This window comes from Urbifossiella limnaea (assembly GCF_007747215.1).
In the GTDB taxonomy this organism is placed as follows: domain Bacteria; phylum Planctomycetota; class Planctomycetia; order Gemmatales; family Gemmataceae; genus Urbifossiella; species Urbifossiella limnaea.
In genome coordinates this window covers 2,241,881-2,299,059 of the sequence record NZ_CP036273.1, presented here as the reverse complement: position 1 = coordinate 2,299,059, position 57,179 = coordinate 2,241,881, and the positions used below count along the sequence as shown (strand labels likewise).

The 57,179-nt window shown below is 70.3% G+C and carries 47 protein-coding genes (2 of these 47 running past the window's edge); 29 read left to right on the top strand and 18 right to left on the bottom strand.

Annotation, left to right across the window (positions count from 1 at the left end):
* Positions 1-681, bottom strand: the 5' portion of a protein-coding gene (locus ETAA1_RS09205) for a PAC2 family protein (RefSeq protein WP_145236678.1). The gene continues 297 nt to the left of window position 1, outside the view; only the first 681 of its 978 coding nucleotides appear in the window; it begins with the start codon at positions 679-681; the stop codon falls past the left edge of the window.
* A 180-nt stretch (positions 682-861) separates the two neighbouring features.
* Between ETAA1_RS09205 and ETAA1_RS31735 the strand changes: the two genes are divergently transcribed.
* Positions 862-1,365, top strand: a complete 504-nt coding sequence (locus tag ETAA1_RS31735) for a hypothetical protein (protein ID WP_202920780.1) — start codon at positions 862-864, stop codon at positions 1,363-1,365.
* A gap of 71 nt (positions 1,366-1,436) precedes the next feature.
* On the opposite strand, the gene ETAA1_RS09195 is transcribed toward ETAA1_RS31735, so the two are convergent.
* Entirely contained in the window at positions 1,437-3,095 is a 1,659-nt protein-coding gene (locus ETAA1_RS09195) for a thiamine pyrophosphate-binding protein (RefSeq protein WP_145236675.1), read from the bottom strand.
* A gap of 81 nt (positions 3,096-3,176) precedes the next feature.
* Here ETAA1_RS09195 and ETAA1_RS09190 point away from each other — a divergent pair, with 81 nt between their 5' ends.
* Positions 3,177-3,617, top strand: a complete 441-nt coding sequence (locus ETAA1_RS09190) for a hypothetical protein (RefSeq protein WP_145236672.1) — start codon at positions 3,177-3,179, stop codon at positions 3,615-3,617.
* Here the strand turns inward: ETAA1_RS09190 and ETAA1_RS09185 are convergent.
* Positions 3,589-4,704 (bottom strand): glycosyltransferase family 87 protein, encoded by a 1,116-nt coding sequence (locus tag ETAA1_RS09185; protein WP_145236669.1) that lies wholly within the window; start codon positions 4,702-4,704, stop codon positions 3,589-3,591. The two genes, ETAA1_RS09190 and ETAA1_RS09185, sit on opposite strands and share 29 nt — an antisense overlap.
* A gap of 53 nt (positions 4,705-4,757) precedes the next feature.
* Complete coding sequence (locus tag ETAA1_RS09180) at positions 4,758-5,060, bottom strand: hypothetical protein (protein ID WP_145236667.1); 303 nt, start codon at positions 5,058-5,060, stop codon at positions 4,758-4,760.
* Between the two features lie 216 nt (positions 5,061-5,276).
* On the opposite strand from ETAA1_RS09180, the gene purB reads away from it, so the two are divergent.
* Positions 5,277-6,761, top strand: coding sequence for an adenylosuccinate lyase (gene purB / locus ETAA1_RS09175; RefSeq protein ID WP_145236664.1), 1,485 nt, complete (start codon positions 5,277-5,279; stop codon positions 6,759-6,761).
* Positions 6,762-6,781: 20 nt separating this feature from the next.
* Here purB and ETAA1_RS09170 read toward each other — a convergent pair whose 3' ends face one another.
* The 5 genes from ETAA1_RS09170 to malQ all read right to left on the bottom strand — a co-directional run bounded on the left by ETAA1_RS09170 (position 6,782) and on the right by malQ (position 12,164).
* Positions 6,782-7,303: a transposase gene (locus ETAA1_RS09170; protein WP_261342025.1), complete on the bottom strand. Its 522-nt coding sequence runs from the start codon at positions 7,301-7,303 to the stop codon at positions 6,782-6,784.
* A 7-nt stretch (positions 7,304-7,310) separates the two neighbouring features.
* The gene (locus tag ETAA1_RS09165) at positions 7,311-7,838 is read right to left on the bottom strand and encodes a helix-turn-helix domain-containing protein (protein ID WP_145236658.1); all 528 of its coding nucleotides are present in this window, start codon (positions 7,836-7,838) and stop codon (positions 7,311-7,313) included.
* A gap of 62 nt (positions 7,839-7,900) precedes the next feature.
* On the bottom strand, positions 7,901-9,109 hold the full coding sequence (locus tag ETAA1_RS09160; RefSeq protein ID WP_145236655.1) for a DUF790 family protein: 1,209 nt from the start codon (positions 9,107-9,109) through the stop codon (positions 7,901-7,903).
* Between the two features lie 111 nt (positions 9,110-9,220).
* A complete protein-coding gene (locus ETAA1_RS09155; protein WP_145236653.1) occupies positions 9,221-10,609 on the bottom strand; it encodes a DEAD/DEAH box helicase family protein in 1,389 nt (462 codons plus the stop codon).
* 37 nt (positions 10,610-10,646) lie between these two features.
* On the bottom strand, positions 10,647-12,164 hold the full coding sequence (malQ, locus tag ETAA1_RS09150; RefSeq protein WP_145236650.1) for a 4-alpha-glucanotransferase: 1,518 nt from the start codon (positions 12,162-12,164) through the stop codon (positions 10,647-10,649).
* A gap of 80 nt (positions 12,165-12,244) precedes the next feature.
* On the opposite strand from malQ, the gene ETAA1_RS09145 reads away from it, so the two are divergent.
* Positions 12,245-12,463, top strand: a complete 219-nt coding sequence (locus ETAA1_RS09145; RefSeq protein ID WP_145236647.1) for a DUF5522 domain-containing protein — start codon at positions 12,245-12,247, stop codon at positions 12,461-12,463.
* Here the strand turns inward: ETAA1_RS09145 and ETAA1_RS09140 are convergent.
* From ETAA1_RS09140 to ETAA1_RS09130, 3 genes are all read right to left on the bottom strand, one after another.
* Positions 12,411-13,583 carry a class I SAM-dependent rRNA methyltransferase gene (locus tag ETAA1_RS09140; RefSeq protein ID WP_145236645.1) on the bottom strand — a complete coding sequence of 391 codons (1,173 nt, stop codon included), beginning with the start codon at positions 13,581-13,583 and terminating at the stop codon, positions 12,411-12,413. The two genes, ETAA1_RS09145 and ETAA1_RS09140, sit on opposite strands and share 53 nt — an antisense overlap.
* An 18-nt stretch (positions 13,584-13,601) precedes the next feature.
* Positions 13,602-14,960, bottom strand: coding sequence for a serine/threonine protein kinase (locus ETAA1_RS09135; protein WP_145236642.1), 1,359 nt, complete (start codon positions 14,958-14,960; stop codon positions 13,602-13,604).
* 92 nt (positions 14,961-15,052) lie between these two features.
* Positions 15,053-16,063, bottom strand: a complete 1,011-nt coding sequence (locus ETAA1_RS09130) for an aldose 1-epimerase (protein WP_202920779.1) — start codon at positions 16,061-16,063, stop codon at positions 15,053-15,055.
* A 73-nt stretch (positions 16,064-16,136) separates the two neighbouring features.
* On the opposite strand from ETAA1_RS09130, the gene ETAA1_RS09125 reads away from it, so the two are divergent.
* The 4 genes from ETAA1_RS09125 (at position 16,137) to ETAA1_RS09110 (ending at position 20,158) form a co-directional block, all read left to right on the top strand.
* Positions 16,137-17,189 carry an Ldh family oxidoreductase gene (locus ETAA1_RS09125; protein ID WP_145236636.1) on the top strand — a complete coding sequence of 351 codons (1,053 nt, stop codon included), beginning with the start codon at positions 16,137-16,139 and terminating at the stop codon, positions 17,187-17,189.
* 84 nt (positions 17,190-17,273) lie between these two features.
* Positions 17,274-18,233, top strand: coding sequence for a metal ABC transporter substrate-binding protein (locus ETAA1_RS09120; protein ID WP_145236633.1), 960 nt, complete (start codon positions 17,274-17,276; stop codon positions 18,231-18,233).
* Entirely contained in the window at positions 18,230-18,979 is a 750-nt protein-coding gene (locus tag ETAA1_RS09115; protein WP_202920778.1) for a metal ABC transporter ATP-binding protein, read from the top strand. Before ETAA1_RS09120 ends, ETAA1_RS09115 begins: the two co-directional genes overlap by 4 nt.
* Before the next feature lie 51 nt (positions 18,980-19,030).
* A complete protein-coding gene (locus ETAA1_RS09110) occupies positions 19,031-20,158 on the top strand; it encodes an acyltransferase family protein (RefSeq protein WP_145236626.1) in 1,128 nt (375 codons plus the stop codon).
* 18 nt (positions 20,159-20,176) lie between these two features.
* On the opposite strand, the gene metH is transcribed toward ETAA1_RS09110, so the two are convergent.
* Positions 20,177-23,788, bottom strand: coding sequence for a methionine synthase (gene metH, locus ETAA1_RS09105; protein ID WP_145236623.1), 3,612 nt, complete (start codon positions 23,786-23,788; stop codon positions 20,177-20,179).
* A gap of 253 nt (positions 23,789-24,041) precedes the next feature.
* On the opposite strand from metH, the gene ETAA1_RS09100 reads away from it, so the two are divergent.
* From ETAA1_RS09100 to ETAA1_RS09090, 3 genes are read left to right on the top strand one after another with little or no spacing between them, the layout of a single operon-like run.
* The gene (locus ETAA1_RS09100; protein ID WP_145236621.1) at positions 24,042-24,848 is read left to right on the top strand and encodes a protein-tyrosine phosphatase family protein; all 807 of its coding nucleotides are present in this window, start codon (positions 24,042-24,044) and stop codon (positions 24,846-24,848) included.
* Between the two features lie 9 nt (positions 24,849-24,857).
* Complete coding sequence (locus ETAA1_RS09095; RefSeq protein ID WP_145236619.1) at positions 24,858-25,595, top strand: energy-coupling factor ABC transporter ATP-binding protein; 738 nt, start codon at positions 24,858-24,860, stop codon at positions 25,593-25,595.
* A 3-nt stretch (positions 25,596-25,598) separates the two neighbouring features.
* On the top strand, positions 25,599-26,435 hold the full coding sequence (locus ETAA1_RS09090; protein ID WP_145236616.1) for a glycosyltransferase family 2 protein: 837 nt from the start codon (positions 25,599-25,601) through the stop codon (positions 26,433-26,435).
* Positions 26,436-26,462: 27 nt separating this feature from the next.
* Here ETAA1_RS09090 and ETAA1_RS09085 read toward each other — a convergent pair whose 3' ends face one another.
* Positions 26,463-28,055: a carboxypeptidase-like regulatory domain-containing protein gene (locus ETAA1_RS09085; RefSeq protein WP_145236612.1), complete on the bottom strand. Its 1,593-nt coding sequence runs from the start codon at positions 28,053-28,055 to the stop codon at positions 26,463-26,465.
* A gap of 70 nt (positions 28,056-28,125) precedes the next feature.
* Here ETAA1_RS09085 and ETAA1_RS09080 point away from each other — a divergent pair, with 70 nt between their 5' ends.
* From ETAA1_RS09080 to ETAA1_RS09065, 4 genes are all read left to right on the top strand, one after another.
* The gene (locus tag ETAA1_RS09080; RefSeq protein WP_202920777.1) at positions 28,126-29,406 is read left to right on the top strand and encodes an MFS transporter; all 1,281 of its coding nucleotides are present in this window, start codon (positions 28,126-28,128) and stop codon (positions 29,404-29,406) included.
* A 119-nt stretch (positions 29,407-29,525) separates the two neighbouring features.
* Entirely contained in the window at positions 29,526-30,311 is a 786-nt protein-coding gene (locus tag ETAA1_RS09075; protein WP_145236607.1) for an ABC transporter permease, read from the top strand.
* A 60-nt stretch (positions 30,312-30,371) separates the two neighbouring features.
* On the top strand, positions 30,372-31,265 hold the full coding sequence (locus ETAA1_RS09070) for a hypothetical protein (RefSeq protein ID WP_145236604.1): 894 nt from the start codon (positions 30,372-30,374) through the stop codon (positions 31,263-31,265).
* Between the two features lie 43 nt (positions 31,266-31,308).
* Positions 31,309-33,138, top strand: a complete 1,830-nt coding sequence (locus ETAA1_RS09065; protein ID WP_145236602.1) for a glycosyltransferase family 4 protein — start codon at positions 31,309-31,311, stop codon at positions 33,136-33,138.
* Between the two features lie 50 nt (positions 33,139-33,188).
* On the opposite strand, the gene ETAA1_RS09060 is transcribed toward ETAA1_RS09065, so the two are convergent.
* Positions 33,189-35,240 (bottom strand): ABC transporter permease, encoded by a 2,052-nt coding sequence (locus tag ETAA1_RS09060; protein ID WP_145236599.1) that lies wholly within the window; start codon positions 35,238-35,240, stop codon positions 33,189-33,191.
* Positions 35,241-35,269: 29 nt separating this feature from the next.
* Entirely contained in the window at positions 35,270-36,721 is a 1,452-nt protein-coding gene (locus ETAA1_RS09055) for an ABC transporter permease (RefSeq protein WP_145236596.1), read from the bottom strand.
* Between the two features lie 132 nt (positions 36,722-36,853).
* On the opposite strand from ETAA1_RS09055, the gene ETAA1_RS09050 reads away from it, so the two are divergent.
* Together ETAA1_RS09050 and brxL are read left to right on the top strand one after the other, a co-directional pair.
* Positions 36,854-38,329 carry a tellurite resistance TerB family protein gene (locus ETAA1_RS09050; protein WP_145236593.1) on the top strand — a complete coding sequence of 492 codons (1,476 nt, stop codon included), beginning with the start codon at positions 36,854-36,856 and terminating at the stop codon, positions 38,327-38,329.
* A gap of 13 nt (positions 38,330-38,342) precedes the next feature.
* Positions 38,343-40,391, top strand: coding sequence for a BREX system Lon protease-like protein BrxL (gene brxL, locus ETAA1_RS09045; protein WP_145236591.1), 2,049 nt, complete (start codon positions 38,343-38,345; stop codon positions 40,389-40,391).
* A gap of 2 nt (positions 40,392-40,393) precedes the next feature.
* On the opposite strand, the gene ETAA1_RS09040 is transcribed toward brxL, so the two are convergent.
* Entirely contained in the window at positions 40,394-41,386 is a 993-nt protein-coding gene (locus tag ETAA1_RS09040) for an FkbM family methyltransferase (RefSeq protein WP_145236588.1), read from the bottom strand.
* Positions 41,387-41,567: 181 nt separating this feature from the next.
* On the bottom strand, positions 41,568-42,323 hold the full coding sequence (locus tag ETAA1_RS09035; RefSeq protein WP_145236585.1) for an SDR family NAD(P)-dependent oxidoreductase: 756 nt from the start codon (positions 42,321-42,323) through the stop codon (positions 41,568-41,570).
* A 227-nt stretch (positions 42,324-42,550) separates the two neighbouring features.
* On the opposite strand from ETAA1_RS09035, the gene ETAA1_RS31730 reads away from it, so the two are divergent.
* The 12 genes from ETAA1_RS31730 to ETAA1_RS08975 form a co-directional block, all read left to right on the top strand.
* Entirely contained in the window at positions 42,551-43,924 is a 1,374-nt protein-coding gene (locus ETAA1_RS31730; RefSeq protein WP_202920776.1) for an NYN domain-containing protein, read from the top strand.
* A 208-nt stretch (positions 43,925-44,132) separates the two neighbouring features.
* Positions 44,133-47,249, top strand: coding sequence for a spermidine synthase family protein (locus tag ETAA1_RS09025; protein WP_145236582.1), 3,117 nt, complete (start codon positions 44,133-44,135; stop codon positions 47,247-47,249).
* A gap of 61 nt (positions 47,250-47,310) precedes the next feature.
* Complete coding sequence (locus ETAA1_RS09020) at positions 47,311-48,477, top strand: ATP-grasp domain-containing protein (RefSeq protein ID WP_145236579.1); 1,167 nt, start codon at positions 47,311-47,313, stop codon at positions 48,475-48,477.
* A complete protein-coding gene (mch, locus tag ETAA1_RS09015) occupies positions 48,474-49,409 on the top strand; it encodes a methenyltetrahydromethanopterin cyclohydrolase (protein ID WP_145236576.1) in 936 nt (311 codons plus the stop codon). Before ETAA1_RS09020 ends, mch begins: the two co-directional genes overlap by 4 nt.
* Before the next feature lie 40 nt (positions 49,410-49,449).
* Complete coding sequence (locus tag ETAA1_RS09010) at positions 49,450-50,025, top strand: Uma2 family endonuclease (protein WP_145236573.1); 576 nt, start codon at positions 49,450-49,452, stop codon at positions 50,023-50,025.
* Between the two features lie 5 nt (positions 50,026-50,030).
* Complete coding sequence (locus tag ETAA1_RS09005) at positions 50,031-50,888, top strand: ATP-grasp domain-containing protein (RefSeq protein WP_145236570.1); 858 nt, start codon at positions 50,031-50,033, stop codon at positions 50,886-50,888.
* Positions 50,885-51,781 carry a triphosphoribosyl-dephospho-CoA synthase gene (locus ETAA1_RS09000; protein WP_202920775.1) on the top strand — a complete coding sequence of 299 codons (897 nt, stop codon included), beginning with the start codon at positions 50,885-50,887 and terminating at the stop codon, positions 51,779-51,781. The genes ETAA1_RS09005 and ETAA1_RS09000 overlap by 4 nt, the downstream gene beginning before the upstream one ends.
* 3 nt (positions 51,782-51,784) lie before the next feature.
* Positions 51,785-52,276, top strand: coding sequence for a 6-pyruvoyl trahydropterin synthase family protein (locus ETAA1_RS08995; protein ID WP_145236567.1), 492 nt, complete (start codon positions 51,785-51,787; stop codon positions 52,274-52,276).
* Between the two features lie 346 nt (positions 52,277-52,622).
* Positions 52,623-54,197 (top strand): PfkB family carbohydrate kinase, encoded by a 1,575-nt coding sequence (locus ETAA1_RS08990; RefSeq protein ID WP_145236564.1) that lies wholly within the window; start codon positions 52,623-52,625, stop codon positions 54,195-54,197.
* A 37-nt stretch (positions 54,198-54,234) separates the two neighbouring features.
* A complete protein-coding gene (locus ETAA1_RS08985) occupies positions 54,235-55,254 on the top strand; it encodes an NAD-dependent epimerase/dehydratase family protein (RefSeq protein WP_145236561.1) in 1,020 nt (339 codons plus the stop codon).
* 11 nt (positions 55,255-55,265) lie between these two features.
* Positions 55,266-56,357, top strand: coding sequence for a glycosyltransferase family 2 protein (locus tag ETAA1_RS08980; RefSeq protein ID WP_145236558.1), 1,092 nt, complete (start codon positions 55,266-55,268; stop codon positions 56,355-56,357).
* 555 nt (positions 56,358-56,912) lie between these two features.
* On the top strand, positions 56,913-57,179 hold the 5' portion of the coding sequence (locus ETAA1_RS08975; RefSeq protein WP_145236555.1) for a transketolase. It continues 552 nt past the right edge of the window; only the first 267 of its 819 coding nucleotides appear in the window; it begins with the start codon at positions 56,913-56,915; the stop codon falls past the right edge of the window.

The following is a 57,179-nucleotide window of genomic DNA, read 5'->3' as shown; positions in this document are numbered from 1 at the left end:
CAGCTGCTCCTCCACGTTGCGGGCCAGCGACGCCAATTCGGACAGGTCGAGCTCGATGCCGGCGAGCGTGGTGAACGCTTCGAGCACGGCGTGCGACGCCTTCGGGAACGGCACCTGCGCGAAGATGTGTGGCATCTCCCCGAGCAGACACGCCCCCGGCAGCCCGGCCTCGGCCGCGACGCCCAGCAGCACGCCGTTCAGGCCGGATATTTGGCCCTCCTGCACGACGTCGAGTTCGAGCCGCTTCAGCTCGTCGAGGTTGGCCTGGTCGGTGGCCGCGGCGAAGACGCGCGAGTCGTGCGACGGGTGCATCTGAGTCGCCATCGCGGCGAACGTGAACACCCGCTCCACGCCGGCCTGTCGAGCGGCGTCGATCACGCGACGGCAGAAGGCGTACTTCCCGGCCGGCGGCTGGGCCTCACCGACGAGGACGACCAGGTCGTGCTTCCCCGCCGGGTCGTTCCACAGAAACAGCCGGCTCCGCGGCCTGCGGACGGCCCCGATCAGGCCGTTCTCCACGGTCACCGAGTCGACGTCGAACGTCTCGCCGGTTTCGAGCTCGGCGACCTCCGACATGCCGAGTTTGGAGAGGAGGTAAACGCCGGCGTTGATGCCGACGTGCCCCATACCGGGCCACACGGCCACGAGCCACGGACGGGTGAGTTTCAGGTTCTCCGGCACGGGCCACGCTCGCTTTCTGCCTCGGGGGCGGTCGGCCCCACTGGGGTATTTTAGGCGCGCCCCGTCGCCGCGCGGCGACGATGAGAACAGGATGGGAATCACCCCGGGGTGTCGCTGCCTGGCGGGGGCGGCGTTTGAGGTGGTGTCGGAGCAGACTCAACCACCAACCGGGGTCGTGTGATGAAGAAGCTGATGTGCGGGGCGGCGGCGTTCGTCGCGGGGGCGGTCCTGATGGGGTCGCCGGCGATGTCGCAGCCGCCGGGCGGGAAGGACGACAAGGGCGGGCCGGGCGGCAAGGGCGGCTTCCCCGGCGGGCCGGGCGGCAAGGGCGGCTTCCCCGGCGGCGACAAGGGCGGCAAGGGCGGCGGGTTCAAGCTCGGGACCGTGCTGCCGCCCTTCGCCCAGGAGCAGCTGAAGCTGACCGACGACCAGAAGTCCCAGTTGACGGCGCTGGAGGCCGACGTGAAGGGGAAGCTGGAAAAGATGCTGACCGACGACCAGCTGAAGTCACTGGAGACGATGCGGGGCGGGTTCGGCGGCTTCCCGGGCGGCGGGGCCGGCGGCAAGGGTGGCTTCCCGGGCGGCAAGGGCGGCTTCCCCGGCGGCGACAAGGGCGGCCCCGGCGGCAAGGGCGGCTTCCCCGGCGGCGACAAGGGCGGCAGGGGCGAACGGCCGCCGGCGTAAGGCAAGTCGTGTTGCCGCTTGCGGCTTAGCGGCGCGAACGCGGCTAAGCCGCAAGCGGCAACACGAGCACCTCACCCCACCGGCACCTCCAGCAACACCGGCCGATCACCCGTCAATCCCGCCCGCACCCGGTCGCTCAGTTCGTCCGCGCGCTCCACCGAGTGCGCCTCTACTCCCAGCGCCCGCGACAGGCCGACGAAGTCGATCGGTGGGTCGCCGAGTGTGAAGCCGGGGCCGTGCGCCAGAGCGGAGAGGCCAAGGCGGTCGCCACACACTTCCAGGATGTGATAGCGGCGGTTGTTCGCCACCACGAACACGACCGGCAATCCCTCTCGCGCTGCGGTCCACAGTCCCTGCATCCCGAACGCCGTCGAACCGTCGCCGAGTACAGCCAACACCGGGCGGTCGGGCCACGCCAGCTTCACGCCGATCGCGCATCCGATGCCCCAGCCTAAGGCCCACCCGCGGTGGCCGAAGTAGCCGGCCGGGTCGCGCACGGCGCCGAGGCGTTCGAGAACGTTGCCGTGCGTCGTCGGGCACTCCTCGACCACGGCCGCGTCCGCCGGCAGCACGCGGGCGACGGCACCCATCACCGCGGAGCCCGCCAGCGGGCGGCCGGCCAGTTGCGCATCGACCGCGGCCCGGAAGTCATCCCGCGCCGCGGCCAGCCGCGCGGCGTGGGCGCGGCCGCGTTCTCCGGCAGCGGCCGCGGCGTCGGGCGTCAGCCGGCGGTCGATCTCGTACACGAGTTCGGCCAGCCCGGCCTTCGGGTCGCCGAGCAGGCCCACTTCCACGGGGTAGTTCTTGCCGATCTCGGCAGGGTCGTTGTCGAGGTGAATCAGCTTCAACCCCGGCGGCAGCGGGCGGAGCGGCTCCTGGCGGATGTACAGCCGCAGCAGGTTCATGCCGACCACGAACGCCACGTCGAACCCGGCCAGTGCCGTCGGGATGTCCGGGTTCCACAACGGCACCGGGCCGGCGTACAGCGGGTGGTCGGTCGGGATCGGGAAGCGGCCGCGCGACGTGTTCTGCTCGTTGAACACCGGGACGCCGAGCGTCTCGGCCAGCGATACGAGTTCGCGGCAGCCGCCGGACTCGGTCACCCGGCTGCCGGCGAGGATGACCGGGTTCGCGGCATTCGCCAGCAGCGTGGCCGCTTGTTGCAGCGGCGTGCGGGCCGGGCGGATGTGCCGATCGACGGACCACGGCGGCGACAGGTCGAGGCCGTCGGCGAGGGCGGTCTGCACGTCGAGCGGTAGCGACAGGAACACCGGCCCGGTCGGCGGCGTGAGTGCGGCCTGGATCGCGCGGCGCGTCGCGTTCGGCAGGTCTGCGACGCGGCCGACCTCGGCGGCGTACTTCACCAGCGGCCGGGCCATGTCCACGAGTGGACCGGCGAGCACGGGTTCTTCGAAGAGGTGGCGCGTGTCCTGCTGCCCGGCCGTGACCAGCAGTGGCGAGCCGGCGGCCTTCGCGTTGACGAGCATCCCCATCGCGTTGCCGAGGCCACAGCTGGTATGCAGGTTCACGACCGCGAGGCGGCCGCCGGCGGTCGCGTAGCCGTCGGCCGCGGCCACTACCGGGCACTCGTGCAGGCCGAGGACGTAGCGGACGCGGCGGTCGCGTGCCAGGGCGGCGTTCAGCGGCAGTTCGGTCGTGCCCGGGTTGCCGAACAGGTGCGTGACGCCGGCCCCGTGCAGCAGTTCGAGAAAGGCATCGACGCCGGTCATGCGGGGTGGTCCGTGCGGCGGCTTGCGGCGGTCCGGCCGCGAGCCTACGATGACTTATTATCGCACCCCAACGGACGCACCATGGCCCGGAAAGACGCGAAGGCCCAGAAGTCGCAGATCGTCGCGTTCAAGGTCGAGGAGGAACTGGCGAAGTTCCTCGACAACCTCCCGAACAAGAGCGAGTTCATCCGCAAGGCGATCCTCGCGCAGTTCCGCATGACGTGCCCGCTCTGCACCGGCAGCGGGGTCGTGCCGCGCGGCATCCACGACCACTACAAGCACGTGCTGGTCGAGCACGACACGCGGCCGTGCGAGAAGTGCAAGGCGGCCGTCACCATCCCGATGTCGGCCGACGCCGCGCCCCCGGCCGACCGCCGGCGGTTCGAGCAGTTCCTCGACGGCGGCCCGCTGTACTGCGCGAAATGCTACCCTACCGTCGGCCCGTGCGACGACTGCGGCTGGCACGTCCCCCACGAGAAGATGGTCGAGCACTTCAAGAAGGTGCATTCGCACAGCGGATGACCGCGGCCAACAGCACCGCCCGCGCCGCCACCTGCACCCACCCTTTGACGTGACCGACGGCGTCGGCCCAGCCGCCGGTGTCGGGGATGACGTCCGGCACCGCCCGCGCCGCGACGAACAGCGTCAGCGCCACGAGGGCGAAGCGGCTGTTCGCACGGTGGGCCGTGACGGCGACCCACGCCACGACCGGGATGAGGCTCACGTCGTACTGGAACCACGCCAGCGGGTACGTCAGCATCGCCGCGACTGCCGCCAGCGCGAGCGTGGAATCGGCTGCGAGTCCCTTCCACCGCAGGTATGCGAGAACGACTGCGGCCGCGGCGTACAGTCCCACGCCGGCCGTGGTGCCAAGCCCGAGGACGCCTGGCAGCGACCCGCACTCGGCGGCATACGCCCCCGCCGCCGACGCCAGGCGATACCACTCCCACGGCGGCGTGCCGGCCAGCGCAAAGGGCACCAGCCCGCCGACGAGCGCGCCGGCGAAGGCGGCGAGTTGTTCGCGCCGCGTCCACTTCATGGCCACGACGCAGCTGAGTGCGAAGAACGGCCGCACGGTGCAGGCGAACCCGAGGACGAAGCCGAACGCGAGCGGCCGCCCACTTCGCCCGAGTTGCCAAATTCCCGCCGCGGCCAGCGCGAGCACGCCGACCGGTTGCCCCCAGTCGAGCCCCTGCCACACCGGCGCCCACAGCCCGAACGCGCCGCCGACCAGCGCCCACGCCCACCCCGACAGCGGCGGCGCGGCCAGCCGGAAGCACAGCGCCCACGCGACCGCCAACGCCGCGAGTTGCAGGAGTCTCACCCGGTCGAGCGCCATTCCGAAATCGGCCGCCGCGAACGGGACGGTCAGAAGGACGGCCCCGGGCGGGTGCGGGTTGTGCGTAACGAGGACGTGCCCCGGCCGCGGCGGTAGGCCGGCGCGGTCGCGGAGGTCGTCGAGCGGGAGGTACGGCGAAAGCCCGTCGCGGAGGGCGCGGGCCGAGACGTAGTCTTGTACGAGGTCGTCGCCGTGGGCACGCGACTCGCGCAGGGCGAACGAGGACGTGACCCACAACGCGGCGAATGTGACGGCCGTGCGCGGCAGCATGGCTTCAGGCACTCAGGAAGCCCGGGAACAGCCGTCCCCGGGCGTACCGAAGCTTAGAACTGGTCCAGCCAGAAGTGGTTGCCGCGGTAGTACTTCATCGGGTTCCACAGCTCGTACCGCCAGCCCGGCTCCAGGAACGACGGGTACGCCTGGTACGCCGGCGGCCGCACGTACGGGTGGTTCCGCGGCTCCGGCCACTGCGGGCTGTTCGCCGGCCAGTAGCTGTGCGGGAAGTAGTAGTACGGGTAGTAGCTGTACTGCGTCAGCGGCGGGCTGCTCGACTGGGCCGCGGCCGGGGCGGCCGTCGCCGTCCACAGCGCCACGCCCGCGGCGACCGCGAGAAACGTGCGGGTCATCGTCGTCCTCCGTTACGTCCGGGCTCCGCCCGGCGGACTTCCTGTCGAGCCAATCCTAACCCGCCCCTCCCGGCCGCGCCGCCGACGTGGGTCGAAACACGCCGGAAATCGTAGAAAACTGTGGTACCTTTGCCGCCGCCGCGCGACCCGTCGATTCCCCGGGTCGCGCTACGAGCCGAGAGTTCTCCCGCCCTTCCCTTCCCGAGTTTCCCTCAAGTGACGACGCCGACCGACGTGTACGACAACCCGCTGATCGGCCGCTACGCGAGCCGCGAGATGGCCGAGCGGTGGGGGCCGCTGCGGAAGTTCCGCACCTGGCGCCGTCTGTGGCTCGCCCTCGCCGAAGCCGAAGCCGAACTCGGGCTGCTGGCCGACGACGGCGTCTCGCCGCGTATCCGCGCCGAGCAACTGGCCGAACTGCGCGACCACCTCGACGACGTGGACCTGGCCCGCGCCGCGGCCCACGAAAAGCGCCTGCGGCACGACGTGATGGCGCACGTCCACGCCCTCCGCGACGTGGCCCCCGGCTGCAATGACATCGTGCACCTGGGGGCCACGTCGTGCTACGTCACCGACAACGCCGACCTAATCCTGATGCGCGAGAGTTTGGATCAGGTGTGCCGCACGCTCGCGGCCGTGATCGACGCGATGGGCACCTTCGCCGAGCGGTGGAAGGACGAGCCGACGCTCGGGTTCACGCACTTCCAGCCGGCGCAGCTCACGACGGTCGGCAAGCGTGCCACGCTGTGGCTGTACGACCTCGTCCTCGACCTGGAAGAACTGGAGCGCCGCCGCGACGGGCTGCCGTTCCGCGGGGCGAAGGGGACGACCGGCACCCAGGCCAGCTTCCTGGCGCTATTCCGCGGCGACCACGACAAGGTGAAGCAACTCGACCGCCGCGTCGCCGGAAAGATGGGCTTCGACGCGCTCGTCCCCGTCACCGGGCAGACGTACTCGCGGAAGCACGACAGCTTCGTCCTCGACGCGCTGAGCGGTCTCGGCCAGTCGCTCCACAAGTGGGGCAGCGACCTGCGCCTGCTGGCGAACCGGCAGGAGATCGACGAGCCGTTCGAGCCCGAGCAGATCGGCTCCAGCGCGATGGCGTACAAGCGGAACCCGATGCGCGCCGAACGCATGTGCGGCCTGGCCCGCTACCTGATGGGCCTCCCCGCGATGGCCGCCGACACGGCCGCCACACAGTGGTTCGAGCGCACCCTGGACGACAGTGCCCCGCGCCGGCTGTACATCCCGCAGGCCTTCCTCTGCGCCGACGCCGTGCTGCGGATCGCTCTCAACCTTCTGACCCAGCGCACGGGGCCGGAAACGCTCGGGCTCGTGGTGAACGTGCCGGTGGTGGCGCGGGGCGTGCGCGAGTACCTGCCGTATATGGCGACCGAGAACCTGATGATGGCCGCGGTGCAGGCCGGCGGCGACCGGCAGGAGGTTCACGAAGTTGTGCGAACGCACAGCCACGCCGTCACCGCGAAGCTCAAGAGCGGCACCGGCAGCGCGGCCGAGTTGTTCGACCGGCTGCGGGCCGAGCCGGCGTTCGCGCGGGTCGACTTCGCCGCCGTCACCGACCCGCGGGCGTTCGTCGGCCGGGCGCCGGAGCAGGTGGCGGAGTTCGTCGCGGAGCACGTCGCGCCGGTGCGGGCGCGCTACGCCGCGGCGCTGGGGATGAAGGCGGAACTGAGCGTCTAAGCAGGTCCGCAGAAGTTCTATCACAAGACGTTCCCCAACCAGAAGTCGTCAGAGAAGACGCCGGCGGTCTTCAATGCCCACGCGGGTGACTGGCTCTCCAGGTAAGCGATGAACCGCTCGACCTGCTCCTCCAGGGTGGCGTACTGCTTGTCGGCACTCACCACGTCCTTGGCCTGGCCCCACAACGTGTCCATCGGGTTGAGCTGGGGTGCCCGCTTGGGCAGCCACAGCAACTCGAACCCGAACTCGTCGGCCAGCCGGACCGACCCCTTGGCCGTATGGCTCGGGTCCTCGTCCAGCAGCATCGCCACGTGCCAGCCCCGGTAGGAGCTGCGCACCACCCGCAGGAACGCCTGGAAGTCGGCCGCCCGCTGGTGCTCCCGGGGCACCAACAGCCGGTGGCCGGTCCGCAGGTTCATCGCCCCGAAGACCACCCGCCGGCCGTTCCGCCCGCAGAGGAGAACCTCCTTGGGCTGGCCCCGGGGCGACCAGGCGGACCGCAGCGGCGGGAACAGCAGCAGGTCGGTCTCGTCCTCCGCCAGGACGACGCTACGTGCCGGCAGTCGCCGGATGTGCCGCAGGATGCGCCTCTTTTTTCCCCCCGAACTCGGGGTCCGGGTCGAGGGTGTAGCGGGACCGCTTCCAGCTGTACCTCATCCGCTGCAACTCCCGCCGGAGGGCGTCGTCGGAGAACGGCCGGCCGGTGCGGCGGGTCAGGTGCTCGCGGAGCAACGGGACGGTCCACTGGGCGGCGAAGTAGCCCACCTCCTGGGGAGAGCGGCCCAGGAGTTCGCGGAGCAGCTCCCGGTCCGACGGGGTCAGCAGGCGGGGCCGCCCGGACCGGTCGCGGTCGGCGAGGGCCGCCGGGGCGTGGTCACGGCCGTAGGTCGCGACCCAGTGGTAGACCGCCCGGAGTGTGACCCGGAGCCGGCCGGCGACGGAGGCGACCGGTTCCCCATCGGCGACCCCCAGGACCGCGAGGGTGCGGCGGTACACGCGGGCATCGCGGGTGGAGCGGAGTTGCTGTTCCAGGTGCCGTCGTTGCCAGTACGTCAGCGTCAAGGCGTCCACGGCCATCCTCCCCTACCCGGGAGGCTACCACGATAGGGCCGCTTGCGAAAGAACTTCTGCGGACCTGCTTAGCCGAGCCCCGACACCGTCGTCGCCAGTTTCGCGACCTCGTCCGGCAGGGGCGTTCGCTTGTAGCGGTACACCCCCGCCCCGAACGCCGCGGTGTCGGCCTCGTCGGTCCGCATCTGCTCGCCGACGCACAGCACAAACTTCCCCGGCAGGTGCTTCGCCAGCCGCTTGTGCAGTGTTTCCACGTCGCCGCGGCGCCAGTACCCGTACAGTTCGACGTACACCTCCTTGCCGCTCGCCGTGTGGACGAGCCGGAAGTCCGGCACCCACACGCCGTCCGGCAGCACCACCGGGTGCGGCTCCTCGTGAAGTACCCAGCCGCGGTCCTTCGCGCCGAAGCTGTCGGCGAACATCCGCACCTCCGGCGGCGTGTATGTGCCGAAGTCCGCGACGTGCGACCGCAGCCCGTCCGTGCTCGACAGCGCGAACTGCTTCTCCTTGCGGTCGGTGCCCCAGCGCACCTCGGCACGCAGGTCGTAGGCCTTGCAGTGGAGGAGCGTGGGCAGGAACTGCGCGAGCTGCGAGCCGTACTTGTTCGTCGCCGAGAACAGCGACAGCGGGCCGTCCAGCGTGAGGGTGTACGAGTTGCCCGACGACTCGCGGATGGTGCAGATCAACCGGTGGAACTTGACCGCGCGGAACAGCTGCCGGAACCGCGCCGGCGTCTCCCCCCACACGCGGCACTCCATCGCCGTGCTGCGGACCAGCACCGCCTGCGCCAGCGCCACGTTGTAGCGGTTCAGCAGGAACTCGGGCGTGCAGTCGTCGAACGAGAGGACGCGCCGTTCGTCTTTGAGGTCGGCGAATAGGCTCTGCTCGATCTGCTCCGGCGTAAGGCTCAGCGGCCCCGCGACTTCGGCCAGGACGGCGGCGCGGTCGAACGCGGCGCCCACCTTCTGCCGGTGCGCCACGGCCGCACGGAACGCGGCGTCGCGCAGTTCTTCCGGCGGGTGGTCGGCGGTCACTTCGAACTCGCAGCGGTCCTCCAGCAGCTCGGCCAAGCCCTGATGCACGAGCGACCGCGGCCCCTGGCCGACCACATCTTCGAGCTCGGCTGCGATCTCGCCGCGGGTGCGGCCGGGCGAGTCGCGGTAGGCGAACAGCAACTGCTCCGCGACGCCCAGCCAGCCGCGGTCGGCCGGGTCGAGATACTGCGGAATGAGCTTGCTCCGGGCGTGCCGGACGCGGACGAGCTTGCCGGTGAGCATCGAAAGACCGATTGGCCGCAAAAAAGGCACAAAAAACACATAATAATACAGATTTAGATTCTTCTAATTTTTGTGTCTTTTGTGCCTTTTTGCGGCCAATCTCCTCCTGTCCTACTGGAACGCCCGGTGCTGGCGGCGGCGCTCGGAGACGTACTCCTCGACCGTGCCGCGGGTGATGACCTCGTACAGCACCGCCTGCTTGTCGCCGTATTTTCGCAGGATGCGACCGAGGCGCTGCACGTTTTCCGTCGTGCTGCCCGTGCCCGAGAGCACAATGCCGACGTTCGCGGCCGGCACGTCCACGCCTTCGTTCAGCACCTGGCACGTCACCACCACGGAGTACACGCCGGAGTGGAAGTGGCCGAGGATGGTCTTCCGCTCCTTCGGCTTCGTCTGGTTCGTCATCGCCGGCACGAGGTACGTCCGGGCGATGTGGTACACCGTGGCGTTGTCCGCGGTGAAGATCAGCACGCGGTCGTTGGCGTGCTTCGCCAGCAGCTCTTCGAGCAGGCGAAACTTGCCGGTCGGCGCCTGCATAATCCGCTTCTGCTCGCGGAAGGCGCGGGCCGCGGCCACGCCCTCGGGGCTCTTGCTCGCCTCGAACAGGAAGCGGCGAAACCCGTCCGGGCCGCTCATGTTGATGCCGCGGTCGGCGACGAACTGGCGGTACTGGTCGCGACACTCCTGGTAGCGTTCCCCCTCCTCGGGTGTCAGGTCCACGAACACCCGGCGGGCCTCGTAGGGCGCCAGGAATTCGCCGGCCACGTCGGTGATGTCCAGCCGGTAGAGCGTCGGGCCGATCAGCGCCGGGATGATGTCTTCGGCCCCGTCGGCGCGTTCGAGTGTCGCCGTGAGGCCGAGGCGGAACGGGGCCAGCGCCGCGTTCGCGGCCTCCATGTAGCTCGGGCCGGGGAGGTGGTGGCACTCGTCGAAGATGACGAGGCCGTAACGGTTCGCCCACTTTTCCAGGTGGATGTACGCCGAGTCGTAGGTGGTGACGGTGAGCGGGCGGTACTCGAACTCGCCGCCGCCGACCATGCCGACCGGCTCGCCGAACGACTGCTCCAGCTCGCGCGCCCACTGCGTCATCAGGTCGATCTTCGGGGTGACGACGAGCGTCGGCCGGCCGAGTTGCTCGACGCACAGGAACGCGGTGAAGGTCTTACCGGTGCCCGTTGGCATGACCACGACGCCGCGGCGGCCGCCCTCCGTCCACCGCTTCAGGGCGTCGAGCTGGTACTGGCGCGGGGTGCGCTCGCGGTTCAGCTTCCAGCCGGTCGGCTTGTTCTCCCAGCCGCGGGCGGCGTCGGCGTAGGGCTGCTTCGTACGGACCAGCTGCTCGACGATCGCGCGGTACCAGCGGCCCTGCGCCCGGTGGGTGCTGGTGCGCGGGTCGAACAGCACGCCGGGGAGGGATTGGAAGTCGAACCCGCGCGGGCCGCCTGCGAGGACGACGGTGCCGCGGTCGTAGGCGAGGGTGATCGGCGCGTCGTCGGCCATGAAATGACCCTCGCGGAACCAGAGGCCGGATCGTAGTTCACGCCTCGGGCTCGGCCGGCACTCGGCGGTAGAGTTCGGTCACCCCCCGCAGGCGGTCGATGGCGCCGGGCCAGAACTGCTCGGTCCGGAACCGCCACTGCCAGTTCCCAGCCGCCACGCCCGGCTTGTTCATCCGCGCCTCGCCGCCGAGGCCGAGCACGTCCTGGAGCGGCGCCACCGCGATCTCGGCCACCGAGCCCCACGCGAGGCGGATCAGCTCCCACGCCGGGTCTTTCACCTCGTGGCCGACGTAGGCCGACAGGTAGCCCTTGCTGTTGGCGTCGAGCGTCGCCCACCAGCCGACGGCGGTGTCGTTGTCGTGCGTACCGGTGTAGCAGGCGCACCGGCGGTCCGCGAAGTTGTGCGGCCAATACGGGTTGTCCGGCGTGTCGAGCGCGAACTGGATCACCTTCATCCCCGGGAGCCCCGCGCCGTCGCGCAGCTGGTCCACGTCGGGGGTGATGACCCCGAGGTCTTCTGCGATGAACGGGAGGCTGCCGAGGTCGGCGCGGAGGCGCTCGAAGAAGGGGGTGCCGGGGCCGTCCACCCACTTCCCGCGGGTCGCCGTCGTCTCGCTCGCTGGGATGTGCCACGCCTGGGCGAAGCCGCGGAAGTGGTCGAGCCGCACCAGGTCCACGCGCGCCAGGTCGCGCCGGACGCGGTTGGCCCACCAGGTGTACCCCGTCTGGGCCATCCGCTCCCAGTCGTAGATCGGGTTCCCCCAGTGCTGCCCGTCGGCGGCGAAGTAGTCGGGCGGCACCCCGGCCACGACCGTCGGCCGGCGGTCCGGGTCGAGGAGGAACTGGTCCGGGTTGCACCACACGTCGGCCGAGTCGAGCGACACGAAGATCGGGGCGTCGCCGATGACCCGGACGCCGCGCTCGGCCGCGAACTCGCGCAGGGCGTTCCACTGGCGGTCGAACAGGAACTGCCCGAACCGGTGCATCTGCACGTCGCCGGCGAGTTCCTTCTCGACCGCGGCCACGGCCGACGGCACGCGCCGCAGCAGGTCCGCCGGCCAGTCCGGCAGGCTGCGGCCGTCCAGCGCGTCGTGGACCGCCATGAACAGGGCGTAGCCGTCGAGCCAGCCGACCTCCCTGGTGGCGTAACGATCGAATTCGCCGCGCATCCCCGTGGGAGCGCCGCCGGCGCGGAACGTGTCCCACGCGGCCCTCAGCAGCGCCTTCTTGAACGGCGTCACGGTCTCGTATTCGACGCGGTCGTTACGGAAGAAGCGCCCGTCCCACAGCGCCGGCTTCACGAGCCCGTCCTGCGCCAGCAGCTCGGGCGACAGCAGGTTGATGTTGCCGGCGAAGGCGGAGTACGACTGGTACGGCGAGTCGCCGGCGCCGGTGGGCCCGAGGGGGAGGATTTGCCACCAACTCTGGCGCATGGCGGCGAGCGTTTCGACCCAGCGGAAGGCGGTGGGGCCGAGGTCGCCGACGCCGAACGGGCCGGGAAGGCTGGTCGGGTGGAGGAGGACGCCGGACGACCGGGGCGGCAGAGTCGGCTTCATCGTGCGGGAGCTCGGGGTGGTCGGGCGGCGACCGGTCGGGCTACGGATAGTGACGGACCACACCCCCGGGAAGCGCCGCCGTGCCGCCCGCCGACCCACCGCCGCCCCTCGTCGAAGGCGAGGATTATACCGTCGAGCACGGCCGGTGGGTGTTCACCGCGGCGTTTCTGCTGCGCCGCGGGTACTGCTGCGGAAACGGGTGCCGGAACTGCCCGTACCCGTCCTCGCCGCGGGCGGCGGGCGACGCTACTCCACCCGGGCGAACACCGCCTTCAGGTAGCGCCCCTCGGGCACGCTGAGCAGGAACGGGTGGTCCGGCCCCGCGCCACTCACCTTGAACACCTGCAACTGCCGCCCCGCCTGCCACGCCGCCCGGCGGACCGACTCGAGGAAGTCGTTCTCGCTCACGAGGCCGGTGCACGAGCACGTCAGGAACACGCCGCCGGGCGCGACCGTGTGTAGGGCCAGGCGGTTCATGTCGCAGTACTTCTTCAGTGCCAGGTCCACCGTCTCTCGGTCGCGGGTGAGTTTCGCCGGGTCGAGCACGACCACGTCAAACTTCTCGCCGTTCGGCAGCACGTCGCGGATCCAGCTGAACAGGTCGGCTTGCACGAACCGCGCCTGCACCCCGTTCAGCTTCGCGTTCTGCTTCGCCAACTCGATCGCGGTCTCGTCCAGGTCCACGCCGGTCACGTCGGCCGCGCCGCCAAGCGCCTTGGCGTACACCGAGAAGCCGCCGGTGTTGCAGCACAGGTCCAACACCCGCTTCCCCGAGCAGAACGACGCCAGCGTGCGGCGGTTGTCGCGCTGGTCGACGAAGAAGCCGGTCTTGTGCTTGCTCCCGGGGGCGACGCGGAATTTCAGCCCGTGCTCGGTAATCACGCCCGGCGGCGGCGGCTCCGGCGGCCGGCAGTCGAACGACTCCTGCTTGCCGACGTGCTCCTCGGCGAACCAGTAGAACTTCGCCCCGGGGAACAGCTCGGCCAGCGCCGCGCGGATGGTGTCGCGCTGCTTGAACATCCCGGCCGAGAAGAACTCGACGACGATGGTGTCGGCGAAGCGGTCGACGACGAGGCCACTCAGGCCGTCGGCCTCGGAGTGGATCAGCCGGTAGGCGTCGGTGTCGGCGTCGAGCTTGAGCACGTCGCGGCGGAAGGCGACGGCGGCGGCGATCTTCTTGGCGAAGAACGCGGCATCAACGTGTTCGTCGGCGTCGGTCGTGAGCATCCGCAGGGTGATGCGCGAGTGCCCGTTGTAGAACGCCCGGCCGACCCACTGGCCGGCCCGGTCGCGCACCTCGACGACGCTCCCCGGCGGGATGCGCGCCGCGGGCCGCTCGAGCATCTTCTGAAAGACCCACGGGTGCTGCGACCGCCGCTCGATCTTGAGCGTCACGGTTGGTAGGGGGGCTGCGTCCATGCAGGAATGATAGGACCGCTACGCCCCGAGGTACTGCCGCAGGATGCTGCTCACCTTGTCGCACCGGTCGCGCCAGCCGGCCAGGTTGCCCGGCGTGTACCCCGCCACCGGCCGGCACGCCACCTCGACGCGCAGCCGGGTTAGCTGCGGGTCCGGCTTGTCCATGTGCAGTTGCACCTCGATCGGTTCGTTCCCCTTCTGCACGGCCGGCCGCCGGGCCGTGCCCAGCCAGCCGAAGATGCCGCTCGACGTGCCGGGCTGCTTGTACCCGTGCGGGAGCCCGAGTTGCAGCAGGATCAGGCCCGGCTCGCTGCTCACCACCTGGCCGGCGAAGTCCTCGACGAACCCGCGGATCTTCGCCGCCGCCATCCGCTCCGGGAGCGCGATCTCGAACACCGAGGCGACGCGGAACGGGTCCGGCCGCGCGGCCCTGCGGGGCTCCGCGGACGGCGCCGGCGGCACGATCACCTCCGGCTCCGCGGGCGGCTCCCACCCGGCGGGCGCGGTCGCCTCCCAGAAGTCGATGCCGAGCCCGCGGCCGAAGTCGGCGACGAGTTCGCGGGCGCACTGTTGCCGCTCGTTGGCGTACTTCGACAGCGCCAGGTGCACGGCCATCTCGGTCGCCGGCGGGACGTGGCCGCAGCCGATCTTGTGGAACCGCGGCGGGCTGTCCTTCACGTGCGCGGCCAGCAACTTCTCCTGCGTGCGGTGCGTGAACGGCAGCCGGCCGGTCAGCAACTCGTACAGGATGACGCCGACCGAGTACAGGTCGGAGCGCGTGTCCACGGGGTCGCCGCGGATCATCTCGGGACTGACGTAGGCCGGCGTGCCGATGGCGTGGATCGGGCCGTGGCCGGTGAGCTCGGCGAGCTGGATGTGCGGCTTCGTGGAGAACCCGGCGAAGCCGAAGTCCATCACCTTCAGCGACTCGTGCGGCGTGCCGGCGTCGAGCACCATGAGATTCGCCGGCTTCAGGTCGCGGTGGATGATCCCGACCTCGTGGGCGGCCTGGAGGGCATGGCCGAGGAAGCCGAGCAGCCGGCCGGCGCGTTCCGGCTCCAGCACGCGCTCGAGGTTGACGACGGCCTCGAGGGTGACGCCGGGCACGTACTCCATGACCAGGCACGGGCCGAGCGGGTCGGTGTAGGCGGCGTCGATGAGGCGGACGGCGTAGGGGTGCTGGAAGTTCGCCATCGAGCGGACTTCGGCGTCGAACAGCTGGCGGAACTTGGGGTGCTCGGTGACGTGAGGGTGGATGACCTTGACGACGACGGGCGGCCCGCCGCGCGGCTGCTGCGCGAGGAACACCTCGGCGTTACTGCCGGCCCCGAGGGGTCGGACGAGCGTGTACTTCCCGAGCGCCGTGCGGCCGACCATCCCCGCCCCTCGTCCGGTGGCCCCCGCGGGGGTGCCCAATCGCTGTGCAACCGTAGGTCGATTTCGCCCCGGAAGCAAGCGCCGGCGGCGCGTCAGTTCACCTCCCAGCGGTACTCCACGGCCGCATCCCACCTCGCGCCGGGCTCCAGCGTCAGCCACCCGGAGTCGATCCCGCGGGCCTGAAGGTTTGAGGCGTCGGCGGAACACGTGTACGGCTCGATCGCGACAGCCTGTCGGTGTGCGGGCGTGAACAGCACCAACTCGCGGAACGCCGGATCGGCCAACACCCGCAGCCGGCCCGACGCGGAGGGGTGCGTCAGCGTGGCCAGTTCGATGAGCCCATTCGACGGCTCGGCCGTAACCCCGGTGAGCACGTGATCGAGTGCCGTCGCCCCGACGGGCCGCGGCACGTGGAAGTCGAGTTCCGGCGGCACGGGCGTCCGCTCGCCGGTCGGCAGGTTCGCCGCGTCCGCAGCCCACACCTGCGAGACGTGCGCCGTCAGGACGTGCCCGCCGACGTCGGCGTCGGCCACGCCGGGGAGGCGGAAGTACGGGTGATAGCCGATGCCGAACGGGAGTACCTCGGTGCCGCGGTTCTCCACCACCGCGTCGACGCGCAGGCAGTCGCGGTAGAGTGCGTACGTCAGCGTCAGGTCGAAGTCGCCGGGCCACTGACCGACGGCGGCCGGAAGGTCGTCGGCGAGGCGGAATCCGCCCGACACGGTGGCGAAATCGGCGGTCGCGCCCTGGCACAGGACGCGCCACGGCGTCCGGGGCGTGAAGCCGTGGATGGCGTGCTGTTTCGTCGAATCGTTGAGCGGCAGTTGCACCGAGCTGCCGGGGAGGCGGCCGTCGCGGAGCCGACCCGGGAACGGGAACAGCACCGGGTGGCCGCTCCGCGTCGGCACCGGGTTCGTCTCCCAGTCGGGGGCGGTGAAGAAGACGCCAGCCCACGACCCGTCCGGCTGCCGTACCTGCCAGCGGACGCAGTTGAAGCCCCACTGCGGCCAAACCTCGGCGCGTACGGTGCCGTCCGTCAGCTCGTACACGGTGCCGGCGCGGTCGCCGGCGCGGCCCTCGAACGTGTTCACCACGAAGCCCATGGCGTCTCCCGGTTGGTCGCGCTGCCGAACGGCGGGGGTGATTGTACCCTTCCCCCATCTCTGGAGCCGCACCATGCCCACGCTTTCCGCCGCGACGCTCGCGCCGATCGTGCAGTCGATGTTCGAGGCCGCCGGCGTGCCTGCCGAGGACGCGGCCGTCGTCGCGCATAGCCTCATCGACGCGAACCTGTGCGGGCACGACTCGCACGGCGTCATGCGGGTGCCGCAGTACGTCGAGTTCCTGAAGAAGGGCACCTACCGCGCGGGCGCGCCGCTGACCGTCGTCGACGAGACGCCCGCGGTCGTCGTGGCGGACGGCAACTGGGGGCTGGGGCAGGTGCAGGCCCACCGGCTGCTCGGCAGGCTGATCCCGAAGGCGCAGGCGCTCGGCGTCGCGGCGGGCACCCTGCGCAACTGCGGCCACACCGGTCGGCTCGGCGAGTACGCGGAGACGGCGGCGCGCGACAAGCTGGCGTTCTTCGGCGCGGTCAACTCGCACGGCGCCGGCCGGCGCGTCGCCCCGCCCGGCGGCAAGGAGGGTCGCATCAGCACTAACCCGATCTGCCTCGGGGCGCCGACCTCCGGCGACCCCGTGGTGCTCGACTTCGGCACCAGCGCCGTCGCCGAGGGGAAGGTGCGGGCTCAGTTCCAGAAGAAGGAGCCCGCACCACCCGGCTGGCTCGTGGACAGCACCGGCGAACCCACCACCGACCCCGGCGTCCTGTACGCCGACCCGCGCGGGTGCATCCTGCCGTTCGGCGGCGCCCAGATGTACAAGGGCTTCGGCCTCGGCTTGCTGCTGGACTTGCTCTGCGGCGGCCTGTCCGGCGGGCCGTGCAGCAGCCCCGCGTTCCCCATCGCCGGGCAGGGGAACACGGCCGTGTTCGTCGTCTTCGACCCCAGGCACTTCGGCGGCACCGAGCACTTCGTGACACAGACCGATGGCCTGACCGAGTACGTTCGCAGCTGCCCGCGTGCGGACGGTGTGGCGGCAATCACGCTGCCCGGCGACCCCGAGCGCACCGCGAAGGCCGAGCGCACCGCTGCGGGCATTTCGATTCCCGACGGCACCTGGGAACTGATCGTGAAGACGGCGACCGAACTCGGCGTGACACTCACGGCGTAAAACGGGCAGCTTGCTTTCCCCGCCCCCGCGGGGTAGCATGGCGGTGTCGGTTTTACGAAGTTATCCCCAGTCCTGGGGGCGGTCATGAACGCAGTCCGGTGCGGTATTCTCCTCGCTGCTCTGCTGCCGATCGGCTGCGGCGGCGGCGTCGACAGCGTGTGGCCCGAGCGACCGGGGCCGAAGGTGGTGGTGTCGTTCGCGCCGGTGTACTGCTGGGCGGTGAACGTGGCGGGCGAAGACGCCGTCGTCAAGAACATGATGTCCACCACCGGCCCGCACGACTTCAACCCCACCGACACCGACGCCCGGCTGGCCCGCAAGGCCGACCTGTTCTTCATCAACGGCCTCAACCTCGACAACGACGTCGCCTCGGCCGTGAAGAAGGGGAGCGGCAACGCCAAGCTCAAGGTCATCGACCTGAGCACGAAACTCCCCATCGACCAGCTGATGGAGGGCCAGTGCCACCACCAGCACCACGGCCACGACCACCCGCACGAGCACGGCACCGACCCGCACGTCTGGCTCAGCCCCGACTTCGCCGTCCTGATGACCGAAGCCATCCGCGACGAGTTGAAGGCCGCCGACCCCGAGCACGCCGCGAACTACGACCGCCGGGCCGCCGAGTACGTCGGCAAGCTGCGGGCGCTGAAGGCCGAGGGCGTCGCCAAGTTGGCCGGCAAGAAAGACCGCAAGCTCGTCAGCTTCCACGAGTCGCTGTCGTACTTCGCCCGGTCGTTCGACCTGACCGTCAGCGGCGTGGTGCAGAAGAAGCCGGGCCAGGAGCCGAACACCGAGGAGTTGCGCGATCTGGTGAAGATGTGCCGGGAGAAACAGGTCCGCGTGCTGGCCGTGGAGCCGCAATACACCGCGAACACGTCGGCGAAGGCGATCCTCGACGAGCTGAAGCGGAACGGCGGCGTCGCCGACCCGGCGCTGGTGGAGATCGACCCGCTGGAGACGGTAACGCCGCAGGCGCTGACGCCGGCCTGGTACGAGGAGCGGATGCGGGCGAACCTGACCGCCCTCGCCGAGGTGCTGAAGTGACGCGCCCGCTGGTCAGCGTCCGCGACCTGCGGGTGACGCTCGGCGGCCGGCCGGTGCTGGTCGGTGTTGATGCCGACCTTGCCCGCGGCAAGATCACCGCGCTCATCGGCCTGAACGGGTCCGGCAAGACGACGCTGCTGCGGGCACTGGTACGCGAGTACCCGAGCCGCGGCGACATCCGCTTCCACTGCGGTCACGACCACACCCACCCGACGCCCGAGCACATCGGCTACGTCCCGCAGAAGCTGGCGCTGGACGCCCGGCTGCCGCTGACCGTCCGCGACTTCCTGGCCCTGGCGCTGAGCCGGCGGCCGCTGTTCTTCGGCATCCCGAAGGCGGTGACGGACAAGATTCGCAAACAACTCACCCGCGTCGGCATGACCGACCACGTCGACACGCCCGTGGAAGGCCTTTCGGGCGGGCAGTTGCAGCGGGTGCTGCTGGCGCTCGCGCTCGAGCCGCAGCCGGAGTTGCTGCTGCTGGACGAGCCGGCGGCGGGGATCGACTTCAAGGACCAGCAGAAGTTCTACGACCTGATTGCCGAGCTGAACCGGAGCACCGGCGTGACGGTGTTGCTGGTGTCGCACGAGTTGAGCATGGTGAGCCGGTACGCGCACCACGTGCTCTGCCTGCGCGACGGCGCCATCCAGTGCCAGGGGACGCCGCACGAGATCCTGACGCCCGGCGTGCTGGCCCAGACGTTCGGCACCGACATGCAGCAGTTCCTCCACCACCACGCGCACTGACCTTCCCGCGCCCGCGGGGACTCGGTATGAGCCGCCCGTCGAGGGGGCGGTATGCGCTTCAACAACATCCAGGTGCTCCGCCTCGTCGCGGCGGTCGGCGTCGTCGTCACCCACCTGAGCCCGTACGCCGAGCGCGAGTTCGGCGTGTCCGGCCCCGGGTGGGATCTGCTGCACCTCCCGGGCATCGCCCCCGCCTTTGTGCCGCTGTTCTTCGCCGTGTCGGGCTTCGTCCTCACGCACGCCCTGCAATCGTCGTCGCCGGGGCGTTTCCTGCTGCACCGGGCGGTGCGCCTCTACCCGGGGTACTGGCTGACGATGGGCGCCGTCACCGCTGCGTGCGCGGTCGGCCTGTGGCCGGGGCCGTACCTGTCGTTCGCGGAGCCGAACCCGACCGCCGAGACCGTACTCCTCACGCCGCCGACCGCCTTCCGGCTCGGCCAGTACCCGCTGGTCGTGGAGTGGACGCTGATCTACGAGATGGTGCTGGTGATCGGGCTGGTCGCGTGCCGGCTCGCGGTCGGCGTTCGCGGCCTTCCGTACGCCGCGGCCGCGTGGCTGGCGGTGCTGGCCGTGAAGTCGGTGGTGGCGCCGGGGATGGGGAGTGCGTCGCTGCCGTCGTGGAAGACGGCTTGGGTGTCGGTGTACGTGGCCCCGTTCCTGATGGGGGTGCTGGCGTACTCGCTCGCGGGGTACGGCCGCCGCTGGCGGTGGCCGGTGTTCGCCGTCGCGTGCGCGCTGCAACTGGTCGCCGCGCTGTGGGTGCCGTTCGCCGACATCGACCCGCACCAGTGGCTCCGCGGCGTCGCGGCCGGGCTGACGGTGTGGTTCCTGGTGCAGGTGCCGGACGTGAGCGCGACGAACCGCCTGGCCGTCGGCGGGGGTTACAGCTACGGCCTGTACCTGGTGCACGTACCGCTCCTCCTGCTGTCGTTCCGGCTAATGCAGCAGGCGAACGTGCTCGTGGGTACGTCGGCCGGCGCGGCGCTCGCGGGCGTCGTGGCGATCACGGCCGGCCTGGCGTTCGGCCGGTTCGAGTTGTGGATGCACGGCCGGCTGAAGCGCGGCGCCGATCGGCTGGTCGCGTCCTGCGGGCGGCTGCGGGCCGCTACCGCCGGGCGAGCGGGGGGTGTCGGCCCCCGGATTCTCGGGGCGCGTCAGAGAAGCGAATCCGCGGGCTGACGCCCCCGGGTCGCCGGGTTACTCGGCAACCGCCTCGTCGGTGTACCGGCTGACGTTGAAGTACTTCGCCGACGGGTGGTGCAGCACGATCGCCGTCGTGCTCTGCTCCGGCTCCAGCTGAAATTGCTCGCTCAGCGCCAATCCCACCCGCCCCGGTTCGATCAGCTCGAACAACTGCTGCTGGTCTTCGAGCCGCGGGCAGGCGGGGTAGCCGAAGGCGTAGCGGCAGCCGCGGTAGTGCTTCTTGAACAGCTTCCGCACGTCGGCCGCGTCGCCGCCGCCGATGCCCCACTCGCGGCGCAGGTCGCGGTGGAACAACTCGGCCAGAGCCTCCGCCGCCTCCACCCCGAGGCCGTGCAGGAACATGTAGTCCTGGTAGCGGCCGGCGTTGTACCACTCCTGGGCGATACGCGTCACCTCGTGCCCCATCGTCACCGCCATGAAGCCGACGTAGTCCACGGCCCGGCCGTCGCGCGCCGGCTCGACGTAGTCCGACAGGCACAGGTAGTCGCCGTGGTCCTGCCGGGGGAAGTCGAAGCTCGTCTTCGGCGTCGTGCCGTCAGCCTCGTAGACGGTGAGCTTCGTGCCGTCGGACGCGGCCGGGAAGAAGCCGTAGGCCGCGGCGGGGCGGAGGACGTTTTCGGCAAGGCACAGGTCCTTCAGGCGCTCGAGCGCCGGCCGGGCCGTGTCGCGGATCTGGGTATCGTAGTCGGCCACCTTCACGCCGCCCTTGCGGAACTGCCACTGGGTGCTGAACAGCGTGATCTCGTTGATGAAGCCGAACACCTCGCGCATGTCGAAGTCGGTGCGGACCCGGCTGCCGAGGAACGGCGGCACCGGCACGTCCGGCGCCTTCGGCAGCCCCGGCGAGCGGGACGGCAGTGCCTTCCCGTTGGCGTGCGGCTTCGACCGCTTGCCGGCGCCGTCGTGCAGGTGCGGCCCGCCCGGCTCGTGGGTGCGGGCGTCGAACGTGTCCTGCGTTCCCGTCTGGCGGCCGCTCGATTCCACGACCCCGCGCAGGGCCGAGCTGCCGACGCTCGCCAGCTTCTTGCGGGCGACGATCTCGTCCATCACCCGCAGGCCGGCGAAGGCGTCCTCGCCGTAGTACAGCCGGCCCTTGTAGATCGCCCGCAAGTCCTCCTCGACGTAGCGGCGGTTCAGCGCCGCCCCGCCGAGGATCACCGGCGGGTTCAGGCCGCGCTCGTTCAGCGTCACCAGGTCTTCCTTCATGATGACGGTCGACTTCACCAGCAGGCCCGACATGCCGATGGCGTCGGCGTTGGTCTTCTGGAACTCGGCGATCATCGCGTCCACCGGCTGCTTGATGCCGAGGTTCGAGACCTTGTAGCCGTTGTTCGTGAGGATGATGTCCACGAGATTCTTGCCGATGTCGTGGACGTCGCCCTTCACGGTGGCGAGCACGATCTTCCCCTTCTCGGCCCCTTCGACCTTCTCCATGTACTGCTCGAGGTACGCCACCGCGGCCTTCATCACCTCGGCGCTTTGCAACACGAACGGCAGCTGCATCTGGCCGCTGCCGAACAGGTCGCCGACGACCTTCATGCCGTCCAGCAAAATCTTGTTGATGATGTCGATGGGGCTGTGCCGCTCGCGGGCCGCGTCCAGGTCGGCGACGAGCGTCTCGCGACGGCCCTGGATGATCGCCTGCCGCAGCCGCTCCTCCGCCGACGCGCCCAGGCTCTCGCCCTTTTTCGACTCGGCCTTCTTGTCCGCGTAGTGCTCGATGAGCATCTGCAGCGGGTCTTCCACGCAGTTCCCCGCGGCGTCGAACACGCGCTCGTCGAACAGCAGCCGCCGGCACAGTTCGCGGCCCGTGTCGTCGATGCTCGCCAGCGGCATGATCTTGGCGGCGTGCAGGATCGCCGAGTCGAGCCCGGCCTCGACGGCGTAGTGGAGGTACATGCTGTTCAGCACCTGCCGCGTGTACGGGCTCAGGCCGAACGAGCAGTTCGACAGGCCGAGGTGCGTAAGCGCCCCGGGCAGGTTCTGCTTGACGAGGCGGATCGAGTCGAACGTGGCGATGGCGCTCTTGCGCGTCTGCTCCTGCCCGGTGCTCAGCGGGAACACGAGCGTGTCGAACATCAGGTCCGACGGCGGGATGCCGTACTCATGGACGACGATGTCGTAAATGCGCTTGGCGACCTCGAACTTCCACTCGGCCGTGTCCGCCTGCCCCTTCTCGTCGATGGTGAGGGCGACGAGCGCGGCCCCGTACTTCTTGGCGAGGATGGTCTTGGGGTCGAGCGTCTTGCGGCCGTCTTCGAGGTTGATGCTGTTGATGATGGCCTTGCCGCTGCACAGCTTCAGCCCGGCCTCGATGACCGGCACCTCGGTGCTGTCGAGCATGATCGGCTTGGTCAGCACCGCGTTGTAGCGCTTGATCGTCTCCTTCATGTCGCGGACGCCGTCGCGGCCGACGTAGTCCACGCACACGTCGAGGACGTGGACGCCCTCGCGCTCCTGCTCCCGGGCCATCTCGACGAGGCCGTTCCAGTCGTCCTTCTCGAGGTGCTGCTTGAACTTCCGCGAGCCGTTGGTGTTGGTGCGCTCGCCGACCAGGAGCGGCTTCTGATCGACAACCAACTCCTGCAGTGATTGCAGGCTCGACACGGCGGGGATGTACGTCAGGGTCCGCTTCGCGGGGGTCTTGCCGCCGATCCGGTCGCAAACGGCCTTGAGATGGTCCTTCGTCGTGCCGCAGCAGCCGCCGATGATGTTCACCCCGTACTCGGTGACGAACTTTTCGAGCCACGTCGCCAGCCCGGCCGGGTCGAGCGGGAAGAACGTCTCGCCGTTGCGGTTCTCGGGCAGGCCGGCGTTCGGCAGCACGCTCACCAGCTTCCGGCTGTGCCGGCTCAGGTGGCGGATGTCGTCGTTCATCAGGTCGGGGCCGACCCCGCAGTTCATCCCGATCACGTCGATCTCGTCGATCGGGTCGAGGGCGACGAGGGCCGAGGGGATGTCCGTCCCCGGCAGCATCTTCTTGTTCGCGTCGATGATGGTGAGTTGCACCATCAGCGGGAGCCGGACGCCGGCGCGCTTCATCTCCTCGATCGCGGTGATCGCCACGCACTTGGCCTGGAGGATGTCGAAGCACGTCTCGACGAGGACGGCGTCCACGCGCTCCTCGATCATGGCGCGGAGCTGCGGGCGGTACGCCGCGGCCATCGTGTCGAAGTCCACGTAGATCGCCGGGTCCGTCAGCGACGGCATCTTGACCCCCGGCCCGACGCTGCCGACGACGTAGCGCGGCCGGGCGGGCGTGGCGAACTTCGCGGCCGCGGCCTTCGCCAGGCGGATGTTCAGGCGGTTGATCTCGTCGAGTTTGTCGGCGAGGCCGAAGTCCTCCAGGCTGATCGTGTTGGCGTTGAACGTGTTCGTCTCGACCGCGTCGCACCCGGCGGCGAAGTAGCCCTCGTGGATTTCCTGGATCCAGTGCGGGCGGGTGTAGGCGAGGGCGTCGGACAGGTTCATCAGCGACTTGCCGTTCGGCCCATACCCCCAGTCGGCGTCGGTCGGGTGGTAGCGGTGGAGGCTCGTGCCCATACCGCCGTCGAGGACGAGGACGCGATCGCGGGCGGTGTTCAGGAACGGGTGGTCGAGCGACATGGGAGTCCGCCGTGACGGTCGAGGATTCCGGAATGAGGGATTCTATCGGTTCGCGGTTCGCACCGGGAGCCCACCTTACCCATCCCACCGCGCGGGTTGCCCAGTCGGCCCCGCCGGCGCATCCCCTCCCACCCGCAGGATCGGCGCTTGTAATTCCTGCAAATTCCGCGGCGCGGCTCAAGTTTCGCGTGACCTGCCGGGCGTTGGTCTAGAATCGAGTGTCGGAACGTGGGTCGATCGCGGAGGGACCGTCATGCGTCGCAAACTCCTCCTCACCGCCGTGCTCGTCGCGGGCGTCGTGGGCGGCTGCCGCCACAAGTGCTGTAGTTCGTCCGTGGGCACCCCCCGGCCGTACTTACCGCTGCCGCCGAGCCCGGGCAACATCCCGCCGCCGGGCGTGCCGATCTCGCCCGCGCCGGGTGGGCAGTTGCCGCCAGCCGACCTCGGTGCGTTCCCGGGCGGGAGCGCGGCTCCGCGGGGGCCGGCGCCAGAGATTCTCCTGCCGGACCCGGTGCCGGGCGGGAAGTCGTCGCTGTCGTCGCCGGGTGTGCTCCAGCCGCCGGCGCGGGCGCCGCAGGTGACGCAGGAGCCCCCCGTCGCCGCGGGCGCCGAGCCGGCCGGCGGCGTGCCCGGGTTCGTGCGGGTGAACCCGACTGCCGCGTCGGGCCGCCGGCCGGCGCTGGACGGGTTCGACACGCTGAAGCGGCAAGGCTTCCGCTCCGTCGTGTACCTCCACGCCGCGGGCGCCGACGTGGCCGCCGTCCGCGACGTGGCCGAGAAGAAGGGGCTGACGTTCACCGCCATCGAGACGACGCCGGAAACGCTGCCCGCCGCCGCGACCGCGTTCGACCGCGCGCTGCTGGACCGCTCGGCGCAGCCGGTGTACGTGTTCGACGACGACGGCCTGCGGGCCGGGGCGCTGTGGTACGTCCGCTTCCGCACGGCCGACCAGCTGAGCCCGGAGGTGGCCCGCATCCGCGCCCGCGGGCTCGGCCTGACCGACGAGAGCGACGAGGCCCGCGCCTACTGGGTGGCGATCCAGCAGCACGTCGGGCGCTGACGCCCTACAATGCCCGGCGTGACTCCCGCCGTCCGCGCCGCCGACCTCTCGCACACCTACGCCGACGGCCGCACCGCCCTGTCCGGCGTGACGTTCTCCGTCGAGCCCGGCGAGTGCGTCGGCCTCGTGGGGCCGAACGGCGCCGGCAAGACGACGCTGTTCCTCCGGCTGTGCGGCGTCCTGCCGGGAGAGCCGGGGCAGGCGTCGGTTCACGGCCTCGACCCCGCGGATGCCTCCCAGCGGCGCAAGCTCCCCGAAACCGTCGGCGTGGTGTTCCAGAACCCCGACGACCAGCTGTTCAGCCCGACGGTCCGCGAGGACGTGGCGTTCGGCCCGCTGAACCTCGGCGCGACCTCCGCCGAGGCGTGTGTGCGGGCCGCGGAGGCGCTGACCGCGGTCGGGCTGGCCGACGCGGCGGAGCGGGTGCCGTTCCAGCTCAGCGGCGGCGAGAAGCGGCGGGCGGCGCTGGCCGGCGTGCTGGCGATGCGGCCGGCGGTGCTGCTCCTCGACGAGCCGAGCATGTTCCTCGACCCGCGCGGCCGCCGCGAGTTGATCGGCGTCGTAAGAAACCTCCCCGGCACGAAGCTGATCGCCACGCACGACCTGGAGTTGGTCCTCGACACCTGCTCGCGCGTCCTCGTGCTCGACGGCGGCTCGCTCCACGCCGACGGCCCCGCGACCGCGCTGCTCGCCGACGCCGCCCTGATGGACCGCCACGGCCTCGAAGTCCCCTACCGCCTCCGCTGAGTTATGTCGTCAACCCTGCTGACCGAGCCGCCGCTCAACCCGGTCCACGCCCCGTTCTCCGTGGACCGCATCCTCCACCCCACCGGCCCCGAGCCGCGGCGGAAGCACAAGATCATCGCCGTGCTCCCGGCGTACAACGCCGCGTCCACGCTCGCCGCCACCATCGCCGACTTCCCGCCGGACAGCGTGGACGAAATCCTGCTGGTGGACGACTGCAGCAAGGACGACACCGTCCGCATCGCCCGCGACATGGGCCTGACGGTGATCCAGCACGAGAAGAACACCGGCTACGGCGGCAACCAGAAGACGTGCTACCGGTACTGCCTGGAGCGCGGCGCCGACATCGTGGTGATGATCCACCCCGACTACCAGTACGACGCGCGGGTGATCCCGCACGCGGTCGGCGTCATCGAGCTGGGCATCTGCGACGTGGTGCTCGGCAACCGCGTGCGGAGCCGGTCGGAGACGCTCAAGTGCGGCATGCCGTGGTGGAAGTATTTGAGCAACCGCGGGCTGACGGCGTTCGAGAACCTGTCGCTAGGCCAGAACTTGGGCGAGTTCCACAGCGGCTTCCGCGTGTACCGGCGGCAGGTGCTGGAGACGATCCCGTTCGAGGGGAACTCGGACGACTTCGTGTTCGACACGCAGTTCCTGGTGCAGGCGGTCCACTTCGGGTTCCGCCTCGGCGACGTGCCGGTGCCGGTGCGGTACTTCGACGAGGCGAGTCAGATTAACTTCCGCCGCAGTACCAAGTACGGGCTCCAGACGCTGACCACGGTGGGGGCGTACTGGCTGAACCGGCTCGGCGTGCGGAAGTTCCCGTTGTTCAAGTCGAAGTAACGCGCTCGCGTCGTCGCAGCGAACCGGTCACTCCAGGAACCGCCACAGCACGTTGGCCGTGACCCGCGACACGTGCCCGTCCACCGGCAGCGACGCGACGTAGTTGATCGAGCCCACCGAGAACACCGCCCCGCCGGCCGGCGTGTCGTAGGTCACGATCTCCGCCCCGCCGTCGTCGGGGTTCAGGCCGCGGGCCAGGACGTGCGCGTGCGGCGGCGAACTCGGCGAGCGCTTGTCCGTCTCGTGGCCCGACGCCCCGCCCGGGCAGCGGCGGTGGAGCGACAACTCCCCGAACTCGTCGCCGGTCTTCAGACCCGTTCCGGCGAAGGCCCAGTGGTCGGCGTCGAGCACGCGGTACGGCGCCCCCGTCATCGCGCCCGCCGGGGTGAACACGACGCCGAGCAGGTTCGCCTCCGACTCGTGGCGGATGTGCAGCCGACTCTCGAAGCCGCCGAGCCCCTCAACGCTCAACCCGCGCAACTTCTCGTTGTGGCACACCATCGACCCGTCCGGCCGCAGTTCCACCTCGCAGTTCAAGCCGTTCCCACCGAGGTACATCAGCCGGCCGCCCTCCTCGAAGACCCAGCGCTTGACGCGGTCGTACATGCGGCGCGTCCAGTACTCGGGGTGAACGCTGAGAATCAGCACGCGGTACGCACGCAGGTCCAGGGTGCCGTCGTCGAGATGTGACTCGGCGTAGTAGTCGTAGGCGAACTCCTCGCGCTCCAGCCAGCCGAGGAGGCGCCACTCCGCGGGGGCGAGGTGGCACGCCTGCCGGCCCTCGATCGGGTCGGTGACCCGCTCGGCGAAGTCGATGTGGTTGAACGGCTCGGGCCGGTCGAACGACAGCGGCGGGTAGTCGGCCGCGCCCCAGGTGAAGAAGCCGGCGTCGGCGTAGCGCTTCAGTTCGGCCCGGCTGTTCACCGTCGGCGTCGGCGGGAAGCCGTCGGCGTGGATGTAGTTGCTCCGGCCGCCGAACGAGTTGTAGGCGTTCCACGTGAGGTTCGAGGCCAGCACCGCGACCGGGTGCGTGGGCTTCGCCGGCGCCACGACCCACGGGAAGGCGAAGCGGCGGCCGCCGGCCGTGGACGCGCGAAAGTAGTACAGGCCGCTGCGCGCCGGGGCCGCGACGTGCTGCGAATGCACGCTGTTGGCGTACCCCACCTCGTTCCAGCGGACGCCGGTGCGGGTGTAGTCGCCGTCGGGCGTCGTCTGCATCGTGGCGCGCGGGGCGTGTTCGTCGTGCCACCCGAGAGAGCGGACGAACTCGGGCTCCCAGCCGTACCGCCACAGTTCCAGGTGGTACGGCTCGACGCTGTGGACGCGAAACTCGCTCGCCTCGCCGGCCCGCACCCACTTCGGCCAGGCGTACCCCAGAAGGCCGTCGCTCAGGAGGCGGAAGAGGTACGGCTCCGCGGCGGGTAGCGTGACGCGCGAGAACTTCGCGCCGAAGCCCGGGTGATGAATCACGACGCGGTAGTCGCCCGGCGGCAGTTCGGCGTGGACGGCGCCGCTGGCGCGGGAGAGTGCCTCCCACGAACCGCCGCGGGCGTCCTGGAATTCGAGGCGGACGCCGGCCAGGGCGGAATAGCGTTCGTCGCCGACGTGTCCGATGAGCATCGCGGCATTTCACCACGCCGGCCGGCGAAACGCGAGCCCCTTCCGGGCCGCGATCGGGTACACTCCACACATGCCCGCCCCCTCGCGCGCCCGGTTCGTCCTCGCCCTGTGGCTGTGTGGCCTCGCGGGCGTGCTCTACCTCGACCGCGTCTGCTTCGGCCAGGCCATCGACCCGATGCAGCGGGAACTCGGCCTGACCAACACGCAGATCGGCTACGTGGCGATGGCGTTCACCATCGCCTACGGGCTGTTCGAAATTCCCACCGGTCGGCTCGGCGACCGCTTCGGCTCGCGCTCCGTACTCGCCCGCATCGTCATCTGGTGGTCGGTGTTCACGGCACTCACCGGGGCGGCGTGGGGCTTCGCGTCGCTGGTGGCGATCCGCTTCCTGTTCGGGGCGGGTGAGGCCGGCGCCTTCCCGAACGCGGCGCGGGTCATTTCGCGGTGGTTCCCGGTGGCCGAGCGCGGCCGCGTGCAGGGGGTCATGCTCACCGCGGCCCAACTCGGCGGCGCGGCGTCGCCGGTGGCCGCCGCACTGGTGATCGAGCTGGCCGGGTGGCGGTGGGCGTTCGTCGTGTTCGGCAGCGTCGGCGTCGTGTGGGCGGTCGGGTTCTACCTGTGGTTCCGCGACGATCCGGCCGTTCATCCTTCGGTGAACGCCGAGGAGTTGGCGACGATCCGCGCCGGCGTCGAGGTGCGGCCGCTTGAGCCGGGGCCGGTGCCGTGGGCCACCGTGCTGACGAACCGCGGCGTGCTCGTGCTCGGGCTCATCATGGTGATCGGCGCGTTCTACACGTACCTGTCGTACACCTGGCTGTCGAAGTACCTCGTGGCCGCGCGCGGGCTGGACAATCTCGCCGCGGGCCGGCTGTCGTCGCTGGTGTTGGCCGGGTCGGCGGCTGGCGTCTTCCTCGGAGGGCTGATCGCCGACCGGATCACGGCGGTCGCCGCCGACGCGGTCGCGGCACGGCGGCGGCTGGCGGTGGCGTGTTACCTCGCCGCAGCGGCTTGCCTGTTCGCCGGCGCGCGGGCCGACGACGCGCTCTTTTCCGCAACCCTCATGGCAGCGGCGATGCTGGCAATGCACCTGACGCTGCCGAACTGGTGGTCGGTGGCGATTCCGCAGTGCGGCCGGCACGTCGGGGCGCTGTTCGGGCTGATGAACGGCGTTGGGGTGATCGGCGCGGCCGCGTCGCAGTGGTTCGTCGGCCGGTTCGCCGACTGGCGCGCGGAACTGGGCTACACCGGCCGAGAACAGTGGGATCCGCTGTTCGACGTGTACGTCGGCGTGCTGGTGTGCGGCGCCGCGGCGTGGGCGGCGTACCGGCCGCGGCCGCTGCCGGACGCTTGAGCCCCGAGCCAGAATCCGGGGGCCGACGCCCCGGCTCGCCTCGCCCACGAATTGCTCTGGCACCCGCCCCGCGGCGTGGGTTACCCTTCGCCCGCACCCGGTGCGCGAAAGGGCCACGGATGGTCACCCAGCTGTCGGCGGTGTGGCGGTTTCGCCACTTCCTCCTGTCCCTCGTCCGGCTCGACCTCAAGAACCGCTACACCCGCTCCGCCATCGGCGTGGGCTGGACGGTCATCCAGCCGCTCGTCATGGCCGGCGTGTTCGTCCTCATCTTCAGCGGCATCCTCGGCATGAGCCCCGGCCGGTACGTCACGTCGCTGCTGCTCGGCCTCGCCGTGTGGAACTTCGTTCGCGAGTCGCTCGTCGCCGGCAGCAACGCCTTCCTCGACCACGAGCGGTACATCCGCCAGAGCCTGCTGCCGTACGCCCTGTACCCGCTCCGGCCCGTGCTCGGCTCCGCCGTCCACGCCGGCATCGCACTGCTCGTCGCCGTCGCCGCGGTAGTCTTCGTGGACGGCGGCTTCGAGAAGCTGGCCGTGTTCCCGGTGGTGCTGCCGGCGCTGGTGCTGCTGCTCGTCGCCGGGTGGGCCGCGGCCACGCTGTTCGCCTTCGCCCAGTGCTACTTCCAGGACACGCGGCACCTCCTGGACATCGGCTGCCAGATGCTGTTCTTCCTGACGCCGATCATCTACCCGCCCGAGGTGCTGGTGGACAAGGGCGCCGGCTGGCTGGCCCGCGTCAACCCGGTGAACCTGTTCCTGGAACTGATCCGCACGCCGCTCGCCAACGGCACCGTGCCCGAACTCAAGCTGTACGTGTACGCCGCGGCGTTCACGGCGGGCCTCGGGTTCCTGGCGATGCTCGCCATCCGCCGCGGCCACCGCCGGCTCGTGTACCAGCTGTGACCCGGCTTGACCGCCCGCCGCGGACTGTCGTACCCTGCCGCACCCGACCGGAGGCGCCCCGTGATCAGCGTGCTGTTCTGCTCCCGCGCCAAGGGCAACCCCGACAGCGGGCTGCGCCGGCTCCTCGACTCGGCCGTGGCCACCACGACGCCCGCCGAGCGCGAGCAACTCGAATTCCTGATCAAGTTCGACAGTGACGACGACGAGCGGATGACCGACGCCGAGCTGGCCGCGTACCCGTTCGCCGTGAAGGCGTTCAGCTGGTCGCGGGGCGAAGGGCGGCACGGGCTGCACAACGCCCAGGAGTACCTGTTCACCGAGCGGAATCCGGCCGGCCGGTTCTGCCTCATGACCGCCGACGACTTCGTGTTCACGCGGCCCGGGTGGGTGTCGAACGTGCTTTCCGTCGAGGACGAGTTCTGCGTGATGGGCTACGTCCGCCCGCCGATCGAGGCCTACGCCGGGCGCTACGACCGCGAGGACATGATCCGCAGCTGGGTGGTGTCGTTCGGCGGCTGGTCGCCGGTGGTGAGTGCCCGGCTGATCGAGGTGTGCCAGAACTTCGGCTGGCAGGCGAACGTGGACAGCTGGCTGATGGGCCTGTCGGTGGTGCTTTACGACCTGTACGGCGTGGTGCTGTGGAAGACGCACGCCCCGTTCTACGAGCGCCGCGGGGCCGACGACCGGCCGGCCAGCTGCGGGCTGGCGCCGACGTTCAACCGGATGGAGATCACGAACAACGTGGGGCCGACGAACCGGTACTGGTTCGAGCTGGTCCGCCGCCAGGCCCGCAACGTGTACCTGAACATGCTGCACGGCACCGACGTGACGCGCCGGCCGTGGGGCTCGGCGCCGTTCCGCGTGCTGCGGCGGCTGCGCGAGCAGCCGGTCCGCCGGCTGCCGGGGCGGGTGCTGAACAAGCTCCGCCGGAGCATCACGGCGCTGTTCGTTTAACCTCTCGGTTCAGACCGCTCGTCCCGAATCAGGAGCCGCACGGATGCGACTCGGCCGGCAAGCCAAGACCCCGTTCCCGGACCGCTACAACGGCTGGCGCGTCATCCGCACGCACGGCCGCGTCTTCGGCATCCCGCCGACCGCCGACGAAGTCCGCCTCCTCGCCGAGGAGCGGCTGTTCGACCACCCGGCGGTGAAGTGCGCCGCGACCCTGCCGGCGATGCAGGCGCTCATCGACGCCCACGACCCGGCCGAAGACACGCCCGAAGCGGTGGCCCGCCGCGACGGGTACGACGTGGTTCGCTTCCGCGGCGCGTACCACGCCATCCCACACGGCTCCGGCCCCGTGGACCTCGACTTCCCCGCCGACCGCAGCGCCGCCGGCGTCGTGAGCGCGGCCAGCCTCGGCGGCGTGGACGAGAAGTATAAAGCCATCGCCGCCGGCCGGCCGGTCGAGTTCGCCGGCTGGCTGCCGGTGTACGTCGGCTCCGGGAACTGCGGCGCGCACCCGCAGTTCGGCCACACCCAGAGCCCGCCGGCCGGCTACCGCTTCACCCGCTCCGGCGTCACGCCGTCCACGAAATTCGGCCTGCTGACGCGGATGATCGCCCTCGCCGGCCCGAGGCCGCTGCGGCTGTGGTTCACGCTGTGCTCGATCGTCCGCTTCCCGTTCGCCTTCGTCCGCCCGCGCAAGGGCGTGACCCTCGCGGCCCGGTGGCGCGTGCTGGTGGCGGCCGTCACGATGTTCCTGCTGCTGGTGCGGAAGGGCTGCCGACCGCTGGCCGCGGCGCGGTTCATCGTGTCGCGGCACCTGCAGTCGCAGCTGCTGGTGGGCGGCAAGCACGACCTGGTGTTCCTCACGAGCATGCCGTACACGTTCGGCCAGAACCCGTGGGTGATCGAGGTCGAAGACCCGACGACGCTGTTCTACCCGCTCATCCAGAACGGCCACACGTGCGACATGGACGTGCGCGAGCGGCCGGTCTACGGCATCGTCAAGACGCTGCTCGAGGCCGACCACTGCCGGGCCATCCTCACGCACATGAAGTCGTCGGCGCGGCTGATTTCGGCGCTGTTCGACAGCGAGACGATCCGCAAGAAGGTGGTGTACGCCCCGCTCGGGGTGCGGCTGCCGGCCCGCTTCCAGCCCCACGACGAGGAGCCGGCCGACGCCCCGATCGACCTGCTGTTCATCAACTCGTGGTGCCAGGTCGCCGAGAACTTCTTCGTCCGCGGCGGGCTCGACGTGCTCGAAGCGTTCGCCCAGATTCGGCAGAAGTACCCGAACGTGCGGCTGACGCTGCGGACGAGCCTGCCGGACATCGCCGACCACTACCACCGCGTCCTCGCCGACGGGTGGGTGCGCGTCATCGACCGCTTCCTGACGCCCGAGGAGATGGCCGAGTTGCACGCCCGCAGCCACATCTTCCTGCTGCCGGCGGCCCGCGTTCACATCGTGTCGCTGCTGCAAGCCATGTCCTACGGCCTGGCCGTGGTCGGCTCCGACGGCTGGGGCATGGAGGAGTATTTGGAGGACGGCCGCAACGGGCTCGTCGTCCGCGGCCGGCACGGCGTGGCGTCGTGGGCCGACGAGGAGGCCGGCGTGCTGCGCGAGAACTACGAGACGATGTACACGGCGGACCCGGTCGTGGTGGCGGGGATCGTCGAGGCCGTGTCGCGGCTGGTGGAGGACCGCGAGCTGCGCCGCCGCCTCGGCCGCACGGCGCGGGCGGACGTGGAGACGACGTACAACCTGGGCAACTGGAACCGCGGCATGAAGGCGGCGTTCGACCTGGCGCTCGGGGCGACGGATCCGCGGGCCGCGGTGGCGCCGGTGGAGAGCGGGAACCGGTTGGGCAGTCTTGTGAGGTAGAAGAACGGCGGAACGCCCCACCGGTCGCAACCGGTGGGCTTCCCCGCGTATCAGCGGAGCGAGTCGAGAATCTCCATCCGCATCGCCGACAGGGCCGGCACCAGCCCGCCGAGGCGGCCCATCACCAGCGTGAACAGCATCCCCGCCGCGACCGTCTGGTAGTCCACCACCATCCTCAGCGACACGCTCTTGCCGCCGCCGGCGCCGCTGGACAGCTGGCTCCGCGCCTCCATGCCGTCGGCGGCGAACCCGATCACGCACCCGAGCATGCCCCCCACCGCGGCGATGGCCAGCGACTCCAGCATGAACGAGATGAGGATCTGCCACCGCTTGAACCCGAGGATGCGGAGCACGCCCACCTCGCGGATGCGCGCGGCGATGGCCGCGAACATCGTGTTCATCACGCCGAACACGCCGCCGATGGCCATGATCGCGGCCACGAGCACGATCCACGTCAGGAACTGGTCGTTCGTCTTGGTCAGCTCGGCGTAGTAGTCCGGCTCCGCGAACGGCTTGAACTTCGCGGCCGTGTACCGGTACTGGAGGTGGTACGCCAGCGCCTTCGCGGCGTCGGCCGTGTCCGGGTCGCACCGCAGCACCATCGTCGTGTACGTCCCCTTCTTGCCGAACGTCTTCGTCACCACGTCGATGTTCTGCACCCACACCTCGGAGCCGAACGTCGTCCCCTCGGCCTTCATGATGCCGACCACGATCCAGTCCAGGTCGCCGAGCTGGAACGTGTCGCCGACCTCGAGCCGCGGCTTGTTCGCGTCCGCGCCGAGGATGCCGGCCGCCCCCTCGCCCAGCACGCACTCCACGTAGTTCCGCACCCGCGGGCTGCCGTCGGCGTTCTTCTCGCCGGTCGGGATCTGCCGCACGCCGGTCTGGGTGAACCACCGGCCGCCGTCGTACAGGGAGATGTTGTGGACGGCGGCGGCGACGGGGGCGTCGTCCACGGCCCGCATGTTCAGCAGCCGGCGGCGGGCCTGCTCGCCCTCCTTCACCGGCACCGGCTGGCTGACGACGAAGTAAATCTCCTTGCTCGCCAGGTACGTCGCCGGCTGCCCGGCCGGCGGCTCCTCGTCGCCCTTGAGCCGCGTCAGCGTGCCGTCCTTCTCCTTCCGCACGCGCGCCACCCGCACCGGCGCCGGCAGCGGGTTCCCCTCCGGGTCGAGCGTCGCCGCCTGCCGCAGGGCGTTGTCCGTGTCGCCGTAGCCGAGGTTGCTGAACAACTCGTCGGTGGCCCCGTCCGAGAGGACGAACACGTTGCCGGGGATGCCGGTCCCCTCGTTCAGCTTGTACATGCCGTTCACGAACGCCAGCAGCACGACGAGCAGGCCGACGACGACGGTGAACGCCAGCGAGGTGAGGCCGGCGATTCGCCAGCGGACGACGAGGTTGCGGAAGTTGTACGCCAGCGGCACCCGGCCGATCATCAGCAGCAGCCCGAGGTCGGCAGCGTACACGACGAGGAAGATGAACGGCCAGTGCTGCACGAGCGGCGGCGGCAGCAGCTTCCAGATCGGCTGCCCGAGCCACGGCCCCCACTCCGGGCTGAGCAGGATTTGCAGCTGCCGCGAGTTCGGCAGCACCTCGGCGATCTGGGCGTTGACGGTGTCCAGGTCGGCCTTCGCCTCACGCTGGCGGACGGGGTCATCGACGCCGGTGGACAGGGCGCGTTCGAGCTTGGCGCGCTTCTTCACCATCTCCGGCGGCGTGGGCGGGACGATGCCGGCGGTAATTCCGACGGTTGGTTCCGGGCCGGGCGGCAGCATCTCGGCGGGGACGGCCCCGAGCACCTTCTGCGCGAGCGAGCCGAACTGCCCGCGGTCCGGCAGCGGCAGCCGGCCGACCAGCTCGACGGCGAACGCGAACAAGGCTACGACCACGACGAACCCGGCGCCGAGGCCGCCGAGTCGGCGGAGGAATCGCCGGCCGCGGGTGGTCGCGGGGGGGACGCTGTCGGACAGCACGGCCTCGTTCGGCGCCACCGCCGGCAGCGCGACGAGAAGTGCCGTCAGCGGCAGCAGCGACAGCACCAGCGTGACCATGGTGCCGGCCAGGCTGCGGACGGCGCGGGCGAAGCGGAGGACGGGGTTCATGGGCTCTCGCGGTTGAACCGGCGGCCGGGTTACGCCTGCCGGGCGAACACCTCGGCGACTTTCACGTTCTTCGAACTCAGGGCCGGGCCGATGCTGCCGATGAACGCCACGCACATCCCCAGAACCGGGCCGATCACCAGCACCTCCGTCGGCACGATGAACGCACCCAGGAAGGCGATCTGGAACTTGAAGTTCCCCAACAGCCCCCACGCCACCAGCGTGCTCATCCCGCCGGCGATCGCGCCCACCAGAAGCGCCTCACCGAGGATCAGCCCCGCGACGTGCCGCGGCAGGAAGCCGAGCACCTTCAGCACCGCCATCTCCGTCCGCCGCTCGCGGGCGCTGATGCTGATGGCGTTGGCCACCACCAGCGACATGATGACGAGCATCGCCGGCGACAGGACGTACTTCATGCCGTTGAAGATCGACTTGTACGCTTCCATGAAGGTGCCGATGCCGGCGCTCGCCGTCTCCACCTTCACCGCGGGGGCGCTGAAGTTCTTGGGCTCGCTCACGGCCGCGGCGATCCGCTCGTAGGACTCGCGGTTCGGCACCCGCACCCAGACGAGGTTCACGCACTTGTTGGCCAGCGGGTGGGCCTCGCCGTTGTGGGCGCTCGACCACGACTTGAGCATGGCGTCGAGGTAACTCCGGCTGCAGAAGCCGACGCCCTCGTACTTCCCGTCCGGCAGCGTGCCGACGATCTCGAAGTCGAAGACCACGTCCTTGTAACCCATGCTGGTCAGCTTCAACCGCTGGCCGACCTGCACGTTCATCTTCTTCATCCGCGACGGGCTCACCATGATCCTGCGGAAGTCCTCCTCCATCAGCTTAACGCACCGGTCCATCTCGGCGTTCTCGGCGTCCGTCAAGTCCTTCCGCTCCAGCCCGTCCATCATGAGCGGGATCTTCCGCGGCTCGACGCAGAACATGAACAGGGCGTTCTCGGGCTTCGGGTTTGACGGGTCGGTGGTGCCGCCGACGAAGCTCCAGGCGATCATGTCGTCGGCCCCGGCGACCGGCCGCAGGTCCGGCGGCAGGGCGTCGATGATGCCCTTCAGTCGGTCCTCGTAGCCGGGCGGCATCATGCTCGGGATCGAGTACTTTTCGGTCATGATGATCTTGAAGTTGGCCTCCTTCTCGGCCGTCGCCCGCCCGATGAACGTGATGATCGTGTAGATCATGGTCAGCACGAAGGTGAGGACGAACAGCGCGAGGTACGTCAGCGACGTGCGGAGGGGGCTGCGGCGGAGGCCGCGGAAGAGCATCAGCAGCACCTTGACCGCGAGCGCCCCCGACTCCGACACCCGGGCGAGGACGAGTTCGGCGGCGTAGACGAACAGGAAGAAGACCGGCAGCGTGACGACGCCGAGCAAGGCGGCGAAGGCGAGGACGCCGGCGGTGGCGGCCAGCAGGTAGGCGGTGAGCAGCGGCAGCGACAGGTCGAAGCCGGTGGGCGAGAAGTCGGGCGTCGGGTACATGCGGGCCTCGCGGACGACCGGAACCACACTCCCTCAGGATAGGCACCCGGGGGCGCGGGCACCACACCGGAAGGAGTGTCGGGCGGCGGCGAATCACCGTACACTGCCCGTACCCCGGGGCCGGTCGACCGAATGCTGTACGTGCTCCTCCCGTTCGTCGCCGTCGCCGCGGCCGTGGCCGCGGCCTATGCCGCCTACCGGGCCACGCCCGCGGCCCGCTGGCGGCGGCGGGTCGTTGCCCACCTTCAGGCCCTCCGCGCCCGACACGCCGCCGTCCTCGCCGAGACCAGCCGCGCGGACACCGAACTGGCCCGCCTCCGCGACGACTTCTTCCGCCGGCACCTGAACACCATCCCGACCGACCGGCTGGGCGCCTACCCCGGCATCGGCGAGAAGACGGTCGAGAAGGTGAAGGCCGCCGCCGGCCCGTTCGTCGCCGACCTGCTGGGTGCGAAGTTCGCCGACATCCCGGAAGTCGGCCCGGCCCGCGGCACGGCGCTGATGAAGGCGCTGGTCGCGGTGCAGGCCGACGCCCGCGCCCGGTTCGACGCCGGCGGGTGCACCGAGGGTGTCGAGTTCCGCCGCGTCGCCGACCGCCTCCGCGCCGTCGACGCCGCGCGCGCCGCCGAGCGCGGCCGCGAGTTGACCGCCGTCGAGGAGGCGCTGAAGACCGCGTTCGACCTGTTCGCGCTGGCGCAGCCGGTGTCGTTCGGGGCGTTCCTGCGGCGTCAAAACCAGTCGAAACAATTGGCCGACGTGATCGCCCGGCCGTTCCCGGTGGTGGTCGTGCCGCCGGCCGCACCGCCGCCGGCACCCCCGCCTCCCGTGCAACCGGTTCCGCCACCGGTACCGGCACCCGCCCCGTCAGCCGACCTGTTCCGCGCCGCACTCGCCGGCACACCCGCAGCACCGCCGCCGAAGCCCGCCGAGCCGGACGGGCTGGCGCGGCTCCGCGCCGCAGTCGGGTTCGGGCTGATGGTAGCGAAGGCCGACGGTCGCATCGCCGCCGCCGAGCGGAAGGCCGTGCGCGCGTTCCTCGACCGCACCTTCGGCCACGACGCGCTGCTGGCGCGGAACTTCGACCCACTTCTGGAGCAGACCGAGAAGGCCGTGCCGACCGAGGGCGACGCGCTGCTCGCCGTTCGCGCCGCAGTGCCGGCGGCGGAGTGGCCGGCGCTGCTGGCGTTCGCCGAGCAGGTGGCCGCGGCCTCCGGCACGCCGACCGCCAAGGAGCGCGACGTCCTCGCCCGCATCGCCGCGGCGCTGGGGGTGACGACGACGGCGCCAAAGCCGCCCCAGGCCCCGCCGCTGCCCGTTCCGATCGTGGCGCCGGCGGATCACCGTGGCGTCCTCGACATCCCCGCAGGCGCGCCGCTCGACGCCGAGTTGATCCGGCGCCGGTACGCGAACCTGACGGACAAGCTCGACCCGGTGAAGGCCGCGGCGCTCGGCCCCGAGTTCGCGCGGATGGCCGAGCAGAAGCGGGCCGCCGTCCGCGCCGCGGCCGAGGCGCTGCTCGCGCCGCTCGGCGAGCCGCTGGAGAAGCCGACGGCCCCGCCGCCGACCGACATCCGCGAAAACGCCCTGCTCGACGACGTGTTCGGCTGACCCCGAGGCTCCGATGTCGCTGTTCGACGACCACCCGCTCACCGACCTCGACCGCAAGGCCCACGGGCTGCTCGGCGACAAGGCCGTCGTGAAGTCACTCGCGCAGCAGGCCGCGTTCCACCGGCTGCCGCGGTACGTCTCCGAGTACCTGATCGCCAAGTACGTCAAGCCCGAGACGTGGCGCGACGACCTGGCCAAGATTCAGGCCAAGATCGCCGAGTTGCTCCCCGACCTGGAGCACCGCGAGCTGCTGAAGGAGAAGCTGCTCGGCAAGGGCGAGGTGACGCTGATCGACAACGTCGAGGCGCGCGTGGACCTGCGCGGCGGCCAGCGGTGGGGCCGCGTCCCGGCGCTCGGCGACCAGAAGGTGCGCGTGCCGGCGTCGGTCATCGAGGGGAACCCCGGCCTGCTCCTCGGCGGGCTGTGGGGTACGGCGAAAGTCAAATACGCACCGGAGGTGAACGCCGACGCCCCGAACGAACTGGTGGCGTTCACGCCGTTCCAGGTCGGGCCGCCCGACGTGGCCGAGTTCCGTGCCGCGCGTGCGAAGTTCACGACCGACGAGTGGGCGGCGCTGCTGCTCCAGAGCGCCGGCTACGCCGCGGGCGCCTTCCCCGACCGCCGCACCCGGCTGCTGCTGTTCGCCCGCATGGTGCCGCTCGTCGAACGGAACGTGAACCTCATCGAGCTCGGGCCGCGGCAGACGGGCAAGACGTTCCTCCTGCGGAACCTGTCGCCGCGCGTCTTCACCGTCAGCGGCGGCAAGACGACACCAGCGAACCTGTTCGTCAACCTCGCCACGAAGCAGGTCGGCATCCTCGGCACGCGCAAGGTCGTCGTCTTCGACGAGATCGCACACACCAGCTTCGGCGACGAGTCGGAGACGATCTCGACGCTGAAGGACTACATGGAGAGCGGCCAGTTCAGCCGCGGGGCGCTCCACTTCGCCGCGGACGCCGGCCTCGTCTTCGCCGGCAACGTCGACGTGGACGGCGACCAGCCGCACCCGAAGTACGCGCACCTGCTCGAACCGCTGCCCGACGAGCTGATCGACTCCGCGTTCCTCGACCGCGTCCACGGCTACCTGCCCGGCTGGGAGGTCCCGAAGATCACGCCCGCGTCCGTGGCCACCGGCGTCGGGTTCGTCACGGACTACTTCGGCGAGGTGCTGGCGCAACTGCGGAAGGACAGCTTCGCCGACCGGGTGCGGGCGGTGCCGCTGCACGCCGGGCTGACGCGGCGCGACCAGACGGCCGTGGAGCGGCTCACGTCGGGGCTGCTCAAACTGCTGCACCCCGACGGCAACGCCACCGACGCCGAGTTGCTGGAGTTGGTCACGTTCGCCTGCGAACTGCGCCAGCGGGTGCATCAACAGCTGTGCGCGCTCGCCCCGGGCGAGTTCAAGCCGCGGCTCGTCGCGCCGGCGGCGGTGGCGGCGCACACCGCGAAAGACCTGCAACGCCGCGAAGCGGCGGCGACGCAGGACCGGCTCAACTCGGAAGCCGTGGTCGGGGCGGCGACGGGGCTGGCGGTGCAGGTCCGCGACGGGCAGGAGGTCGGCGGCGACGTGATCCTGATTCAGGTGTCGGCGATCAACGGCTCGCCCGGCGTGGAGGTCACCGGCCTCCACGGCGGCGCCCTGAAGGACTCGGTGCGGGCGGTCTACAACCTGGTGCGGGCGAACTTCCGCGACTTCGGCATCCCCGAGCAGCGGCTCAAGAGCCAGACGGTGGCCGTGCACCTGGTGAAGATCGCGGAGTCGAAGGACGGCCCCTCCGCGGGGCTGGCGTTCGCCGTGGGAATCGTGTCGGCGCTGGCGAACCGGCCGGTGAAGCCGGGCTGGGCGTTCACCGGCGAGGTGGCGCTGCACGGCGAGGTGGGGGCCGTCGGCGGGCTCGGGCAGAAGCTCGCGGCGGCGGCACGGGCGGGGCGGAAGCACGTCGTCGTGCCGGCGAGTCAGGCCACGGCGGTGATGGGGCTGCCGGAGGAGGTGCGGGCCGCCCTCGAGATTCACCCGGTGGCGACGGCCCGCGAGGCGCTGGCACTCGCGCTGGAGGCCTGAGCTTACTTGGCCCGCGACCGCGGCACCGCCGACAGCCGCTCGGCCGGCACCGCGATCACGTTCCGCTGCTTCTCCGCCGCGAAAAACCGCGCGGCTTCCTCCGCGGGGAACGGCCGTACGTCGTACTTGCCGTCCACGAACTGCTGCTGGGCCTCGTGGAACGACAGGAACTCGTAGTTGGCGGGGAACAGCGCCTTCAGCTGGTCGAACGAGCGAATCGAGCCCTTCACCGGGTGGTGCTCCGTCGTCACCTCCACGATCACCAGCGGGCGGTCGCGCTCCATCGTGGCGCGGAGGCCCTTCAGCGCCGGCTCCTCGTACCCCTCGATGTCCATCTTGACGATGCCGATGGGGGCCGTCGGGCGGGTCTTGAAGTACTCGTCGGCGGCGACGATCTTCAGCGCCCCGAACGGCTTCTTGTCGGGGTCGTCGGGGCGGAAGGTGCCGCCGCCGGCGTTCGTCTCGTCGGACGAGAAGAACGGAATCTCCGCCGCCGTCTCGCCGAAGCCGACGCGGTGCACGACCACGTTCGGGAACTTGTTCAGGGCGAGGTTGTCGTCGAGCCGCTTGAGCACCGGCGGGAACGGCTCGACCGCGTGGACTTCCTTCGTCCGCGGGGCCATGAACAGGGTGTACTGGCCGGTGTTCGCCCCCACGTCGAGGAACGCCGTGTCCTTGAGCTTCGCCGCGGTCGTGTAGTCGTCCATGAAGAACAGGATGAACTTCTCCCACGCCCCGAACGTGAGCACGCTGTCGTCGATGAGCTCGCCGGTGGTGCCGCGGTAGACGTACCCGTAGTTTTCGACGGTGAACGTGAACTCGCGGTCGCGCGTCTTGCGCAGCGACATGGCGAACGGGTTCACCTCGTTGCGCCGCTCGGCCTCCTCGGCCGCGGCGGTCGCCTTGCGGGAGTAGAGGAAACAGACGCCGAGCGCCCCCGTGGCGATGGCCACGGTGGCGTAGAACAGCGGGCGGTAGCCGGTGGCGGGGGCCATGCGGGTGAAGTCCCGGGCGGGGTGGGGTGAGGCCCGGGACGAACCCGGGCACCGGAACCGTAGAACGATTCCTGCCCGGGTCAAATCACAAGTAAGCTCACGCGGAGGCGTAGAGCCGCGGAGAAAACCGAGTTTGACTCTTGTTTTCTCCGCGGCTCTGCGCCTCCGCGTGAGCCTGTTTTTAGTACGTCGCCCGGCCGCCGGAGATGTCGAAGCAGAAGCCGGTGGTGAAGCTGCACTCCGCGCTCGCCAGGAAGTGCACGAGCGCCGCCACCTCGTCCGGCTTGCCGGTGCGGCCGAGCGGAATCTTGCTCAGCATCATGTTGATCTGCGACTGGTCGAGTTGGTCCAGGATCGGCGTCTGAATCACCGCCGGCGACACGCTGTTGACGCAGATGTCGCCCTTCCCCACCAGTTCCTTGGACAGCGACTTCGTCAGCGCGATCACCGCGGCCTTGCTGGCGGAGTACGGGGCCATCTTCGGGTTCCCCTCCTTGCCCGCGATGCTGGCGATGTTGACGATCCGGCCGTACCCCTTGGCGATCATCCCCGGCAGCACCGCCTTGCAGCACAGCACCAGCCCGGTGACGTTTATGCCGAGCACGAACTCCCAGTCCTCGCGGACGCTCTCCCAGATCGGCACGTCGCGGCCCTTGCGGCTGGCGACGCCGGCGTTGTTCACGAGCACGTCCACCGGCCCGGCGGCCTTCGCTACCTCGCCGAACACGCGCTCCAGGTCGGCTTCCTTCGTCAGGTCGCCGACCATCGGCACGCCGCCGATCGCCGTCGCCACCCGGTTAGCGCTGTCGGCGTTCATGTCGAACACGCCGACTTTGGCCCCGGCGGACGCGAGCCGGCGGCAGATCGCCTCGCCGATCCCCTGCCCGCCGCCGGTCACCACCGCCACCTTGCCGTCGAGCCGGAAATGGTCTGCCATCGCTCGCTCCCGAGGTTCGTGTTTCGAGTTCAGAGTTTCGAGTGAGGTTAAGGTATGTGGGGTTGGGTCAACGGCGTCGGGTATGCCGGACGTGACGGCCCCGAAACTCGAAACTCGAAACTCGAAACGCCGGTCTGGCGGGTTATTCCGCCCCCCGCCCTTCCCCGACCGGCCAACTCCGCCGGGCCGGCGTGGCAAACCCCGCCGGTATTTCGCACAATACCAGCATGAAATCGCACCGCGCGGACGGCGAGCGATCACTCGCCGTCTTCATCGACTTCGAGAACATGGGCCTCGGCTTCAACGGCCGGCGCGACCGGTTCGAGATCGGCAAGGTGCTCGAGCGCCTCGTCGAGAAGGGGAAGATCGTCTGCAAGAAGGCGTACGCCGACTGGTCGCGGTTCGGCGCCTACACGGGCGCGCTCCACGAGGCCGCCATCGAGTTGATCGAGATCCCCCGCCGCGGCGTGTCCGGCAAGAACTCCGCCGACATCCGCCTCGTGGTGGACGCCATCGACCTGGCGTACTCGAAGGACCACATCGACACGTTCTGCATCGTGTCCGGCGACAGCGACTTCTCGCCGCTGGTGTCGAAGCTGAAGGAGTTGGGCAAGCACGTCATCGGCCTCGGGCTGGTGGACGCCACCTCCGACCTGCTCCGCGACAACTGCGACGAGTTCATCTACTACGAGGACCTGGACCGCGCCCCGATCATCCCGACGGGCGTGAACGAGAGCATCCCGGAGAAGAAGCGCAAGGGCTTCGCCCTGCTGCTGGACTCGCTGCTGGCGCTGCGGCGGGAGAACAAGGACGTGATCTATTCGTCCATGGTCAAGGAGACGATGAAGCGGAAGAAGCCGTCGTTCAACGAAGGCTATTACGGCTACCGCGCCTTCAGCGAGCTGCTGGAGGACGCCGAGAAGAGCGGGCTGGTCGAGCTCGACAAGCACAAGACGAGCGGCATGTACATCGTGACGCGGTTCGGCCTCGAAATGCAGGGCGGCCCCGTCCCCGGCGGCCGGCCCGCGGCGCCGGCCAACGGCGGCCCGCGCCCCGCGGCGGAGCCGCGGCGGCAGGCGGGGCCGGTCGGCCCGGCGCGGGACGCGGGTCGGGAGCCCGCCCCGCCCGCTCGCCCGGCGCAATCACCCGCCCCGCCCGCTCGCCCGGCGCAACCGCCCGCCTCGCCCGCGGCACGTCAGCCGGCGCCGCGACCGGTCCGCCCGCCGGCCGCCGCGCCGCCTGCCAAGCCGGTCGACGATCGGCCCCTCGGTCGGGCGCTCGTGGACGAGTTCGACCCGCTCGACGACGTGGACGAGATACCGAGCTACGCCCCGCGGAAGGCCCCTGCAACGGCGCCACCGCCGGCCCCGGCGGCGCCCGCGAAGCCCGCGGGGCGGCCGCCGGCGCGGGCGGGCGGCCGCACGGCCGCGAAGCCGGCGGCACCGAAGGCGGACGCGCCACCTTCGGAGCCGGCCGCGAAGCCGGCGGCGCGGCGCGGCGGGTCGCGGCGGAAGCCGGCGGAGCCCGCCGCCGAAGCGCCGCCGCCGAAGCCGAAGCCGCCGGTGGACGACGACGATTTCTCGGCCGGCCTTAACGACTGACTGAATCCCACAGGCGAGCCGGCCCCGTGAGGGGTCGGACCGCCCGGCGACCCGACCCCTCACGGGGCCGGCTCGGCGACCGTTCGTAACACGTCAGACGCATTTCCACCCCGCCCCGCCGCCGGAACTACCCGACGGCCCGCGGCGTCGATACAACCCACCCGATAGCCGCTGTCGCGCACCCGCGATCCGCACCCGGAGCCGCCCCGTGCCACTGTTGTTCGCCGTCACGTTGTTCATCAGCGCCTCGCTGCTCTTTATGGTGCAGCCGATGGTCGGGAAGATGATCCTCCCGCTCCTCGGCGGCAGCCCGGCGGTGTGGAACGCCTGTATGGTGTTCTTCCAGGTGCTGCTGCTGCTCGGATACCTGTACGCCCACTGGATGAGCACCCGGCATGAGCCGGCGAAGCAGGGCTGGCTCCACTCGCTCGTACTTCTCACGGCCATCGCCGCGTTCGTCCTGTCGGTCGCGTTCGGCACCCGGCACACCCCCATCGCCGTCGCCGAGGGCCTCGCCCCGACCGACGGGGCCAACCCGTTCTTCGCCGTGCTGGCACTCCTCGCGGTCGCGATCGGCGTGCCGTTCTTCGTGGCCAGCACCAGCGCCCCGCTCCTCCAGCGGTGGTTCTCGTTCACCGGCCACCCGTCGAGCCGCGACCCGTACTTCCTGTACGCCGCGTCGAACGTCGGCAGCCTGGTGTCGCTCCTCGGCTACCCGCTGTTCATCGAACCGTACATGACGATCAACGGGCAGGCGTGGCTGTTCGCCGTCGGGTTCGCCATCCTGGCCGTGCTCATCGTCGCCTGCGGCCGGGCGGCCGCCAACCCGATCGGCGTGCCCCCGGGTAGCAAGAACGGGAACGGCCCCGTGAAGTCGAACAAGCCCGGCGCCCTGGACGTGAACGCCGAGCCGCCGCCGAGCCCGCTGCGGATCGCCAAGTGGGTGCTGCTGGCGTTCGTGCCGAGCAGCTTCATGCTCGCCGTGACGTTCCACATGTCCACCGACATCGCCAGCATCCCGCTGCTGTGGGTCATCCCGCTGGCGCTGTACCTGGTGACGTTCATCATCTCGTTCAGCACGCTGGTCCCGCCGTGGTTCCGGGTGGTGCTCGGCAACCTCGCCCCGATCATGCTGCTGGTGCTGGTGTTCGTGCTCGTGTCGGGCATCACCGGCAACCGCGTGGCCCTGACGCTGGCCATCCACATCGGGGCGTTCTTCTTCGCCGCCCTGATGTGCCACTACGAGCTGGCCCGCGACCGGCCGAAGGACGTGACGCACCTGACGCAGTACTTCGTGTGGATGTCCGTCGGCGGCATGTTGGGCGGCATGTTCAACGGCATCTTCGCCCCGCTCGTGTTCACCTACGCCCACGAGTACCCGACCACGATCGTGTTCGCGTGCGGCATGGTGCCGCTGTTCGGCGTCCAGGCCGCCCGCACCGCCGGCAAGCTGTTCCCGAAGCTGACCGGCACGCGGAGCGACGTGTCCGAGTGGCTGGCCACCGCGGCCATCGCCGCCGCCGTGTACGGGGTCTGCCTCGGGCTGAGTTACATGCTGTTCAAGATGATGCTGGAGACCGGCAAGCTGGTGACCTACTGGTACCTGGTGGCGCTCATCCCGGCGTGGGCGGTGATGTTCTTCTGGCGGCGGTTGCAGGTGGCCCAGTACCAGGCGTCGGAGAACCCGGAGGAGCTGCCGATGGCGCAGTTCTCCGAGTCGGCCAAGAAGACCGACTTCCGCACCGCCCTGGACGTGGCGGTGCCGATCACGATGGCCTGCCTCATCTGGTTCACGTCGTACTGCCACGACACCCGCGGCGAGGAGGGGAGCTGGTTCTACTGGATGTCGCAGCGGATCGCGTCGTGGCTGAAGTGGATGGACGTGGACGAGCCGAAGGCGGCGGCGATCCTGGCGTTCGGCCCGCCGGTGATGGCGTGCTTCTTCTTCGTCGACCGGCCGGCCCGGTTCGCCCTGTCGGTGGCCGCCATCCTCGGCGTCCACCACATCCGCGAGGCCCAGAACGAGTCCATCGTCTACACCGACCGCAGCTTCTTCGGCATCCTGAAGGTCGAGTCCCGCGGGTACTTCACCCGGCTCGTCCACGGCACCACGCTCCACGGCACGCAGATCAACGAGTACTACATCGTCCGGGCCGACGCCCCGATCGTGTTCGGCGTGTTCACCCCGTGGGACGTGCTGGCCGTCGAAGGCGCCCTGAACCGGTGGGACCCGCGGCAGGAGCCGCTGACGTACTACCACCGCACCGGCCCCGTGGGGGCGATGGTGTGGCAGACCCGCATGCGGGCCATCGAGGAGGGCCGCAACCCCGCCTCCGACAAGATGGCGATGGTCGGCCTCGGCACCGGGTCGGCGTCGTGCTACGCCCTCCGCGGGCAGGAGCTCGACTTCTACGAGATCGACCCGGCCGTCCGGAAGATCGTCGAGACGCCGTGGATGGTGATGAACCAGAAGGAGATCGACGAGGCCAAGGCCGCCGGCGCCGCCGCCGTGCCCGAGCCGCTGATGGGGCCGATCACCTACGTGCAGGGCGCCCGCGACCGCGGCGGCATCATCGACTTCCGCATGGGCGACGCCCGGCTGAAGCTCCGCGACTACAACGAGCGGAAGTACTCGCTCCTCCTCGTGGACGCCTTCAGCTCGGACGCCATCCCGGTCCACCTCCTCACCAAGGAGGCGGTCGAGATGTACATGACGAAGGTGACCGACCACGGCCTCCTGGCCCTGCACATCTCCAACAAGTACGTCCGGCTGGAGCCGGTGGTCGCGGGGATCGCCGACGCCCTCGGCCTGAAGGCCCGGGTGTGGAACGACGACAGCGAGAACCGGCCGGGCAAGACGGCGTCGAGCTGGTGCGTGCTGGCCCGCTCGGAGGCCGACCTAGGCGTGCTCGGCAAGTCGGCCGTGGACCAGGCCAAGGCGTTCGGCACCCGCAACGAGCCGCTGGTGTTCCTGCTCAACAAGTACGGCGCGGACAAGAACGCGCTGGAGGCCATCAAGGGCGAGTGGGGCGGCCCCGAGCCGGACAAGATCACGCTGACGCAGATGAACATCCGCGAAGGCCCCCAGGCGGCGCAGCTGTACCAGATGGCGATGCGAATGCGCGACGCGGGCAAGACCGGCCCGGACGCGACGCTCGGGGCGCTGACCGGGTACATCTACGGCCAGATGTTCCACGAGCTGAAGGTGCTCAAGGACGTGCCGCTGTGGACCGACGACTACTCGGACGTGCTGCGGGTCATCATGATCAAGCAGGTGCAGAGCGTGCGGAAGATGTTCGGCCTCCCGACGCCGATCACCGAGTAGCGGCCCGGGTAGGATGACACCCACGAAGCCCGGGGACGGCCGTCCCCGGGCTTTCTTCGTCATGAGCGATCCGAAACCAATCGTCGGCGTGGTCGGGGCGTCGGCCCGCGCGGCGGTCCACTCGCTCGCCCGCGCCGGCTACCCGGCGTGGGCCGTGGACCTGTTCACCGACCGCGACCTGTACGCGCCGGCCGCCCGCTGCCCGTCCGCTGAGTACCCGCGCGGTATGCCCGCGCTCGCGGAGCAGTTCCCCCCCGGCCCCGTGCTCTACACCGGCGGCCTGGAGAACTACCCCGACGTGGTCGCCGAGCTGGCCGCACGGCGGCCGCTGTGGGGGAACCCGCCGGCGGTGCTGGAGCGCGTCCGCGACCCGTTGTTCATGGGCGAGGTGTGGTGGTCCGCGGAAGGCGACGCGGTGCGGGTGCCGCGTGTACTTCCTGGCGACGCGACGCCCGCGGACGGCACCTGGCTCGTGAAGCCGGTCCGCGGCGCCGGGGGCTACGGCATCCGTCCGTTCCACCCTGCCGACCCAGTACCCGACGCCGGCCAGCACTACCTCCAGGAGTCCGTGACCGGCGTGCCGATGTCGGCCGTGTTCGTCGCCAGCGCCGCAGCGGTTCGGTTGCTCGGGGTGACGGAGCAACTCAACAACGTCGGCTGGCTTAACGCGGGCGTCTTCCGGTACGGCGGCAGCGTCGGCCCGGTCGAACTGCCGGCTGCGACCGCCGACACCCTCGGCCGCTTCGGTAGCGCGCTCGCGTGGGCCGGCGGGCTCGTCGGGTTATTCGGCGTTGATTTCATTATCGACGCCGCCGGCGTGGCGTGGCCGGTCGAAGTGAACCCGCGCTACACCGGCTCCGTCGAGGTGATCGAGCACGCCACCGGGCGAGCCGTGATGCTCGACCACGCCACCGCATTTGGGGCTCCGTTGGGCGATTGGCCCGTCCGCCGCGACCCGCGACACCGCGGCTTCGGGAAGGCGGTCTATTACGCCCCCCGCCGGTTCGTGTTCCCCGCGCACGGACCTTGGGACGACCGCGGGGGCCCGTTCGACCCGTGGAGCCTCCCCACCTTCGCCGACGTGCCCGCCGCGGGCAGCACGATCGAACCCGGCTGGCCCGTGTTCACGCTAATGGAAGGCGGTTCGTCCGCCGCCGATGTCCGCCGCCGGTTACAATCACGGGCGGCGGACCTGGACCGCATCTTCGCCGCGGAGCACTCCCGATGACACTGAACGACCGTGCCCTCGCCGTCGCCGACGAGCTGGAACGGAACGCCGACCGCTACCGCGTCGCCGTGAGCAAGGTCGGCGGCGCCCGCGTCATCGACTGCGGCGGGGCCGTCACCGGCAGCCTCGGCGCCGGGCTGGCGATGGCGCGCGTCTGCCTCGCCGACCTGGGCGACGTGGCCTACGTGCCGGGCACCGTCCTCGGCGGCCCGGCCGTGCAGGTGACCACCGACGACCCGGTGCGGGCGTGCCTCGCGTCGCAGTACGCCGGTTGGCAGGTGTCCGTCGGCAAGTTCTTCGCCATGGGCTCCGGGCCGATGCGGGCACTCGCGGCGCGGGAGGAACTGTTCCAACACATCCCCGGCAAGGAAGAGGCCCGCGTCGCCGTCGGCGTGCTGGAGACGCGCAAGCACCCGACCGAGGACGTGATCGCGCACCTCGTCTCCAAGCTGCCGGAGTGTGCGGAGTCGCTGACGCTCCTGGTGGCGCCGGCGTCGAGCCTGGCGGGGACGGTGCAGGTGGTGGCGCGGTCGGTGGAGACGGCGCTGCACAAGCTGCACGAGCTGAAGTTCGACGTGGCGCAGGTGGTGAGCGGGTACGGCACGGCGCCGCTGCCGCCGGTGTCGCCGGACGAGATCACCGCCATCGGCCGCACCAACGACGCCATCCTGTACGGCGGCGCGGTCACGCTGTGGGTGCGGGCCGACGACGAACAACTGGCGGCGCTGGGGCCGAAGGTGCCGTCGGCGGCGTCGCCGGACCACGGGGCACCATTCGCCGAGCTGTTTGCCCGGTACGGGGACTTCTACAAGATCGACCCGCTGCTGTTCGCCCCGGCGGAGGTGGAGTTCCGCAACCTGAAGACGGGCCGCTGCCACCGCTTCGGCCGCAGCGAGCCGGGGCTGGTGCGGAAGTCGTTCGGTCTGGAGTGAGACACGACTCGCGTCGTCGGAATCGCTACGGAGGCATCCCATGAACGTGCTGGCCCACCCGCCGCGGCTGGCCGCCGAGGAGTTCGAGAAGCTGGCCGACAACTCGCGGTACGAGCTGGTGAACGGGTGCCTGAAGGAGCGCCACACGGGCTCGATTTCCAGCTGGATCGGCGGCATCCTGTACGCCCGGCTCCTGGAGTACGCCACCGCCCAACGGTACGGCTGGGTGTTTCACGCCGACGCCGGGTTCGACTGCTTCCCCCGCGGGAACGTCCGCTACCCCGACGTGTCGGCCGTGCGGTTCGGCCGTCTGCCGGACGAGCAGTTGCCCCAGGGGCACATGAAGCTGGCGCCCGACTTCGCCGCCGAGGTGGTGTCGCCGAACGACAAGGCCGGCGAGTTGGAGGAGAAGCTGCACGACTACCGGGCCGCGGGCGTCGGCCTCGTATGGGTGGTTTACCCGGACACCCGTACGGCCCGCGCCTACCGGCCAGACCGAACCACGACCGACTTCGAAGAAAACGACGTGATGCCCGGCGAGGCGGTGTTACCGGGCTTCGCCGTCCGGCTCGGCGACCTGTTCCCCCCGCCGCGCCCCGGCGCCCCCCCGGCCTAACCGACATGCGAATCGCAGTCCTCTCCGGCGGCGGCGGGTGGCACGTCCTCGACCTCGTCCGCGCCGCGCGCCAGCTCGGCCACGCGGCCGAGCCCGTGGACTTCCGCACCGTCGCCGCGGCCGTCGGCACCCACCCTGGGCCGCTCGCCGGGTTCGACGCGGCCCTCGTCCGCACCATGCCGGCCGGGTCGCTCGAACAGGTCGTCTTCCGCATGGACGTGCTCCACGCCGCGGTCGCCGCCGGGGTGCGCGTCCTCAACCCGCCGCGGGCCGTCGAGACGTGCGTGGACAAGTACCTCACCAGCACCCGCCTCGCCGCCGCCGGCCTGCCGACGCCGCCGACCCACGTCTCTCAAACGGCCGATGCCGCACTGGACGGGTTCGACCGGCTCGGCGGCGACGTGGTGGTGAAGCCGCTGTTCGGGTCCGAGGGGCGCGGCATGGTGCGGCTGACGGACCGCGAGACGGCGTGGCGGACGTTTCACGCCCTCGACCGCACCGGGCAGGTGATCTACCAGCAGGGCTTCGTCCGCCACCCGGGCTGGGACTTGCGGGCGTTCGTGGTCGGCGGCAAGGTGCTCGCCGGGATGCGGCGCACGGCCCGCGGCGACTGGCGGACCAACGTCGCCCAGGGCGGCACGGCCGAGCAGGTCGAACTGGGTGACGGAGCGGTGTCACTCGCGGTGCGGGCGGCGGCGGCCGTCGGCTGCCCGCTCGCGGGCGTGGACCTGCTCCCGGGGCCGGGCGGCGACCTGAGCGTGATCGAGGTGAACGCCGTGCCCGGGTGGCGGGCGTTGGCGGCCGTCACGGGCCGCGACGTGGCGGCCGACGTGGTCCGCTTTCTGACGGAGGAGTACCGGTGACGGCCCCGCGGTTCGACGACCCGACGCAGTGGATGATCCCCACGGCGTGCGTGTGGGAGGTGATGGCCCGGAAGGTCGGCAACGTCCACCCCGGGGCCGCGTTCCGGGACGCGGACGCGGTGTCGTTCCTGCTGAGCGCCGCGGTCGTCACGCCGAACTTCGGCAGCCGTGGCGACTACGAGGACGTCGGCGGCACGGTCCTGGCCTGCGTGCGGCGGACACGCGCCGTCGTCGAGTCGAACACGAACCTCGGCATCCTGCTCCTGCTGACGCCCCTCGCACACCCCGGTGCGCCGATGGACCGCGAGGGCTTCTCGCGCCACGTCCTGAACACGGAGCGGTGCGGCGTGGCCGCGGCGCGCGACGTGTACGAGGCGATCCGCGTGGCGAACCCCGGCGGCCTCGGCGACGCCCCCGAAGCCGACGTGCGAGCCGAGCCGACGATCACGCTGCTCGAAGCGATGGCGCTGGCGGCCGACCGCGACCTGGTGGCCCGCCAGTACGCCAACGGGTTCGCGGACGTGTTCGACTTCGGCGTGCCGACGTTTCTCGACGCGCTCCGCCGGTTCGGGTGCGTGGAGGCGGCGGTGATCGACGCGCAGTTGCACTGGTTGGCCGAGTACCCGGACACCCTGATCGCGCGGAAGGCGGGCGCGGCGGCCGCCGCCGACGTGCAGCGGCGCGCGGCCGACGTGCTACGCCTGGGCGGGATTTCTTCGGCCGACGGCCGGCGGGCCGGCGTCGAGTTGGACCGGCACCTGCGGTCGGACGGGAACCGGCTGAACCCGGGGGCGGTGGCGGACCTGATCACGGCGTGCCTGTTCGTGGCGCTGCGGGAGCGTAAGGTAGCCCCGACCGCCCCGTTCCGCTGGGCGGCGACCGACTGGCTCTGACACATGCCCACCGAGCGCTACAAGGTCCGCGTCACCAAGGACCACCTGGTCTTCTGCTGCGGCCACTTCATCAGCTACGAGGGGCACCGCTGCGAGCGGCTGCACGGCCACAACTACCGGGCCGCGGTCGAGGTCGAGGGGCCGCTCGCCGCCGACTTCTACGTCTTCGACTTCGTCGCGCTCAAGGCGCGGATGAAGGAGATTACCGACGACCTGGACCACCACATGCTGCTGGCCACCCGCAACCCGGTGATCGCGGTCGTGGACACCGGCCCGACCGTGGACGTGACGTACAAGGACCGCCGCTGGCTGTTCCCGCGCGGCGACTGCAAGCTGCTGCCGATCGAGAACACGACGGCCGAGCTGATCGCCCGACACCTGGCCGAGCGGTTGCTCGAATCACTCCGCGACCGTCACGGCTTCGTGCCGGAGGTTCTGCGGGTCGAGGTGGAGGAGAACATCGGCCAGTCGGCGACCTATGAATGGGTGCCGTGAGCGGAAAACGAACGGGCGCAGAACGTTACGCACATCACTCGCCTGTCGACTGGCCCGAACCAACTTTTTTATGAGTCGGTGACATGTTTCCGGGACCCGACCCCCCTCAGCCGGAAGAAACAATCCTCATCCGACTGAACCCTCCGGGTTCGCCTTTTTTTCCGCGCCGCTGCGGGTTATGAAAGCCGCCCGAGTCCCCCGGCCGACGGAGGCGGAAGGTTCGTGAAATCTTTACCGCCAGTCGGCCGATAGGGTAACAGGTTCCGCACGGGTCGGCCGCCTCACCCCCGACCAGACGACACCGGGCCGCACGACGCGACCAGACCCCGGGCACGGAAGCAGCCACATGCCGCACCCGAAGATTACCGGCCTCGACGAACTCGCCACGGTCGTCGAGCGGGCCAGGGCCGGCGGCCGCCGGGTGGTCCACTGCCACGGCGTGTTCGACGTGCTGCACATCGGCCACGTCCGCCACTTCGAGGAAGCCAAGAAACTCGGCGACATCCTGGTGGTGACGCTCACCCCCGACCGGTTCGTGAACAAGGGCGTCGGCCGGCCGGCGTTCACCGAGTCGCTGCGGGCCGAGTTCCTGGCGTCGCTGGCGTGCATCGACTACGTCGCCGTCAACAAGTGGCCGACGGCCGTGGACACGATCCGGCTGATCCGGCCCGACGTCTTCGCCAAGGGGAGCGAGTTCAAGAACCTGCAAGACACCATCGGCCACGTCAGCCAGGAGGCCGAGGCGGTGCGCGCGGTCGGCGGCGAGGTGGCGTTCACGGAAGACGTGGTGTTCAGCTCGTCGGGCCTCATCAACCAGTACATGAACCAGTACCCGGACCACGTCCGCGAGTACCTCGCCGAGTTCGCCGGGCGGTGGCCCGCCGAGACCGTGCTGGCGCCGCTGAAGGCCGCCGCCGGGCTGAAGGTGCTGGTCGTCGGCGAGACGATCATCGACGAGTACGCCTACTGCGAGGCGATCGGCAAGAGCGGCAAGGAGCCGGTGCTGGCGACGCGGTACATGAGCACCGACAAGTTCGGCGGCGGGGTGCTGGCGTGCGCCAACCACGCGTCCAGCTTCGCCGACAAGGTGGACGTGTTCACCATGCTCGGCGAGGGGATGGACGAGGAGCCGTTCGTCCGCTCCGTGCTGAAGTCGAACGTGACGCCGTACTTCGTCGAGAAGAAGGACTCGCCGACCATCGTGAAGAAGCGGTTCGTCGAGAAGTACCTGTCGCAGAAGATGTTCGAGGTCTACAAGATCAACGACGACGCGCTCGACGAGCGCGCCGACGCCGACCTGTGCGACCGGCTGCGGGCGCTTCTTCCCAACTACGACGTGGTGATCGTGGCCGACTACGGCCACGGGATGCTGACGCGGAACGCCATCGGCGTGCTGTCGCGGCACGCCCGGTTCCTGGCGGTGAACACGCAGTCGAACGCCGGCAACCACGGCTTCAACATGATCTCCAAGTACCCGCGGGCGGACTACGTCTGCCTCGCCCAGCGGGAGGTGGCGCTGGAGACGCGGACGCTGCACCTGACGCCGGACGAGATGGTGCGGCACGTGAGCGACCGGCTCCACTGCCCGAAGGTGATGATGACCCGCGGCAGCAACGGCACCCTCTACTACACCGCCCCCGGCGGCTACCACCGCGCCCCGGCGTTCGCCACGAAGGTGGTGGACCGCGTCGGCGCCGGCGACGCGGTGCTGTGCGTCACGTCGCTGGCAGTAGCCGCGGGCGTGCCGGCCGACGTGGTGCCGCTCCTGGGCAACGTGGTGGGCGCCGAGGCCGTGCAGATTCTCGGCAACCAGCGGTCGATCGAGCGGATCCCGCTGTACCGCCACATCGAGTGCCTGTTGAAGGTTCACCAGACGACCAAGCCGCAGCCCGCGCCGCAGCAGTTCAAGCTGGCCGGCTGATGTCGTCTTGCCGACCACTGTTCACTCCGAGGCAGAGATGAGCGAGTCCGCGAAGCACACGGTTCTGGTCACCGGCGGGGCCGGGTACGTCGGGTCGGTGCTGGTCCCGAAGCTGCTGGCCGAGGGGCACACCGTCCGCGTGCTGGACACCTACTGGTTCGGCGACGACGTGCTCTCGTCCGTTGCGGGCCACCCGCGGCTGACCGAGATCAAGGGCGACATGCGCGACCGCGAGACGCTCGAGCGCGGCATCAAGGGCGCCACCGCGGTGATCCACCTCGCGTGCATCTCGAACGACCCGAGCTTCGAGATGGACCCGACGCTCGGCAAGTCGATCAACTACGACGCCTTCTTCCCGCTCGTGCAGCTGTCGAAGCAGCACGGGGTGAAGCGGTTCGTGTACGCCTCGTCGTCGAGCGTGTACGGGATCAAGGACGAGGAGAAGGTGACCGAGGAGCTGCCGCTGAAGCCGCTCACGGATTACTCGAAGTACAAGGCCATGTGCGAGGACGTGCTGGAGGCGGCGCGGGCGCCGGGCTTCACCTGCCTCACGCTCCGCCCGGCCACCGTGTGCGGCTACTCCCCGCGGCTGCGGCTCGACCTGTCGGTGAACATCCTCACCAACCTGGCCGTGAACAAGCGCGAGATCACCGTGTTCGGCGGCAGCCAGTACCGGCCGAACCTCCACATCCAGGACATGACCGACCTGTACTGCCAGGTGCTGAAGATGCCCGCCGAGAAAATCGACGGCAAGATCTTCAACGCCGGCTGGCAGAACATGAGCATCGCCGACATCGCCGAGGCGGTGAAGGCGGAGGTCGGCCCGGACGTGAAGATCGTCACGTCAAAGACGGACGACCTCCGGAGCTACCGGGTGTCGAGCGAGAAGATCAAGCGCGAGCTGGGCTGGGAGCCGCGGTACACCGTGCCGGACGCGGTACGCGAGCTAGTGGCGGCGTTCAAGGCCGGGAAGATTCCCGACTCGCTGAGCGCCGCACGGTACTCGAACATCAAGACGATGAACGCCTGGATGGCGGCGCAGAAGAAGGCCGCCTGACCGGGGACGCCATGCCGACCGCCGACCTGAGCGTCGTCGTCGCCAACTACAACCACGCGGCGAAACTCCCGCGGGCGCTGGACGCGATCCTGTCGCAGTCCGTGCGTCCGCGGGAGGTTCTCGTCATCGACGACGCCTCCGACCGCGACGACAGCCGGGCGGTAATCGAGGACTACGCCCGCCGCGATCCCGTGGTGAAGCCCGTTTGGCACGCACGCAACCAGGGCGTGTGCGCGACGTACAACGAGGGGCTGGCCGCGGCCGCTGGCGAGTACGTGGTGCTGGCCGCGGCCGACGACTACGTCCTCCCGGGCTTCTTCGAGAAGTTGCTGACGCAGCTCGACCGGCACCCCGACTGCGGCATCGCCTGCGCCCACGGGGCGTACCGCGTCGGCGACGGCCCGGTCGGCGTGGTGTTGCACGCCTGGCCGGAGCGGGCGGGGTTCTACACGCGGGACGAGGTGTGCGCCGCCGTCCGCCGCGGGATTCCGGGGCACGCCAACGTCTGCCGCCGCAAGCGGCTCGTGGAAGTCGGCGGCCTCCGTCCCGAACTCGCGTGGTACTCCGACTGGCTGGCGTGGCTGCTGATCGCCTTCCGCGGCGGTTGCTGCTACGTCCCCGAAACGCTGTCGGTGACGATCCTGCAACCGGAGTCGTACTCCGGCGCCGGCTTCCGCGACCGCACCCGCAACGTCGCGGCGCTGGCCGCGCTGCTGGACTGCCTCACGTCGCCCGAAACCGCCGACGTGGCGCCGTACTTCAGCCGCAACGGCAGCATCGCGTTCCTGGGAACCGACCTGATCCGCGCCGCGGCGGAGCGCCCGGACTGCTGGTCGAAGCCGGTCCTCGGCCTGCTTAACGGCTTCACCCGCGACGACTACCGCGGCCTGCTCGACGACCCGGACCCGGCCGTGCGCGAGTTGGCGGCGTTCTTCCTCGGCCCGTTCTGGCAGGACGCCGAGCGCGAGAAGGCCGGGCGCGACGCAGAGTTGGTTCACCTGAAGAACCTGCTGGCGCGGGCCGAGTCGGAGGCGCTGCCGCCGGGGATCGGCGGGAAGCTGCGTTGGCTCGCCGGTCGCGCTGCGCGGCGGGTGGCCGGGTAGAGCCTTGGTCGGTCCTAAAGGGGTTCGGCGGTGGCAAGCTCGAGAGGCATCGAGATCGTCGTCCGCGGCTGTACGACTGAGCAGGTAGCTGCGTGGCTCGATTCGATCGCTAGCCCACTCGCCGAGCTGACGGACGCCGGCGGTGCATCGGTGTATCGCACCCGCCTTGGCACAGTGATCGTACAACCCGGGATGGAAGGCCCCGGCGGGACTGGCATCTGGTTCCAGTCCGCCGAACTGCCGTGGGTGTCGTCCGCTGCTTGTGCGCGGCAAGCGGCTCACGAGATCGGGTGCGTAGTGTGGTGCGAGCCGGAGGCGGATTACCCGGAGGTTGATCCTCTTGCGCCAGTGGTCTTGGAGGTAAGCGCCCACGGGGAGCGGCTGATTGAGCTACCTGACCAGCAGGGGCGGTAGAGGTCTGCAACCCGTTGCGACCTGATACTGGCCAAATAGCCGAACGACGACGAATAGACCACCCGCACCGCAAGCTCGGGTTGATTCCGCAGACCCCGCCGGGGTACACCCACACACCCGGCCGCCACGGAAGGCATCGCCATGACCACCACCCGCCTCGACGAGCGGTCGAAAGACCTCCGCCGGGTCATCGTCCGCACGCTCCAGAAGGCCCGCCGCGGCCACGTCGGGGCGGCGTTCTCGCTCATCGAAATCTTCCGCGTCCTGTACGACGACGTGCTCCGGTTCAACCCCCAAGACCCGAAGTGGAAGGGCCGCGACCGCTGCATCCTCAGCAAGGGGCACGGCTGCCTGGCGCTCTACGCCCTCCTCGCCGACAAGGGCTACTTCCCGCCCGCCGAGCTCGAC

Excerpts from the sequence above, each read along its gene's own strand:
- ETAA1_RS09055 (WP_145236596.1), bottom strand. The coding sequence starts at position 36,721 with ATGTACCCGACGCCCGACTTCTCGCCCACCGGCTTCGACCTGTCGCTG.
- ETAA1_RS09075 (WP_145236607.1), top strand. The coding sequence starts at position 29,526 with ATGGTCACCCAGCTGTCGGCGGTGTGGCGGTTTCGCCACTTCCTCCTG.
- ETAA1_RS09050 (WP_145236593.1), top strand. The coding sequence starts at position 36,854 with ATGCTGTACGTGCTCCTCCCGTTCGTCGCCGTCGCCGCGGCCGTGGCC.
- ETAA1_RS09060 (WP_145236599.1), bottom strand. The coding sequence starts at position 35,240 with ATGAACCCCGTCCTCCGCTTCGCCCGCGCCGTCCGCAGCCTGGCCGGC.
- ETAA1_RS08985 (WP_145236561.1), top strand. The coding sequence starts at position 54,235 with ATGAGCGAGTCCGCGAAGCACACGGTTCTGGTCACCGGCGGGGCCGGG.
- ETAA1_RS09165 (WP_145236658.1), bottom strand. The coding sequence starts at position 7,838 with ATGGCCGTGGACGCCTTGACGCTGACGTACTGGCAACGACGGCACCTG.
- ETAA1_RS09130 (WP_202920779.1), bottom strand. The coding sequence starts at position 16,063 with ATGGGCTTCGTGGTGAACACGTTCGAGGGCCGCGCCGGCGACCGCGCC.
- ETAA1_RS09185 (WP_145236669.1), bottom strand. The coding sequence starts at position 4,704 with ATGCTGCCGCGCACGGCCGTCACATTCGCCGCGTTGTGGGTCACGTCC.
- ETAA1_RS09005 (WP_145236570.1), top strand. The coding sequence starts at position 50,031 with ATGCGAATCGCAGTCCTCTCCGGCGGCGGCGGGTGGCACGTCCTCGAC.
- ETAA1_RS08980 (WP_145236558.1), top strand. The coding sequence starts at position 55,266 with ATGCCGACCGCCGACCTGAGCGTCGTCGTCGCCAACTACAACCACGCG.
- metH (WP_145236623.1), bottom strand. The coding sequence starts at position 23,788 with ATGTCGCTCGACCACCCGTTCCTGAACACCGCCCGCGATCGCGTCCTC.
- ETAA1_RS09180 (WP_145236667.1), bottom strand. The coding sequence starts at position 5,060 with ATGACCCGCACGTTTCTCGCGGTCGCCGCGGGCGTGGCGCTGTGGACG.
- ETAA1_RS09135 (WP_145236642.1), bottom strand. The coding sequence starts at position 14,960 with ATGGTCGGCCGCACGGCGCTCGGGAAGTACACGCTCGTCCGACCCCTC.
- ETAA1_RS09190 (WP_145236672.1), top strand. The coding sequence starts at position 3,177 with ATGGCCCGGAAAGACGCGAAGGCCCAGAAGTCGCAGATCGTCGCGTTC.
- ETAA1_RS08990 (WP_145236564.1), top strand. The coding sequence starts at position 52,623 with ATGCCGCACCCGAAGATTACCGGCCTCGACGAACTCGCCACGGTCGTC.
- ETAA1_RS09040 (WP_145236588.1), bottom strand. The coding sequence starts at position 41,386 with ATGGCCCCCGCCACCGGCTACCGCCCGCTGTTCTACGCCACCGTGGCC.
- brxL (WP_145236591.1), top strand. The coding sequence starts at position 38,343 with ATGTCGCTGTTCGACGACCACCCGCTCACCGACCTCGACCGCAAGGCC.
- ETAA1_RS09195 (WP_145236675.1), bottom strand. The coding sequence starts at position 3,095 with ATGACCGGCGTCGATGCCTTTCTCGAACTGCTGCACGGGGCCGGCGTC.
- ETAA1_RS09085 (WP_145236612.1), bottom strand. The coding sequence starts at position 28,055 with ATGCTCATCGGACACGTCGGCGACGAACGCTATTCCGCCCTGGCCGGC.
- ETAA1_RS09035 (WP_145236585.1), bottom strand. The coding sequence starts at position 42,323 with ATGGCAGACCATTTCCGGCTCGACGGCAAGGTGGCGGTGGTGACCGGC.
- ETAA1_RS09095 (WP_145236619.1), top strand. The coding sequence starts at position 24,858 with ATGCCCGGCGTGACTCCCGCCGTCCGCGCCGCCGACCTCTCGCACACC.
- ETAA1_RS09080 (WP_202920777.1), top strand. The coding sequence starts at position 28,126 with ATGCCCGCCCCCTCGCGCGCCCGGTTCGTCCTCGCCCTGTGGCTGTGT.
- ETAA1_RS31730 (WP_202920776.1), top strand. The coding sequence starts at position 42,551 with ATGAAATCGCACCGCGCGGACGGCGAGCGATCACTCGCCGTCTTCATC.
- ETAA1_RS09125 (WP_145236636.1), top strand. The coding sequence starts at position 16,137 with ATGCCCACGCTTTCCGCCGCGACGCTCGCGCCGATCGTGCAGTCGATG.
- malQ (WP_145236650.1), bottom strand. The coding sequence starts at position 12,164 with ATGAAGCCGACTCTGCCGCCCCGGTCGTCCGGCGTCCTCCTCCACCCG.
- ETAA1_RS09010 (WP_145236573.1), top strand. The coding sequence starts at position 49,450 with ATGAACGTGCTGGCCCACCCGCCGCGGCTGGCCGCCGAGGAGTTCGAG.
- ETAA1_RS09120 (WP_145236633.1), top strand. The coding sequence starts at position 17,274 with ATGAACGCAGTCCGGTGCGGTATTCTCCTCGCTGCTCTGCTGCCGATC.
- ETAA1_RS09160 (WP_145236655.1), bottom strand. The coding sequence starts at position 9,109 with ATGCTCACCGGCAAGCTCGTCCGCGTCCGGCACGCCCGGAGCAAGCTC.
- ETAA1_RS09065 (WP_145236602.1), top strand. The coding sequence starts at position 31,309 with ATGCGACTCGGCCGGCAAGCCAAGACCCCGTTCCCGGACCGCTACAAC.
- ETAA1_RS31735 (WP_202920780.1), top strand. The coding sequence starts at position 862 with ATGAAGAAGCTGATGTGCGGGGCGGCGGCGTTCGTCGCGGGGGCGGTC.
- ETAA1_RS09155 (WP_145236653.1), bottom strand. The coding sequence starts at position 10,609 with ATGGCCGACGACGCGCCGATCACCCTCGCCTACGACCGCGGCACCGTC.
- ETAA1_RS09090 (WP_145236616.1), top strand. The coding sequence starts at position 25,599 with ATGTCGTCAACCCTGCTGACCGAGCCGCCGCTCAACCCGGTCCACGCC.
- ETAA1_RS08995 (WP_145236567.1), top strand. The coding sequence starts at position 51,785 with ATGCCCACCGAGCGCTACAAGGTCCGCGTCACCAAGGACCACCTGGTC.
- ETAA1_RS09020 (WP_145236579.1), top strand. The coding sequence starts at position 47,311 with ATGAGCGATCCGAAACCAATCGTCGGCGTGGTCGGGGCGTCGGCCCGC.
- ETAA1_RS09100 (WP_145236621.1), top strand. The coding sequence starts at position 24,042 with ATGCGTCGCAAACTCCTCCTCACCGCCGTGCTCGTCGCGGGCGTCGTG.
- mch (WP_145236576.1), top strand. The coding sequence starts at position 48,474 with ATGACACTGAACGACCGTGCCCTCGCCGTCGCCGACGAGCTGGAACGG.
- ETAA1_RS09110 (WP_145236626.1), top strand. The coding sequence starts at position 19,031 with ATGCGCTTCAACAACATCCAGGTGCTCCGCCTCGTCGCGGCGGTCGGC.
- ETAA1_RS09140 (WP_145236645.1), bottom strand. The coding sequence starts at position 13,583 with ATGGACGCAGCCCCCCTACCAACCGTGACGCTCAAGATCGAGCGGCGG.